32 protein-coding genes and 1 pseudogene are annotated in these 44,038 nt (G+C 40.0%); 15 read left to right on the forward strand and 18 right to left on the reverse strand.

Translation table 11 applies throughout. The features are described 5' to 3' along the window. On the reverse strand, positions 1–200 hold a 200-nt coding region (locus ACEW80_RS32725; RefSeq protein ID WP_373530602.1), incomplete at its 3' end, for a cyclic nucleotide-binding domain-containing protein. 379 nt (positions 201–579) lie between these two features. Here ACEW80_RS32725 and fabI point away from each other — a divergent pair. The 5 genes from fabI (at position 580) to ACEW80_RS32750 (ending at position 7,322) form a co-directional block, all read left to right on the forward strand. Further along, positions 580–1,356, forward strand: a complete 777-nt coding sequence (gene fabI, locus ACEW80_RS32730) for an enoyl-ACP reductase FabI (protein WP_373530603.1) — start codon at positions 580–582, stop codon at positions 1,354–1,356. Between the two features lie 98 nt (positions 1,357–1,454). Continuing rightward, on the forward strand, positions 1,455–2,099 hold the full coding sequence (hisB, locus tag ACEW80_RS32735; protein WP_373530604.1) for an imidazoleglycerol-phosphate dehydratase HisB: 645 nt from the start codon (positions 1,455–1,457) through the stop codon (positions 2,097–2,099). A 138-nt stretch (positions 2,100–2,237) separates the two neighbouring features. Beyond that, positions 2,238–3,221, forward strand: a complete 984-nt coding sequence (locus tag ACEW80_RS32740) for an ABC transporter ATP-binding protein (RefSeq protein WP_373530605.1) — start codon at positions 2,238–2,240, stop codon at positions 3,219–3,221. Between the two features lie 507 nt (positions 3,222–3,728). Then, positions 3,729–5,207 (forward strand): SLBB domain-containing protein, encoded by a 1,479-nt coding sequence (locus tag ACEW80_RS32745; RefSeq protein WP_373530606.1) that lies wholly within the window; start codon positions 3,729–3,731, stop codon positions 5,205–5,207. A gap of 732 nt (positions 5,208–5,939) precedes the next feature. Further along, positions 5,940–7,322, forward strand: a complete 1,383-nt coding sequence (locus tag ACEW80_RS32750) for a right-handed parallel beta-helix repeat-containing protein (RefSeq protein ID WP_373530607.1) — start codon at positions 5,940–5,942, stop codon at positions 7,320–7,322. A gap of 415 nt (positions 7,323–7,737) precedes the next feature. Here the strand turns inward: ACEW80_RS32750 and ACEW80_RS32755 are convergent, their stop codons facing one another. The 5 genes from ACEW80_RS32755 to ACEW80_RS32775 form a co-directional block, all read right to left on the reverse strand. Continuing rightward, entirely contained in the window at positions 7,738–9,966 is a 2,229-nt protein-coding gene (locus ACEW80_RS32755) for a GumC family protein (RefSeq protein WP_373530608.1), read from the reverse strand. Positions 9,967–10,401: 435 nt separating this feature from the next. Next, a complete protein-coding gene (locus tag ACEW80_RS32760; RefSeq protein WP_373530609.1) occupies positions 10,402–11,643 on the reverse strand; it encodes an O-antigen ligase family protein in 1,242 nt (413 codons plus the stop codon). Between the two features lie 404 nt (positions 11,644–12,047). Next, the gene (locus tag ACEW80_RS32765; RefSeq protein ID WP_373530610.1) at positions 12,048–13,046 is read right to left on the reverse strand and encodes a glycosyltransferase family 2 protein; all 999 of its coding nucleotides are present in this window, start codon (positions 13,044–13,046) and stop codon (positions 12,048–12,050) included. Between the two features lie 62 nt (positions 13,047–13,108). Then, positions 13,109–14,503, reverse strand: coding sequence for an oligosaccharide flippase family protein (locus tag ACEW80_RS32770; protein WP_373530611.1), 1,395 nt, complete (start codon positions 14,501–14,503; stop codon positions 13,109–13,111). Between the two features lie 714 nt (positions 14,504–15,217). Next, positions 15,218–16,660 carry a sugar transferase gene (locus ACEW80_RS32775; protein WP_373530612.1) on the reverse strand — a complete coding sequence of 481 codons (1,443 nt, stop codon included), beginning with the start codon at positions 16,658–16,660 and terminating at the stop codon, positions 15,218–15,220. Positions 16,661–17,900: 1,240 nt separating this feature from the next. Here ACEW80_RS32775 and ACEW80_RS32780 point away from each other — a divergent pair. Next, on the forward strand, positions 17,901–23,840 hold the full coding sequence (locus ACEW80_RS32780; RefSeq protein ID WP_373530613.1) for an amino acid adenylation domain-containing protein: 5,940 nt from the start codon (positions 17,901–17,903) through the stop codon (positions 23,838–23,840). A 40-nt stretch (positions 23,841–23,880) separates the two neighbouring features. Here the strand turns inward: ACEW80_RS32780 and rsmI are convergent, their stop codons facing one another. Next, on the reverse strand, positions 23,881–24,741 hold the full coding sequence (gene rsmI / locus ACEW80_RS32785; RefSeq protein ID WP_373530614.1) for a 16S rRNA (cytidine(1402)-2'-O)-methyltransferase: 861 nt from the start codon (positions 24,739–24,741) through the stop codon (positions 23,881–23,883). Positions 24,742–24,865: 124 nt separating this feature from the next. On the opposite strand from rsmI, the gene ACEW80_RS32790 reads away from it, so the two are divergent. The 5 genes from ACEW80_RS32790 (at position 24,866) to ACEW80_RS32810 (ending at position 28,812) form a co-directional block, all read left to right on the forward strand. Continuing rightward, positions 24,866–25,741, forward strand: coding sequence for a sugar kinase (locus ACEW80_RS32790; RefSeq protein ID WP_373530615.1), 876 nt, complete (start codon positions 24,866–24,868; stop codon positions 25,739–25,741). Between the two features lie 36 nt (positions 25,742–25,777). Next, complete coding sequence (locus ACEW80_RS32795; RefSeq protein ID WP_373530616.1) at positions 25,778–26,638, forward strand: 3'(2'),5'-bisphosphate nucleotidase CysQ; 861 nt, start codon at positions 25,778–25,780, stop codon at positions 26,636–26,638. A 311-nt stretch (positions 26,639–26,949) separates the two neighbouring features. Further along, the gene (locus ACEW80_RS32800) at positions 26,950–27,258 is read left to right on the forward strand and encodes an RNA recognition motif domain-containing protein (RefSeq protein WP_373530617.1); all 309 of its coding nucleotides are present in this window, start codon (positions 26,950–26,952) and stop codon (positions 27,256–27,258) included. A gap of 123 nt (positions 27,259–27,381) precedes the next feature. Further along, a complete protein-coding gene (gene rpsU / locus ACEW80_RS32805; RefSeq protein WP_373530618.1) occupies positions 27,382–27,576 on the forward strand; it encodes a 30S ribosomal protein S21 in 195 nt (64 codons plus the stop codon). Between the two features lie 516 nt (positions 27,577–28,092). Further along, the gene (locus tag ACEW80_RS32810; RefSeq protein WP_373530619.1) at positions 28,093–28,812 is read left to right on the forward strand and encodes a hypothetical protein; all 720 of its coding nucleotides are present in this window, start codon (positions 28,093–28,095) and stop codon (positions 28,810–28,812) included. A gap of 80 nt (positions 28,813–28,892) precedes the next feature. On the opposite strand, the gene ACEW80_RS32815 is transcribed toward ACEW80_RS32810, so the two are convergent. The 4 genes from ACEW80_RS32815 to ACEW80_RS32830 all read right to left on the reverse strand — a co-directional run bounded on the left by ACEW80_RS32815 (position 28,893) and on the right by ACEW80_RS32830 (position 33,227). Then, complete coding sequence (locus ACEW80_RS32815) at positions 28,893–30,605, reverse strand: putative bifunctional diguanylate cyclase/phosphodiesterase (protein WP_373530620.1); 1,713 nt, start codon at positions 30,603–30,605, stop codon at positions 28,893–28,895. Between the two features lie 368 nt (positions 30,606–30,973). Continuing rightward, positions 30,974–31,861: a hypothetical protein gene (locus ACEW80_RS32820; protein WP_373530621.1), complete on the reverse strand. Its 888-nt coding sequence runs from the start codon at positions 31,859–31,861 to the stop codon at positions 30,974–30,976. A 48-nt stretch (positions 31,862–31,909) separates the two neighbouring features. After that, a complete protein-coding gene (locus ACEW80_RS32825) occupies positions 31,910–32,419 on the reverse strand; it encodes a hypothetical protein (RefSeq protein ID WP_373530622.1) in 510 nt (169 codons plus the stop codon). A 163-nt stretch (positions 32,420–32,582) separates the two neighbouring features. Further along, entirely contained in the window at positions 32,583–33,227 is a 645-nt protein-coding gene (locus ACEW80_RS32830) for a class I SAM-dependent methyltransferase (protein WP_373530623.1), read from the reverse strand. Between the two features lie 138 nt (positions 33,228–33,365). Here ACEW80_RS32830 and ACEW80_RS32835 point away from each other — a divergent pair, with 138 nt between their 5' ends. Continuing rightward, positions 33,366–35,024, forward strand: coding sequence for an ArnT family glycosyltransferase (locus tag ACEW80_RS32835; RefSeq protein WP_373530624.1), 1,659 nt, complete (start codon positions 33,366–33,368; stop codon positions 35,022–35,024). Positions 35,025–35,401: 377 nt separating this feature from the next. Beyond that, positions 35,402–35,983, forward strand: a complete 582-nt coding sequence (locus ACEW80_RS32840; RefSeq protein WP_373530625.1) for a Uma2 family endonuclease — start codon at positions 35,402–35,404, stop codon at positions 35,981–35,983. Here ACEW80_RS32840 and ACEW80_RS32845 read toward each other — a convergent pair. From ACEW80_RS32845 to acs, 7 genes are all read right to left on the reverse strand, one after another. Next, the gene (locus ACEW80_RS32845) at positions 35,980–36,738 is read right to left on the reverse strand and encodes a Uma2 family endonuclease (RefSeq protein WP_373530626.1); all 759 of its coding nucleotides are present in this window, start codon (positions 36,736–36,738) and stop codon (positions 35,980–35,982) included. The two genes, ACEW80_RS32840 and ACEW80_RS32845, sit on opposite strands and share 4 nt — an antisense overlap. Positions 36,739–36,888: 150 nt before the next feature. Further along, positions 36,889–37,584 (reverse strand): hypothetical protein, encoded by a 696-nt coding sequence (locus tag ACEW80_RS32850; RefSeq protein ID WP_373530627.1) that lies wholly within the window; start codon positions 37,582–37,584, stop codon positions 36,889–36,891. Beyond that, complete coding sequence (locus ACEW80_RS32855; protein ID WP_373530628.1) at positions 37,581–38,273, reverse strand: MazG nucleotide pyrophosphohydrolase domain-containing protein; 693 nt, start codon at positions 38,271–38,273, stop codon at positions 37,581–37,583. The genes ACEW80_RS32850 and ACEW80_RS32855 overlap by 4 nt, the downstream gene beginning before the upstream one ends. Before the next feature lie 108 nt (positions 38,274–38,381). After that, positions 38,382–38,873 carry a DUF1643 domain-containing protein gene (locus ACEW80_RS32860; protein ID WP_373530629.1) on the reverse strand — a complete coding sequence of 164 codons (492 nt, stop codon included), beginning with the start codon at positions 38,871–38,873 and terminating at the stop codon, positions 38,382–38,384. 47 nt (positions 38,874–38,920) lie between these two features. Further along, the gene (locus ACEW80_RS32865) at positions 38,921–40,207 is read right to left on the reverse strand and encodes a nucleotide kinase domain-containing protein (RefSeq protein WP_373530630.1); all 1,287 of its coding nucleotides are present in this window, start codon (positions 40,205–40,207) and stop codon (positions 38,921–38,923) included. Positions 40,208–40,289: 82 nt separating this feature from the next. After that, positions 40,290–40,976 (reverse strand): tetratricopeptide repeat protein, encoded by a 687-nt coding sequence (locus ACEW80_RS32870; protein WP_373530633.1) that lies wholly within the window; start codon positions 40,974–40,976, stop codon positions 40,290–40,292. A 116-nt stretch (positions 40,977–41,092) separates the two neighbouring features. Then, positions 41,093–43,066, reverse strand: coding sequence for an acetate--CoA ligase (gene acs / locus ACEW80_RS32875; protein ID WP_373530631.1), 1,974 nt, complete (start codon positions 43,064–43,066; stop codon positions 41,093–41,095). 157 nt (positions 43,067–43,223) lie between these two features. Here acs and ACEW80_RS32880 point away from each other — a divergent pair, with 157 nt between their 5' ends. Beyond that, the gene (locus tag ACEW80_RS32880; RefSeq protein ID WP_373530632.1) at positions 43,224–43,868 is read left to right on the forward strand and encodes a restriction endonuclease subunit R; all 645 of its coding nucleotides are present in this window, start codon (positions 43,224–43,226) and stop codon (positions 43,866–43,868) included. Positions 43,869–43,897: 29 nt separating this feature from the next. Further along, positions 43,898–44,038 (forward strand): annotated as a pseudogene (locus ACEW80_RS32885) (Uma2 family endonuclease); the annotation flags it as partial.

Consider the following 44,038-nt stretch of genomic DNA (forward strand, 5'->3'; position numbering starts at 1 on the left):
GCTACCGTTATTTCCTCTCCTGCCTCGTACACCCTGGAAAGTTTAACAGCACCTTTCAAAAGAAAATAAACTCGTTCGGCAGGATCGCCAGGAAAAAAGATCGTTTTATTGCGTTCAAACGTTTCCACAACTGGCGGAAACGCCCCGGTCGCCATCTGACGAAATACATTTGCTAGGGCTTTATCTTGTGTCACGATCATCTCCCTTCCCCTACCCAATGCCGGAAAAACAAAAACTGATTACCTAAGAATACACCTGAAAAATGAATAAAGCACCGTCAACCTTTCTGTACTTTCCTATACTCAAACTAATCTCTTCACAACTCTTTGTTTATAATGATACATAATTGTTGATCCTTTCAGCTATTAGTTCTTGATAAGTAGTTTTAATAGCGGTATTAACGAGGTTTTTTAAAGAACAAATAAAGATATTTTGAGAATATCTTTATAAAAAATCAAGAATTTTGTCACAGAAAACACTCTTGCCAACATTCATTTTTGCAAATCCTGTGTAAAACAAAGACAAAACGTGCCTCAGATTCTAGTATGCTCCTAATGATCGATCGCATTAACAATTTATATGCTAAATCTGACTGGAAAAAATGCTCTTGTTACAGGTATTGCCAATAACCGCTCGATCGCCTGGGGCATCGCCCAACAACTGCACAAAGCCGGGGCAAACCTGGGTATTACCTACCTGCCGGATGAACGCGGCAAAATGGAGACAAAAGTTGCCGAATTAGTAGAACCCCTCAAACCCAGCTTATTTCTTCCTTGTAATGTCCAAGACGACGAACAAATTCAATCTACCTTTGAAACAGTACGCCAGAAGTGGGGAAAGCTAGATATCCTGATTCACTGTCTGGCCTTTGCTAGCAAAGACGATTTGACTGGAGATTTTAGCCAAACCTCTCGTTCTGGCTTCAACACGGCCTTAGAAATCAGTACCTACTCGCTAGTGCAGTTAAGTGGTGCAGCCAAACCTTTGATGACAGAGGGAGGTAGTATCGTTACCCTCACATATTTAGGTGGTGTCAAGGCGATTCCCAACTATAACGTCATGGGAGTTGCCAAGGCTGGATTAGAAATTAGTGTGCGTTACCTGGCCGCTGAACTAGGTTCGCAAAATATCCGCGTCAATGCCATCTCTGCCGGCCCCATCCGCACCTTAGCATCTTCAGCAGTGGGTGGTATTTTGGATATGATTCATCATGTAGAGAAAGTAGCTCCCCTAAAACGCACCGTCACTCAGCTAGAAGTAGGCAACGCTGCGGCTTTCTTGTGTAGTGATTTGTCCAGTGGCATTACCGGACAAGTTCTCTATGTAGATGCAGGATATGAAATTATGGGAATGTAAGATAATTTGGGGAGTAGGGAAAGTAAGGAGAGCAAGCGAACAATTCCCAATTCCCAATTCCCAATTCCCCACTCCCCACTCCCTACTCCCCATTTCCTATGCAAACAACCAATCGCCAACTTAATTCTTCAAACTACGACGAGTCAACTAAAGCCCCTCGGATTGCCACCGTTCACCGTACCACTGGTGAAACTGATGTGCAGGTTACGATCAATTTGGATGGTAGAGGAACTTGCACGGCGGCGACAGGCGTTCCATTTTTGGATCATATGTTGCATCAAATTGCCTCCCACGGGTTGATTGATCTAAATGTCCAAGCCAAGGGAGACTGGGAAATTGATGACCACCACACCAACGAAGATGTAGGCATTACCTTGGGGCAAGCTTTGAATCAAGCACTAGGCGACAGGAAAGGCATTGTCCGCTTTGGTAATTTCCTTGCGCCACTGGATGAAGCCTTAGTTCAGGTAGCGCTAGACTTTTCTGGTCGTCCTCACCTCAGCTACGGCTTGCAAATTCCTACTCAACGGGTAGGAACCTATGACACCCAACTGGTGCGCGAATTCTTTGTGGCACTAGTGAACCATAGCCAAATGACACTGCACATTCGGCAACTGGATGGCATTAATTCCCATCACATCATTGAAGCAACATTTAAGGCGTTTGCGAGGGCAACGCGACTAGCAGTAGAAATTGATCCCCGTCGTGCTGGCTTGATTCCCAGTTCTAAGGGCTTTCTATAAAAGGAGTCAAGGGGCTTTCTGTGTTACTGGGAACCTCCCCAGTTTGGGATAATTGACACACCGCATAGTGGCGGTTATTATCAGCCTACCCGGTAACTTGTAATTAATCCTAAGCTGGTAACTTGTAATTAAACCGAGATGAAGTCTGTTGCAGATGACCCTAATTCTCAACTTAATACGACCGACACTCCACCAGTAGTCCTAACTTCTGAGTTGCGAAAAGTCTATCGCACTGGTTTTTGGCTAAATCAAAAAGTTGTATCTCTGAAAAACTGTTCTTTAACAGTTTACAAAGGCGAAACCTTTGGGTTGCTGGGGCCAAACGGTGCTGGTAAAACTACGCTTTTAAAATTATTGCTGGGAATTATTCGTCCCACCTCTGGACGGGGATTATTATTGGGTAAGGCGATAGGCGATCGCAGTGTTAAACAACATATTGGCTATCTGCCGGAAAATCCCTATTTGTATGACTATCTCACCGGCTGGGAGTTTTTGCAGCTAGCCGCTGGACTATTCCAAATTCCCCACAGTGTCCAACGGCAACGCATTCCGCAACTGCTGGAATTAGTGGGTTTATCCCAAGTCGATGCCAAAAAAAAGCTCCTGCGCCGCTATTCTAAAGGAATGCTACAACGTATTGGTATGGCACAGGCGTTAATTAACGAGCCAGATTTGGTTTTTCTGGATGAACCAATGTCTGGTCTTGATCCTGTAGGACGCTACCAAATGCGGGAAATTATCCTGGCGCTAAAAGCCGCTGGTAAAACGATTTTCTTCAATAGTCACATTCTGAGTGAAGTAGAACAGATTTGCGATCGTATTGCCATCCTTGCTCAAGGTGAATTAATTTGCTCTGGTTCCCTCAATGATCTTTTAGGCGGTAACACCACATATCATGTTAAAGGTCAAGGTGGTGACTGGGAAATTCTCAAAAAATGGCTACCCACTCTCAGATTTGAGCCTGATGGTTCTTGGCAAGGTATACTACAAGACGATTACTATGATTTCCTCGCTAGTCTTCGTCTCATGGATGGTAAAATTATTGCCATAACCTTGTCGCGTCGCTCCCTAGAAGAATTTTTTATTGAACAAATTCAAATAAAAAATAACTCACTGAATTAGTCTTCTTGCTGCTTGCCAAATAGTAAATTGTGGATTAGCTTGAGGAACAAAACCCAAAATTCCTGCCTTTTTGAGTTTACAATTCTCAAACAAACTCACTAAAAATAAAATTCCGACCTCTTTATTAAGGTTATTTGTCTTTATTTAATGAGCTTGTTCATAATTTTGGTAGTCATAGCAGATTTTGAATCCCAGTTTGAATGTCATTAAATTGACTTTGACAAGAAAATTTTATTTGTAAGTCCTTTGTTGGTTAACAGTAAATTTATTGTGTAAACTGCGTTTAGTTGCGTAAGTGCTATATTTTTTGAGAATTGTTCTATTCAAGCAGAGTTAACTTTAAATTAACTTCATTAAAAATTCAAATTCAATGAACAAATTTCCTCCGGGAAATCACACTTTTCGACGAAAATAAGAATGTTGGGGAACTTGAATACTTAGGTATAGTCAAAATAAAAATGTTTAGACAATACTTTATTGATTGTAGTTTCAGAGTCTCAGGTAAATATGCTTAACACAATTTTGTTTAAATTCCTAATTCAGCCAGTTGTAGGTGTGGCTTTGTTAACTGCTGTCCATGCCGTTGTGTCATCTGCCAGTTTAGCTCAGGGACAACCAGTATCACCAACTACACAATCACCAACAACACAAACACCATTAGATAGTAATTACGCATTAGGGGGCGGCGATCGCATCCGTGTAAATGTATTTGAAGTACCTGAATATACAGGTGAGTACCAAATTCCGCCAGGTGGAGCAATCAACCTACCTTTGATTGGCAGTGTGTCAGTCCTCGGTCTAACCGCTGAACAGGCTTCTGACGAAATTAGTAGAAGATATGGTCGCTTCCTCAAACGCCCCTTGATCTCAGTCAATCTGTTATCGCCTCGTCCCATCAACGTTTTCGTTGCCGGAGAAGTGACACGTCCAGGAGCTTATACTCTGAGCTTAAGCGGAGGTGCCGGAGACAATCCAGGCGTACAATACCCGACTGTATTAGCCGCACTGACAACAGCGCAGGGTGTAACCTTGGCTGCGGATGTGACTCAAGTTGAATTGCGGCGTAAAAAATTAGGACGTTCTACAGAAGAAGTCGCGATCGCCACCGTCAATTTGAAGGAACTCATCCAAACGGGCAGATTATCACAGGATATTACCTTGCGGGATGGAGACACCATATTTGTGCCAACTGCAACTAATTTCAACGTCGCAGAATCCCGCAATATATTTGCAGCTAACTTTGCCGCTAGCCAAACCACACCCCGCACGGTAACAATTATTGGTGAAGTTAACCGTCCAGGTTCGTATCTTGTCACCGCGGGTAGCACAGATGGACAGGGAGGCGGAACCGCTACCAGTGGCAGTGGCACTCCCACTGGTCTACCAAATGTGACGCGGGTAATTCAACTAGCTGGGGGAATTACAGCACAGGCTGATGTTCGTAATCTCAGGTTACGCCGACCTACCAGAAATGGGCAAGAACAAGCTATAGATATCAATCTTTGGCAACTATTGCAGAGTGGTGATGCCAATCAAGACATCATCGTGCAAGACGGAGATACGATTGTTATTCCGACGGCAACTGAAATCAATCCCGCAGAAGCTACTCAATTAGCTACCACTACTTTATCTCCTACACGCATTCAAGTTGGTGTAGTGGGCGAAGTTAAAAGACCAGGGTTAACAGACATTCAGCCCAATAGCTCTTTAAATCAAGCTATACTCGCTGCTGGCGGATTTAATGATGCCAGAGCTAGTAGTGAGGCTGTTGATTTGATTCGCCTCAACCCTAATGGTTCTGTTACTAAACGTATAGTAAAAGTGGATTTCTCCGCTGGAATCAATGAGCAAACTAATCCCATACTCCGCAATAATGACGTTGTGGTAGTCACTCGATCTGGTTTAGCTCAGACTGGCGATACCACAAACACTATAGCTGGACCTCTAGGTGTTATATTTAGTCTTCTGAGAGTGTTCGGACTTTAATATCTGGATGTAAATTGGGGGCGTTGGTCAACCACTCCGTCCCCAATATGGCACTATCATTGCATCTTGACTGCTACAAAAGCATATTGCATACTGTTTATGAAAAAATTTTAGGCAGTATTACTCGTTTTGACAAATGCTGTATGGTCTAAAGTTTTTATTAAAAACTCTTGATCTACATTGATAGGCTTTTCAAACCTTGTTGTAGTTATCTTTAGATCTTGTGATAATGAGAATATTTTAGAAGCAGAGGCGAATAATGTTAGTCTCTGCCTTGTTTTTAGCGAATTTATGATTATCATTATCATAAGGATTATTTAAGTAAATTAACTGATTGATGAGAGATACACTATCTTAACCATAGATACCGCATATACACAGTAGAATGATTGTCAAGTTGGAAATGACGCCATTTGTACGGTTGCTTGATGTCCCTTAATGGGTAGCTTTGGATACTGATGATTTTCCTTCAGTGCTTTTGCCAGACCTTCGCCATTTTTTGGAACACCAGCTAAAACGTCATTTCAGCCATATTTACGTGAAAAATCGCAGGTGCAAACCTAAAAAGTCGCGTATAAACTTACATATGGCAGCTATACGACCGTAATCAATACTGAGTTAGTTACTAAGGCTAGAGTTACTAACTGTTGATCATTGAATTTTTGCAACATACCCTATTTTTTCCCTATGATGATTCATGGTTTAGGTTTTCTCAGTTTGAGCGTATCTCTTATGCTTCCCTGGGCATTAACTGGTTTGGTTGAAGGAAAGAGAATAACAGAATCTTTAGTTAGAGATATTCGTCCGTCATCCAGTGTTCAGGAAATGCCACTACCCAGCCGCAAGCTGATCAGTCAGGCTTCAAGTTGTCCAACTCAGACGACGAAAATATACTATGTTAATGCTGGTGAAGGAAACGACGGAGATAGCGGAACCTCTGTCAAAGATGCCTTTAAGACAATTCAAAGGGCGGCAGATATTACTTGTCCTGGAGACACGGTACGTATAATGGCGGGGACGTACAAGAATGAATACCCGACGGGATCTGTAGTACATATCAAACGCTCTGGAAGGGTAGGTAAATGGATTAGATATGAAGCATATCCTGGACATCGGCCAAAACTTCAGCTAAATGGATGGCATGGAATTTTGCTTTCAAATAACATTTCGTATATCTTGATAAAGGGGCTGGAGATTGAAGGGAACAATAAGAACATAACGCTTTCTTATGCGATGAGTCAGAGGTATAACGACTCAAATCCGCTAACCAATGGAAATTGCATCTCCTTGGACGGACGAAAAAATGTAAATGGTCGCCCCAACCATATAGTTATTCGGAACAACATAATACATGATTGTGGAGGCGCGGGTATTTCAATCATAGCTTCTGACTATGTAACAGTAGATAATAACGAGGTATTCAATAATGCCTGGTACTCAGTCTACAGCGCGAGTGGCATTTCGCTGCTTAAAAATTGGGGTTCCGACAATAACCGGAACTACAAGATGTTCATAACAAGTAACAAGATCTACAACAATAAAATGCTTGTTCCCGACCTTAGCACTGGAAAGATCCAAGATGGTAATGGCATTATTATTGATCGTTCAAGAAATGATGAGAAGGGATCAAAAATGAGTGCGTATGGAGGACGTACTTTGATTGCCAACAACATCTCATATAAAAATGGTGGTACGGGTATTCATACATTCAAAAGTGACCATGTCGATATTGTCTACAACACTGTTTATCTGAATAACCAGACTCCAGGATTTACAGACGGGCAAATCATGACTAATACTTCTGCAAATGTCAAGGTTCTCAATAATATTCTTTTTGGTGAACGTGGCAAACCGATAAACTCGAAGGGGGGTAGTAAGAACGTCACTTTTAACTACAACCACAACGCTAATAGTACGTTTATTAGGGCTTCCGGACCTAATGATACTAGTGGAGATCCACTTTTTGTAAATCCTTCGGCTGGTGACTTTAGACTGAAGTCGAATAGTCCGGCAATCAATACTGGTACTAGGTTCAATAGTGTAAAAACCGATTTTCTAGGCAACCCTCGTGAACAGGGTTTAGCACCCGATAGAGGGGCACTTGAAAGACGGTAGTAGTTAAGAGTATGGGCATCGGGTTGTATGGCAAAAGGCTGATTTATACAGCATTTTTGTCTACAACCCGTTTTTGTTGTAACTCACCATTAGCTTATTTTTTAAGGACTTTGAGAAAGTGTGGGATGAAATAAATAATAAAGATTTTAACGTTTGCGAATATAGGGTAATACCTACGTCAGGCTACCTTAATGCATGGTTACTTGCGTCCTAAACCAAGTTTTTGCTTCAGCAGCAATACACTTTGTATATCTCAATCCCTGATTAAAACTAGATTCTTGAATTTTCCTAACTCTAATAAAAATGGGCGAACTGTAAGTTCTAACCCATATTCTTTGTGCATCTCAACCTGTCACATGAATCAGGCTAATAGTTTATTGATATCTCTTGTAGTAGCCCCTAAATTTGGAAGGCTTTATTTTTTTACAAGTCCCTTAAACTCTTTTGTCAACTCCCTTGCTTTAAAATATTCGTGACCATGATACATATAACTACTAGATTCATTTTTCTCAATGATTCCATTCACTACTAAACCTAAAACGTTGTAATTGGATCTCTCTAACATCTCTTGAGCAGCATTAGCACTATTAGAATCTATTACCCCAGGTCGTGCTACTAATAAAATTCCATCGGTCATTTGGCTTAAAGTCAAAGCATCGGCTGCTAAAAGTAGGGGAGGGGCATCAATAATTACAAAGTCATAATTATATTGAGATGAAAAATTTTCAATTAGTGATGCCATTCGTTTTGAGTCAAGCAAAGCAAGTGGGTTGGGAGGTGTAACTCCAGCAGTTAATACATCAAGGTTATCCATTACCTTAGATACAGCAATGTCAAATTCAGCCTGACCTACAAGAACTTCACTCAAACCAACTGCATTGGTTAGTTGCCAGAGATGATGCTGAGAAGGAACTCGCATATCTGCATCAATTAATAAAACTTTACGTCCTAGTTGAGCGATCGCCGCAGCCAAATTAGCTGAAACTGTAGACTTGCCTTCCTTTGGAACTGCGCTAGTTACTACGATAGTTTTAAGCACTTTATCTGAACTCAGAAATTTCAGATTGGCTTGAATCATCCGATACATTTCACTGGTTAAGGAGTGGGGCGTATCTCTGACGGCGATTGTTTGAGTTGTTGATTCTACATCTGAATAACGAGAGCGAACCTTTTTAACAGACAAAGGAACAATTCCCAGTAGAGTATATCCAAATACCTCTCTAATTTCTTTAAGTGTTTTTAGAGATCGATCTCTCATGGCTAGCAACAGTACAGTTGTAGTGGCCAAAAATAAACCGAACGTCACTCCGATCACCAAGACGATGGCTTTTTTTCCTGATACTGACCGACTGGGCACAGATGCCTGAGCAATAATCCGGGAACTGGCTGTATTTATATTCTCTACTAACTGTAATTCTTGAACCTTTTTCAATAAAGTTTGATAGGTCGATTCTGCAACATCAATTTTCCGTTGTAATTCCCGCTCATTTTGTGCCAACTGGGGCAGAATTTTCACTCGTTGTTCGTAACTAGAACGGGAATTATACAGAGAGGAGAGTCTTTTGGTTAAGCCAAAGCGTTGTATTTCTGACTGCAGAAAACTTTGGATCAGGTTTTGTCTGAGTTCTCCAATCTGCAATAGACTCTGTGGAAGTTGTGTTTGATTACCTACAGTCTGGGAAATTTGCTGTTGTAGGAGGGTTCTCAAGTTAGCTTTTCTGGCTTCTAGATTAACAATTATGGGATTGTCATCTTGGAAACGGCTACGCTCAGTTGCTAACTGCCGATCAATATCTTGAAGTTGTGTTAGAACTCCCTGCACTGCAGGTGACTGACTGAGGGCACTTACAGCGATCGCATTCTGAGAATTTAGATCTACTTTCTGACGTAGTTCATTGGTTTGGGCGTTGACTTCATCCAGTTGCGCCTGAACACTATTAATCTCCTTGTCTAGATCCCCAATAATGCTAACGGCTGACCTTGTCTCCTCTGGTAAGTCTGCAATGCGATACTTCTGCTTAAATATACGTAGTGCTACTTCTGCATTATCAACAGCGGCTTGAGTTTTAGGTAGTTGCTTGGCAAGAAATTGACGAGTTGCTGCGGCCTCAGAACGATTTGTCAGAATATCATTTTCTAAATAAATATTCATGACTGTATTGACTACTGACGCTGCTTCTTCAGGATCGAGGCTGGTATATGTAATTCGCAATACATCTGTCCCACCAATAATTTTTAGAACTAGGGATTGTTGTAGAGCTTTTACGTTCCGAGGGTTCCCTTCTTTGTTTTTGAGTTGTAGTTTGTCTATTGCCTGCTGTAATAAACCAGGGGAAGAAATAACTTCTATTTGAGTGTTGATCGGATTTTGAGTTGATAGTAGGGATTTCAAATCTCCTGCATCTCTTCCTTCAGAGTTACTAGGCAAAAGATTAGAACCTATGACTTTAAAGGAGGAAATTCTAAATAACAGTTTTCCTTCAGCTTCATAGGATGGCTTCATAAATTGTGTAGATACAGCACTAAGCATGACTGTCGCTGCAAATATACTGGCAGCAGGTAACCACCATCGTTTCAATATCAATAAATAACGACTAAGGTCTAAATCAATAGATTCTCTAGATTCCATAGATTTTTCTGACATAAATCTTCAAAAGTACAGGTTTTAAGTGAGAAATTCAATATTGATCTACTCAGAGCAGCTACAAATCACAGCTATTGTATAATCCTGATACTATTTTACAATATGACACATAGTCTTGTATAGACTATTTGAGTTGCAAAACGCTGAAATCATATACAGGTATTAGCAGGTATTAGTTTTATTAATATAAAAATTAATACTTAATTAAAAGCATATGCTATGGCAGTCTATGCTTACTTTAAGCTTAACTAAAGTTAAATAGGTATAACATACTACGTTATCCGACTGGGTTGAAACTTTGAAAGCGAATTCTAGCGATCGCTCAATCTGCACAAACAATAGCATGATTGCTTTTTCATGGAAAGCGGCAGAAAAATAATTTTTATTTACTCTGTCTGTAATGCGATCGCAGCCAAGCCAAATGCTCAAACCCATCTATGTAAGAGGTCTATCGATTATATTTTTATAGATTTGGTTTGTATATATTTTACTCGAAAATACTGCTGATACATAAAGAACCCACTCCAGACTATTTTGCTCTGCCAATGTAGTTTCAGTTAAGTTTGAAAGGATAATGAAGGTAAGATAAACTAGGAGCCAAGAATTTATATAGGTTTCATTCAACCGGATTAAATATATTGCTCTCAAAAAATTAATAATGAATCCAATTATAAAAATTGAAAATCCTAATAGACCCAAGCCTAGCCCGATATCCAGAAAACCATTGTGAGCATTAGGAGCATTCCACTTTATCGCTTGTATAATAAGATTATGCTCATCATTAGAATTTTGCCAGAATGCTCCATAACCATATCCTAGCCACGGGTTTTTCTCAATCATTTCAAACACAGCAGGCCATAATTCTGAGCGTCCAGTGAGTGTTGTGTCCTTACCTACTAAGCCCAGAATAGCGTCAGCTTGTGTAACAAACCAGACATAAAAAACTACGCTTAAGGTTGAGAACAACATTAAAATAGGCATCATTATTTTATACTTCAATCGTAAAATTTGATAATATATAAAAACAGCTGCTGTCATGATTATCAAATTGCCTAAAGATGATGCTGATTTAGAGAGTAATACAAGTATTCCCGAAGTAATATAGCCGAGCCATGAAACCCAGCGATTTTCTCGAGTAGTGATGATAAAAAAGAAAAATATTGTTGCAGCAAGTACAAATCTCTTTCCAAGTACATTCTTATGTGTATATATTCCTCGCCAAGCATCGCCTCGCAAACCATAGTGTGGCAGAAATAGAGCAAATAAGAAACACATTACTGCTGAGAACGCAAACACATATGCACATAACTTCAGTTGTTGCTTTAAGGTGTAACGTGAAGCGAAATAAAGTCCAAACAACGTTGTTCCTATAAGACCAAAAACGCGACGTATAGTAATATCTGAATTTATAGACCAAAAGCTAGAAAGCGCACAAACTCCAAGTAATAGCCAAATAAATCTATCTCTGCTACAAGCGTAAATAAACTTCTTCCAGCGTAGAACCAATAACAAAAAGCTCACTATATATGAAGTAATAAAAAACAATCGAAATATGGTTCTATCACCTACTTCTCCGCTAGATCCATCCAGTAAAAATAAGTCTAGTGGAGTTCCGGCATAAAGTATCAAGAAAGCGATTGTAACTAATTGTTCAGCAGAAATTAAAAACTTCCTCATTTTTTTTGATATACATCATCATGTACATAGAAAATAGATTAAGCAAGTCACGGATTCGTGGTTGATAGTCTCAGTTGATTTTGGCTAATACTTTGTTTATTAGATTTGTAATTATGTATTTGTTAAACATAACTTTAAGCAAAAAATTTCGCCCTTGATAACAAACTGAAACAAATCATTAACCTGATGACAGAAGGATTTACGCTCTTAAGTATAAAATCAAAGTAAAGTCTAGAGCTTCCTGAGCCTACGGTTTTGTACTTTAGTTTTCCCTCGGATAGTGTTCAGTCACAATCCCTTTTTTTGTGGGGTTAAAACCCACCCCAACGATTTATTTTTTGAAATTATTATTACATAGTAGCGCTCTACCTTGCTGCCCTATGCCTTTTTTTGTAAACAGCATCTTATGTTTTAGGCTTCTTAATTAAAATAGAGCGAATTTGCTGCCTGACCTCCTGAGGAATCAACCACATTGTTAAATACAAAGATATATCCATTGGTCGAAGCCTACCCCAGCGTATAGCTTCCCACAGTAGAGGAAAGAAGGCTTTCCAATCCCCTACTAGTGACGCAGAAGGACTAACAATTGTTGCAATGAAGCCTGAATAAGCTTTCGGTGTTACTAAATTGCGGATTGAACGAATCCAATTCAAAGAATATTGCCAGTCGTTGATGTTGCTTAAGCGTTTGATTCCTATTTCTGAATGCCAAATTGCCATAGGCTCAGGTACAAACTCCATTCCTACACCTTTGATGGTAGTGACCCGAAGCAACCATTCCCAATCCTCATGTCTGTAAAATTTTTCTTCTAAAGGCATTTTTTGCATTAACTCTTTTTTCACGAAAATAGTTGAGGTTTGTATGAACCCCTCTCCTGTAAACAAGGAGTTACGGACAAAAAGATATTCACTTAAAGGTTCAGAGGGTTGAGGTAGCCTTCTCGGAAAAATTAATTCACCTTTGGCAGTTTGCGAAATAAAACGACTGGCGACAACTGGAAAATCATAATGGGAATTATTTGCTACTTCCAGTTGACGCTCTAATTTTTGTGGGAGCCATTCATCATCATCATCTAAAAAGGCTATCCAAGTGCCTTTTGCTTCCCTCACACCAGTATTTCTAGCTCCTGATGGCCCAATATTTTTTGATAGTTCTATCACTCTCAATCTTGGATCAGCTATTTGAGATAGTACATTGACTGTTTCCTGATCGGGACCGTCTATGATCACAATCACTTCAATTGATTGCAGCGTTTGAATTAATGCACTTTTAACACCCCTAACAACAATTTGTGGTCTATTGAGTGTAGGAATCACGACGCTGACTATTACTTGTTCAATTTCATTTTGCATTGCCAAATTTTGAGTGATTGGTTTTTCAATTTGAGTAAATTCAATATTCATTGTTTTAGCTATCTTTATTTGGCAATTTTGCTGTTTTAGAGGCAGGATTTATCATCGAAATATCATCCTTTTTTTACAAGTTTTTCCCATACAATATGTATCCCTCCTAAAGCATGAATACTCAGACAAAGAGTAAATACAATATAGGAGCAAGTTGCAATAATCAAAGTTAATAAAAAATCTAAATTAATTTTTTCTAAAACTATGAATACAGCTAGCATTAGAATGCTGATTATAAGTGGGCGGCGCATAATTCGCCATAAATCTAATGAAAATAGGAGAGTATAAGTGAAATAAATATACTGGCTAAACCCAATCAAACTCATTAAAAATATCATTATTGCTGCACCTAGTAAGTCATATTGTGAAATTAATACCACACCTGCTAGACTTCCTAAGATAGTGTTGATAGCTACTTGACGCAGGTTCACTATCTCAAAACCATTTGCTACAAGTAAAAAAGATAATGAATGATTGAAGGGCAAAAAAATCAACGATGCAGCTATTACATTGAGAGCTAAAGTTCCCTGAGCAAAGTTAGGATTATAGATAAGAGTTAGTAAATTCTCCCCAAGAAATAGCAGACCAATAGATAAAGGTAATGCGATAAGTAATAGCATTTCAATGCAATTTTCAATGATCTTCCGCTGGTTTTCTCGACCTTGACCTACTGCCTTGGATAATCTCGGAAACATTGCTATACATATACTATTGGCAATAATCAAAAATGGTTGGAATAATTGTATTATTCCACCATATACACCAATTAGAAACTCTGTTGTTGACAATGAAAGAATCAAAATTTGAATTCTACTATTGACCACAGCCAATGTTTCAATAGCAAAAAATGTACGCGCATTTTTAATTGTGTTCCAGACAAAATCTTTATCAATCTGCCATTTTGTTTTGACTAACCGTGCGATTAAAATCCATTCAATTACCAGAATTACTGATTCTGAAAAAACTAGGATCGCTGCCAGATAATCCATTCCGTAAGTCAGTTGCATTGCCCAGAGCATGATGAATAGGCGGATGACATACACTGGCACTGTAGCCAGAGCAATCAGATGCATCTTTTCTTTCGCCTGGAAAATTGCTTCCGTAATATTAGAAAGCGAAAATGGAATTATCGTTAAGCCCATGATATAGCAAACAGTCGAAGTTTCCGAACTATAAGGAAGTAAATATATTACAATTACCAATACTACATAACTGAATAAACCTAAAATTAACTGCAACCAAGTGCCACTTATTAGATAAAGTGGTGTTTTTTCTGGCTCACGAGCTATTTCCCTTGTAAATAAAGTCTTTAATCCCTGTGAGGCAATGTTTACAAATATCAGATAGTAGGTAAACGCAAGTAAATATTGCCCTAAAGCTTCAGATCCTAAAATACGAGCAATAGATGCTGTTAACACAAAGGTGGAAATGCCTTGAGTTAAACGATTAATTGCCATTGAGAGGGAATTACTTATTAATTTTCGGTTTTTTCCCATATAATAATTAGGTTAATTTGTTTCATTAGTACCCTTATCCTAAAGCCGCTTAATCATCAATTATTAAATACAGAACGGCTTTAATATTCCAAAACATAAAGGGAATTATGGAAACATATTGAATCTGTAATATTTAGAAATCTGATAAATTATTCTCTTTGATGTATGATTTGTGCATTGACTAATCTATCTCACAATACCCAATTTATCTCCAAGTAGAATTACATATTACCTGGACTAAAGTCTTTAAAAGTTTCTTTTGATTGAGAAGTTATATAATCCGGTAGTCAGCTTTACAGTTCTCACAAACTACAAGGTTATGACATATACAAGGATTAAATCTAGATTTTTTTACAGTTTATTGTTCCAAAACTTGTTGGCAACTTGATATCATTAATTGAGATGTTCCACTCACTTTACTTTGCTTCATAAGGGAATCAACACAGGAACGATAGAAATATCTATATCCAGGAAAATGTATGTTCCCTTAAGTAGGCGATCGCTACAAGTTTTTTAGCAGTTCTAATGTATACTAATCATCCGAGCCAAGGATAGCAACGCATTTTTCCTTGGCGTCTATTTCTGGATGTATTAGTCTAAACTCCTTCTAACTTTCTTGATTTGGCAGTTGAAAATTGATAATTATTGTTAGCTAGGAGTTTTTTTGCTATTCATTTAGTAGGCGCCTTCTTTTTTCAAAACCACCATAACTGTTTTGAGCAAAATTTCAAAATCCAAACCCAAAGACCAGTTTTCAATATAGCTCATATCTAATGCTATTACTTGTTCAAAATCTAAAATATCCGAGCGACCTGAAACTTGCCAAAGACCAGTAACACCAGGCAAAACTTCATGTCTAATAAAATGGTGTTCCGAAAACTTATCTACATCTCTAATAGGTAAAGGGCGAGGTCCGACTATACTCATTTCTCCAAAGACAACATTAAAAAGTTGAGGTAATTCGTCTAAGCTGTAACGACGGAGAAATTTTCCAACACGGGTGACGCGGGGATCATCTTTAATTTTAAAGATGATCCCATCTTTCGTTTCATTTAAAGCTTCTAATTCTTTCTGCAATTTTTCTGCATCAGACCTCATAGTTCTGAATTTCCATACTTTAAACTGTTGCCCATGTAGACCTATACGGGTTTGCTTATAAAATACTGTGCCAGCAGAATCCAGTTTGATAGCTATAGCTATAGCCATATAAATAGGGAATGTCAACATTAAAAATAAAGCTGCGAAACAAAAATCACAACTACGCTTTATCCAAAAATCTCTCCCTGTAATTATCGGACAATCTAAACTCAGACAAGGCATTCCTCCTATCTTATTAAATTCCACGTTTTTATAAATTGGTTTTAATTCCATCGGTAAAATATGCACTTGTATCCCGGATGCTTGAAACAACCAGCATAAAAACATTCTATTTTTTAAAGCATCCCAAGATATAAAAACTTCTGTTACACCTAAATGATTAAGTTGGTTCAATGTTTTTTGACGTTGATACCTGTCTAAGGAATTAGCATTCGCCGTTCCAGATACGATGTAATGTTTCTCTTTTTTTATGAAGCTAGCAATCTGCTCATGATCTTGAGGATCGCAAATAATGAAGACAGAAGAACGTACTATTTTTTTCTGTTTACGCAGATACTCAAGAGTCATATTTACAGAATATCTACCAGTACAAATAAAACATACACTCAGCAACCAAGATAATAATATTAATCTTGGGTGTGTAATATCTACAATTGGTTTATATAAAAAACAAACAAGGACTATTAATCCATGAGCAAAAGTGAGGGATTTGATAATATTGAAATAGTCATAACGTTTTTGACCTTCTCGATAAATACCTTCGAGAGCTAGTGACCCTATTTGAATACCAATGGTTGCTAAAATCGGTAAATAATGAGTCGCTATATACGAAGTAAAATTCCCATAAGAAAATTGATATCCAGCTAAAAGCCAAGCTAAGAATAAAAGAGTATAGTCTACTAAAAACAGTGTTGTTAATCTCAGCCACCACGAACCCTTACGTACCTTAACAAATGTAGATGCACGTAAATCTAAAGCTATCTCACTCAATTTATTTGTTGTAATACTTTGATTACTCATGGTTAATAACACTTAGTGCAGTTAAAGTTTGATGGAAGCCTATACAATCGGAGTATGTCGCGTTTTTATTTCAAAGAAACCTGACTTTCATAATATGTTCTGTTAATACTTATTCTCTTCAAAGTAATTTTAAATTTTCGATTAAAAACATCTTCAAGGGTTGATTTAAGTCTAGCTATTATCTAAGTGTTCAACTTTGGTTTTGGGGTAGTATCCAGTTTAATCTGGAAACTTTGAGCTTTGATGTAAAGGATTTGTTAGTAAATTAATAAATATATACTTCAATGATTTAATATGCTTTAAATAAAATTCTCTGTATAGTAGTAAGTACCTGGACAGAATTAATTACATATTAGTTATTTACCAATTGTTTGACAGTCAAGGATTTCAGCCCAGATTTTTGTGTAATTAATCTTGTCCGATTACTAAATCAAGCAATTTAGGAAAAAATACCAGGGTCTTTGGGTTGCATAATGCTTTTGCTGAATTGCTTGATTACTACTTGCAGATGTGAGTTTTCAGGAGCATTTATACTCTAACTTGCGAAATCATCTTAGCATATTTAGCTAGACTCATTCAGTTTTGCTCATAACTTGTTCGCTTTCTTACGCATAATTACTGAATTAAATAAAATTATACGCACAGAATATAACGAAATGCATCAAAAATGCTGATTTTTGTTACAAAAGTTTACATAAATAAATGCACTAAACTGTAGCAGAAGGTGATCTGCTAAGATCACCCTTGAATTATAGTATGGGGCTACATAAATAAAACCCACCTGTGAGGAGTTCACTGAAACCCAGGAATTATTTAAGCAAATCATAATTATGACTTTACGTTAATTTTACATTTAAAGAAATACTATGAAGATTTAGTAATAATTGTTTTTGTTCGGCGAATTTTTATGAAAAAGGATAAGTTCTTTTCAAGATTATATTTGGGCTGGATAAAACAACACGAAATAAAAATTTATTTATTAGACAAAGATAAAGCCTCTAGTAAAATATTTGCCACTGGCTATACTTCATATACTAATTTTTTGAGTACTTCTTCTATGTGGAAATTTTAATGCTTAATTGCCATTAAAATACGGTTATAATAGGCACAACCACTACTGGACTGTGAGCGATCGCGCACGACTAATAAATGATAAAGTTTAAAAATGCCCGGCAAGCATAGGCTTTAGGAAAAGCACAACTGAAAGTAGAGACTTTATTGATCTGTTGACATATAAAAAATGCATATAAATAGTAATAATTCAGAATATAAGCAAAATATTCAATTAAATGCCTTAACTCAGCTCATTGGCACTCAAGTTGTACAGGAATGGAATGATACACAACCAGTTGCCGATCGTGATGTGTGCATCCATCAAATGTTTGAGATGCAGGTAGAGCGATCGCCCCAAGCAATTGCTGTAGTATTTGAAAATACACAACTGACTTATAAGCAGTTAAACCAACGAGCGAATCAGCTAGCGCATCACCTACGTAGCTTAGGCGTTGGACCTGAAGTACTTGTGGGTATTTGCCTAGAGCGCTCCTTGGAGATGATCGTCGGACTGCTGGGAATTTTGAAAGCTGGAGGCGCTTATGTGCCTTTAGATCCAGCATATCCAAAAGAGCGTTTAGACTTCATCTTGTCAGACACCCAGACAGCAGTGTTGTTGACCCAAGAGAAATTGGTCAAGAATCTACCACCGCATCAGGCACAAGTGGTTTGTCTGGACTGCTTCTGGCAAGAAAACAGCCACAACAGCCAAGAAAATTCTGTAAATGAAACGACACCTGATAACCTCATCTACGTAATCTACACATCTGGTTCTACAGGGCAGCCCAAGGGTGTAATGATTCCTCACCGTGGAATCTGTAATCAACTCAACTGGAAGCAAACAACTTTTGGATTAACCCCAGCAGATAAGGTTCTACTGACCATTTCTTTTAGCTTCGACCCCTCAGTGTGGCAGATATTTTGGCCATTGTGCTTCGGGGGGCAATTGTTCATAGCTCGCCCTGGTGGGCATCAAGACACCGCCTACCTTGTGAAGGTGATTACTGAGGAGCAAATCACCGTCCTGGCATTAGTGCCTTCCATACTCCGTGTCTTACTGGAAGAAAAGGGAATTGAGGATTGCCGATTTATCAGGCACATTACCTGTGGTGGTGAAGCTTTATCTATCGAACTTATAGAGCGCTTCTTTGCCCAACTGAATTTGGACAATGTTTTACATAATTGCTATGGTCCGACAGAAGCTTCCATTGATAGCACCTTCTGGACTTGCCAGCGCGGCACTAATTACGTCTTTGCTCCCATTGGTTGCCCCATTACCAATGCCCAGATTTACATCCTTGATGAAAATTTACAGCCTGTAGCTTTTGGCGAATCGGGTGAACTGCACATTGGCGGTATTGGTCTAGCGCGAGGCTATCTCAACCGTCCAGAACTGACTACAGAAAAGTTTATTTTCGACCATTTTAGCTCTCAAAGAGGGACACGCCTTTACAAAACTGGCGACTTGGCACGTTACTTGAGCGATGGTAATATCGAGTTCCTTGGTCGAATTGACCACCAGGTGAAGATCCGCGGCTTCCGAATTGAATTGGGAGAAATTGAAGCCATACTAGGTCAATATCCGTCACTGACACAGGCCATAGTCGTAGCCAGAGAGGATGTTCCCGGTGATCAGAAACTCGTAGCATATATTGTTGCTAGTCCAGAGCAAAGCCCTAGTCAGGTTGAATTGCGTCACTTTTTGCAAAGTCGACTGCCTGAATATATGGTGCCTGCCTCCTTTATATTTTTGGACACCCTGCCATTAAACCCCAATGGTAAAATAGACCGCCGCGCATTGCCTGTACCAGATATGTCTGGTGTAAGTCTATCAACCAACTTTATCCCACCCCAGAATCCCACAGAAGAAGTCTTAGCAACCATCTGGGCAAAAGTTTTGCGTCTGGAACAAGTAGGCATCCACGACAACTTTTTTGAATTGGGAGGTCATTCACTGCTGGCTACTCAGGTGATGTCTCGGATTCGCCAAGCCCTGGGGATAGAAATAGCGTTGAAACTTTTGTTTGAGAATCCCACGATCGCTAGTTTAACTGAAGCGATTGCTCAAAATCAGACTCAAGGAAATGATACCCAAAACCAGACTATTCCCCAAATAGCCAACCGGGAGTCCGCCCCTTTATCCTTTGCCCAGCAGCGAGTGTGGTTTTTGGAGCAGTTGGAACCCAACAGCCCAGCTTACATCGTCTCTAATGCACAGCGCTTAACAGGCGAGTTGAACGTGAGTGTGTTGCAACAATCATTAGATGCGATCGTCAGCTATCACGAAGCACTGCGAACAAACTTTATTAAATCACTTGATGGTAGCCCTGTTCAAGTAATTGGCACGCCTCGCCCAGTCGAACTCACGGTGATTAATGTCATACAGCAAGAAGTTCAATGTCTGCTGAATCAAGAGGCGCAACGCCCCTTTAACTTAGAATCCGACTTGATGCTGCGAGCTACCTTGCTCCAGATAGATGAACAAGAGCATATACTTTTGTTCATCATGCACCACATCGCCTCAGATGGCTGGTCAATGGGCATTCTCTGGCAGCAGTTAGCAGCCGTTTATGAAGCTTTTCTAAACCGTAAGCCTTCTCCCCTGCCAAAATTGCCGATTCAATATGCCGATTTTGCGGTGTGGCAGCACCAATGGCTATCTGGTGAAGTACTTTCCAGCCAAATCGACTACTGGAAAACCCAGTTAGCAGGTGCTAGTACTGTATTGGAATTGCCTACCGACCGACCACGGCCACCGATACAAACTTACCAGGGGGCAGCCCAATCTCTAATGCTACCCCAAAACCTGAGTGCATCGCTCACACAACTGTCGCATCAAGAAGGTGTCACCCTATTCATGACGTTGCTGGCGGCCTTTGGGACAATATTACACCGCTACACTGGGCAAGAAGACATTCTCATTGGTTCTCCCATTGCTGGGCGTAACCGTTCTGAGATTGAAGGGTTGATTGGATTTTTTATTAACACTGTCGTTTTACGGACTAATTTTTCCGGCAACCCCAGTTTTCGTTTACTGCTAAGTCGAGTTCGCCAGATGGCATTAGATGCTTATGCCCATCAAGATATGCCCTTCGAGAAACTGGTAGAAGAACTGCAACCAGAACGAGATACCAGCCGCAACCCACTGTTTCAAGTGTGGTTCAATATGCTCAACTTGAGGGACATTCAAGTAGAACTACCTGGAGTGGCTGTAGAACCAGTCTCGATGCTAGAAACAGCTTCCAAGTTCGATTTAACTCTGTATGTTACCGAACAAAACCACGGAATTCAAATTGACTTAGTTTATAATACCGATCTCTTTGCTCCTGAGCGGATGATGGAAATGCTCCATCAATACCATCATTTACTCAATCAAATTGTTGCTGCTCCTGAGAAGCAGATCAGTTTGTATTCGTTGGTTACACCACAATCTCGACCTTTGTTACCAGAACCAAGGGCAGTATTGCCAGAACCACAGTACGACTTAGTGACAACAATGTTTACCTCTTGGGTAAACAGCACCCCAGAACATTCAGTACTTCATCAAGGATCTCGTAGTTGGAACTATGGGGAATTGGGCAAAAGCGCTCAAGACCTAGCACGGGTGATGTTGTCCCACGGAGTTGAGCGAGGGGATGTCGTAGCCGTATTCGGCACACGAAGCTTTGGACTGATTGCGGGTATGCTCGGTGTACTCTTGAGTGGTAGTGTGCTACTAACCCTCGATCCGAAACTTCCTCGCCAACGCCAGAGCCTCATGCTACAGGAAGCTAAAGCCAAATACATATTATATATTGATAGTCAACCCTTAGAAGACAAGGAAATATGGGAGTCTTTAATTATTATCTGTGTGAATCCAGACACAGGAGAAGCCATAAGTTCACTCAATGACAACAGTCAAGCAATAAAGCTTCCTGAAATTACTGGTGACGATGCAGCTTATATTTTCTTTACTTCCGGCACTACTGGTATACCTAAGGGGGTACTAGGGTGTCACAAAGGGATGGCGCATTTTCTCAACTGGCAGAGGCAGACTTTTGAAATTGGTCAGCAAGACCGCGTTGCCCAATTGACAGGTCTTTCCTTTGATGTCGTTCTTAGAGATATCTTCTTACCTTTAACCAGTGGTGCAACCCTGTGTTTGCCAGAGGAGGGAGATAACCTAGAAACGACTAAAATTCTGCATTACTTGGAAAATGAGCAAATTTCAGTACTTCACACAGTTCCTTCGCTGGCGCAATTTTGGTTAGCCAATGTACCATCAGGAGTATCTTTACGTAACTTACGTTGGTTGTTCTTTGCCGGAGAACCTCTTAAGGAGACACTTGTACTTCGGTGGCGGGCTGCTTTTCCTGAATCAGGTGAAATTGTCAATCTTTACGGTCCGACAGAGACAACTTTGGCGAAGTGTTATTATCGGATACCTGTTGAGTGTCTACCAGGGGTACAGCCAGTAGGACTGCCGCTTCCTGAAACCCAAGCATTAGTTTTAACACCAAATCACCAACTCTGCGGCATCGGTGAACCAGGCGAGATTGTGATCCGAACGCCATTCCGCAGTTTGGGCTACATAAATGCCCAGCAAGAAAACCGTTCTCGGTTTATCAAAAATGCCTTTCGGAATGACGAACAAGATTGGCTTTATTATACAGGCGATCGCGGCCGCTATTTTCCAGATGGCTCTTTAGAAATTCTCGGTCGTCGAGATCATCAAGTCAAGATCCGCGGAATACGCATTGAGCCAGGGGAAATTGAGACGGTGTTAGCCCAACACCCAAATGTACTCCAGACTGTGGTAATTGCCCGTGAAGATATTCCTGGGGATCAACGTTTAGTAGCTTACATCACCCCAAAGCCGGACTCAGTAAGCACAATTAGTGATATACGGCGGTTCCTCTCGACAAAGCTGCCACAGTATATGCTACCTTCAGCCTTTGTTTTATTGGACACCATGCCTTTAACTCCCAATGGCAAGGTAGACCGTCGCGCCTTACCTGCACCCGACTTATCAAGGCAAGAGCCAGAAGCCACCTTTGTTGCTCCCCGCAATGAAGTGGAACGCCAGCTAACACAGATTTGGGAACAACTTTTAGGTGTCCAGCCCATTAGCATCAGAGATAACTTCTTTGAGCTAGGAGGACATTCATTACTGGCAGTAAAACTTTTCTGGCAAATTGAAAAGACATTTAGTAAAAATCTGCCTCTTGCTATTCTCTTCCAGTCTGGTACTGTAGAGGCTTTAGCCACAATAATCTGCCAAGAACAAGATTTAGCAACAAACAAGGCTTTAGTTAATACTTGGGACAAATCAAGAACTACTTGGTCATCCCTGGTAGAAATTCAACCCAATGGTTCCAAGCCACCTTTTTTCTGTATTCACGGATTAGGGGGAGAAGTCTTATGTTTCCGGGAATTGGCACAGCATTTAGGGTCAGAACAACCATTTTACGGGCTACAACCACAAGGGCTATATGGAAAATACCCACTTCATACCCGAATTGAAGACATGGCAGCCCATTACATTCAAGAAATTAAGACCCTTCAGCCCAATGGACCTTATTTTTTGGGAGGTTATTCTTTTGGGGGTGCAGTTGCCTTTGAAATGGCTCGGCAACTCCACGAGCAAGGCGAGCAAATTGGTATTATGGTTATCGTTGATAGTTGTCGTCCAGGTTATAGCTGGGAATCGCCATTTTTCAAGCGAATTTCTTTGCATTTAAGTAATATTGTTCAACAAGGGCCTGCCTACCTTTGGCAAACGGTTCTGAGATGGAGCTATTGGCGTAAACACCATCTCCAAAATAGATATAAGCGTTACTTGGAAGCGGCACTTGATATACCTGACACTGACAAGCACTTAGAGATTATCGATGCTAATACTCAAGCTATTAACGAGTATATTTACCCAGTTTACCCTGGTCGAGCTATTCTCTTACGGACCGAGGATCAGAATCGAGATGAAGCAATAGGTACACAATACGATCCTCAATTCGGTTGGGGTGATTTAGTCGCTGGAGGATTAGATATCTATTACCTTCCTGGTTCTCACCTTTCTCTACTCCGTGAACCCCATGTACAGGTGTTAGCCGAAAAATTGAGACATTGCTTAATCCAAGCAATGAAATAAGATTTAAATTTTGGATTCTGCGAAAGCGGTATTAGCTCTTTCAAGACTCAGCAATGAGTACTATAGAAAGAGCTAGTTGATAGAGTTGGCGACGGGGAAGGTAAGTGGCTTTTGCTAACTGACGGCTAGCTTGCGATCGCGATATTCCCTGAGTAATTAATTGTGTCAATTCGGCTTTCAATTCCTCTTGTGTCAGTTGGGGCTGACTAAGTTGAATTCCCGCCACCACTAATGTATATTCACCTTGGGGTTCACGTTGGCTGTAATGAGCGATCGCCTCGGCAATTGTTCCCCGCCAAAATTCCTCATATAATTTTGTTAACTCTCGTCCTAGCACAATTTGGCGATCGCTTCCCCAAACCTCTGCGATGTCTTGCAAAGTTTCTCGCAAGCGGTGGGGCGATTCGTAAAATATTAATGTGCGAGATTCTGTTTGCAGAGATTCTAAATGTTCTTGTCTTTGTTGACTTTTCGCTGGGAGAAAGCCTTCAAAAACAAACCGATCCGTTGGTAGTCCAGCTGCACTCAAGGCGGTAATTGCTGCACTAGCACCAGGAATAGGAACTACTGGAATCCCTGCCTCGATACAGGCTTTCACGAGTTCATATCCGGGATCGGAAATTCCTGGCATTCCAGCATCACTCACAAGAGCGATCGCTTTACCGTTGCCTAAATGCTCTAATAATTCTGGGATACGACTGGTACGATTGTGTTCGTGGTAACTTACCTGGGGTGTCTTAACTTGAAAATGTTGTAGAAGTTTCCCGGTATGACGAGTGTCTTCAGCAGCAATCATATCCACCGTTTGCAAAATTCGTACCGCCCGAAAGGTTATATCTTCCAGGTTGCCAATTGGCGTGCCGACGACGTAGAGTGTTCCTGGTTTTGGATCGGTTTGCATGAGCGAGGAGTTAAGAGTTATTCAATTTTGGATTTTAGATTTTTATTTCAATTTAAAATCCAAAATTAGCGGAATTAGGAGTTATGACCAATAATTTATACACTTATACGAACATATATGACAAATGGATAATCCAAAATTGGCTCATGGGTTATTTGTGGGTTTAATAACCTTAGATTTAATTTACCTTGCTGACTCTGCTCCTAAAGAGAATCAGAAAATTGTTGCTACTGACTATACTATGGCAGCAGGGGGGCCCGCAACAAACGCGGCTGTAACTTTCAATTATTTAGGTAATCAGGCTACAGTCTTGGGTGTGGTGGGTTCTCACCCAATGACGCAATTAATTCGAGGTGATTTGGCAAATTACAAAGTTGCGATCGCAGACCTTGAGCCTACCACCAATTTAGCACCACCTGTTTCTTCGATCATTGTCACCCAAGCCACAGGCCAACGATCTGTGGTTTCGATCAATGCCGTCAAAACTCAAGCCAGCAGCGCATCTATACCGCCAGATATTTTGCAAGATGTTGATATAGTACTGATCGATGGGCATCAGATGGCGGTTAGTTATTTTATCGCCCAAATGGCTAAAGCCAAGAATATCCCGGTGGTCATCGATGGTGGTAGTTGGAAACCTGGATTTGAGCAAGTTCTGCCATTTGTGGATTACGCCATCTGTTCGGCTAATTTTTATCCCCCAAACTGTCAGACTGGAGAAGAAATTTTTGCCTATCTTGGCGAATTTGACATTTTTCACATCGCCATTACCCACGGACAAAAACCAATTGAATACTTGAGTTGCACTAAAACTGGTATCGTAGATGTGCCGCAAATTCAAGCGGTTGATACCTTAGGATCTGGAGATATTTTCCACGGTGCTTTCTGTTATTACATTTTAAAGGAAAGTTTTACTGATGCACTGGCATTAGCAGCTAATATTGCTGCTGATTCCTGTAAATTTTTTGGCACTAGGTGCTGGATGGATTTAAAGTGCTGAGTAGTCAGGGTAATTAAGTTAGATCAGGCCAAATTAATGAAAGACTTAGAAGAAATATTAGCGATCGCTCGTGAGGTAGGTTGGGGCGCAGCAGATATACTGCGATCGTATTACCACGGGACTGCAAAAGACTCTAACTTAGAAGTACAATATAAACAAAATGAGCCTGTTACCGTTGCCGATGTAGCTGGGAGTCAATACATTTTGCAGAGGCTACAAGCAACTTTGGGTAATGAAGATTTTGCTTACATCAGTGAAGAAACTTACCAATCGCCAAGTAGTGTAGCCCACCTTTCCGCTCCTTGGGTGTGGATAATTGATCCTTTGGATGGCACACGAGACTTTATTGAAAAAACTGGAGACTATGCGGTTCATATCGCTTTAATAAAGGAAACACGCCCAGTATTAGCACTGGTGGCAGTACCAGAGGCAGAAAAGCTGTATTACGCTATCAAAGGCGGAGGTACGTTTGTAGAAACCCGTGAAGGTTCTGTTCGTTTACAAGTGTCGTCAGGCAAACGAGTTGAGGATTTAACTTTAGTCGTTAGTCGCTCTCACCGCAATCAACAATTAGATTACTTACTACAACACCTACCCTGTCAAAATCAGAAAGCTGTGGGTAGTGTAGGCTGTAAAATCGCCACAATTGTCGAACAACAGGCGGACATCTACATTTCCCTTTCCGGTAAGTCTGCCCCCAAAGACTGGGATATGGCAGCCCCAGAATTGATTTTAACAGAAGCTGGTGGTAAATTTACGCACTTTGACGGCACTCCGTTGCAGTACAACACCGGAGATATCAATCAGTGGGGAGGTTTACTGGCTAGTAACGGTGAATATCACGAAGTACTCTGTAAGGAAGCAGAGAGGATTTTAGCGCAGTTTGACCATAGCTAAAACCTGGGTATTAGGTTAATTTGCAAAACACTAACTGCCTGAGCGATCGCTAGTTGATACCGATTTGCTTTTAAAAGTATAAATATGTTATGTATAGTACAAGTAAAAAAAACTTGCTCTTAGAAAGTTTGCAAATCTGCCATATAAGCATTATCTGGCGCTAAAGTTTAGTATGAGACAATATTCAAAGATTGAAGACTATGCTAAACTCAGGAATATAAAGATTATTTTCGGTTGAGTAACTCGTTTTGATTTTTAAAAAGCGTCTCTCCGAATTTAACTCTCTACACTGGCTGAATTCGGGGAGTTTTATGTCAATTTACGTCGGAAACCTGTCCTATCAGGTTACGGAAGAGGACTTAAAGCGGGCTTTTGCAGAATACGGAGAAGTGGGTCGTGTTCAACTGCCTACAGACCGGGAAACAGGCCAGCCGCGTGGGTTCGCTTTTGTGGAGATGAAAACAGATGCAGAAGAACAAGCTGCCATCGATGCACTTGATGGTGCTGAGTGGATGGGACGTGCCTTGAAAGTCAACAAAGCTAAACCTCGTGAAGAAGGAAGCGGTTCCTCTCGTGGTAGCTGGGGTGGCGGTGATGCCCGCCGCAACAATCGCTACTAAGTCGATTTCTAAAAATTTCACATTTAGAGTCTCCAGCAGATAAAGCCAAAGTCTCAGATTTGCTGGAATGTTTTGTATTGTATTTAGCTTTGAACTATTCATCCACGTAAAGGGGGAATGAGAATGACACAAGTGGTTTTAGGGGAGAATGAAGGTATTGAATCAGCCTTGCGAAGATTTAAGCGGGAAGTTTCCAAAGCGGGGATTTTCCAAGATATGAGAAAAAAACGCCACTTCGAGACGCCTATAGAAAAAGAGAAGCGTAAAGCAATTGCTAGGCACAAGCAACGTCGTAAACAACGTTCTCACTTCAGCTAACAAGCCCAAGCATATTTGTCTTTCGATTTGACATCCAACTAGGATCTCTTTATAGTGGTGACACCTCCGGTAAGCCACAAGTAATTAGAAATACATAAATAAACAACACGATTGTAGTAGCGCTGTATTTACTTTCAGCGCTGCTAATTATATTTAGGCATATAAACGCAATATAGTTTGTTGAGTTCCATTTGCGGAACTTGCAGCAATGTAAACATATCTTATTGTATACAGCACTTCCTGCTGCTATGAGGTACAGATACTTGGGATGCTATTAGTAGTCTGTCAAGCTAGTAATGAAAAGTTTGTAGTAAGCACAAAGCGTGCTTAGAAAATAAGGACTTCAGTCCTTACTACGAACTTTCTTACCCATCAATTTAAACTTGACAGACTATTAACACAGATAAACAATAATTCGATCAATTACTGTACCTCATAATTTCGGGAAGTGCTGTATAGATCAAAGTATTGTAGATACTATGAGTCTACAATCCTTGTTTCTAAATTTTCAGGAAAATGTTACGACTATATCATTTATTACTAGGTTCTATTTTGCTGGTGTTAATGCCATTTGGAGCAAAATTTCTTCTCTCTCAATTTTCTGCAACCAAAATAGCAAAACCCCCTACCGTCGCAAAACTTCCTAACCCTAGTGAGGGAAATATCTGGCAGAAAATCTTGGGAAACGTTGCTGCTCCTACTAACTGGCAAGTTGCTGCTTGTAAAGGAAATGCACCCTTGTTGTGTGTCTCCTCCAAAGGGGAAGTTTTGGGTACAGTTGAGATTGACGTTTACCCGCTAGCAAATAATCAGGATTTCCAAAAGAACCTGCTAGCAGCTGGTATTGCACCTGGGAACAAGGTGGAATACCAAAGTTTCAAGTATCAAACCCAGGTATTGACAGCACTTAAGGCTTGGGTTGCAGACAACTACGCTACTTTTATAAAAGACCGTCAGAGTGGATATGGAAAAGAGATTACTTTCTCAGCCTACCCGGTGCAAGCGGTATCCATTGGAAAGCTTCAGGGAGTGCGCTATGGGTTAGTTGGACTCAAGCAACAAGGTGGAGTACAAGAGCAACATATTGGTAATGTTGCCTTTGATGGCACTAAACTTTACGTAATTACTACTGCCTTTGATCCAGGTTCGCAAACAGGTAAGTTTGAGAAACTGGAAAACTTGGCTATTTTTCAACCTTACTTAGATGCGATCGCCGCAGATTTGCGTTTACCTTAAGATAAAAGCTTTGAGAGATTACTTTGTTCCCAGTTCCTAACTGGGAATGCGTTTTAGATCATGCTGACTTAGGCATCCATCTAGGCTGCAATTATCTCCATCTGCTGAGAAATTTTTTGCAACATCGGGGCAATTATATCGGCAGGGACAGGACGACTGAAGTAGAAACCCTGACCTTCATCACATCCACGCATTCGCAGGTAGTCAAGCTGTTCTTGGGTTTCCACACCCTCTGCCGTAATGTTCAACCGCAGGCTCTTTGCCAGAGCAATGATCGCATCGGTGATGGCGGCGCTATCAGGATTGGACGTGACATCCTGGATAAATGACCGATCAATCTTGAGCATATTCACAGGAAAGCGCTTCAAGTAATTCAAGGAGGAATAACCAGTACCGAAGTCGTCTAGAGCCAACCATATACCCAGTTCTCGTAATTGTTTTAAGGTTTTCACCGATCGCTCAATGTCAGCCATCAAGAAGCTTTCCGTCACTTCCAGTTCTAGGTAAGATGCTTTGAGTCCAGTCTCCTCAAGAATTTGGCTGACAACCTCAACCAGATTCGATTGTTCAAACTGTCGAGCTGAAAGATTCACAGATATCCGAATTGGGGTAAATTCAGCAAGCTGCCAAACACGGTTTTGGGCACAGGCAGTTCGCAAGACCCATTCACCAATTGGCACGATCAAACCATTGGCTTCTGCAATGGGAATAAACTTTGCTGGAGAAATCAAACCTAAGATAGGATGCTGCCAGCGAACCAAGGCTTCCATTGCTGTAATTTGTCCGCTGTGTAAATCAATCAAAGGTTGATAATAAACCAACATTTCGCTACGCTCAAGCGCCCCATGTAATTCATTTTCTAAAGTCAATCGCTCTTGCAACTGAGCATTAATTTCCGGCGAATAGAATTGATATTGGCTACGCCCTCTTTGCTTGGCCTGGTACAGTGTCATGTGAGCCTGTTGCAAAAGTTGATCTACGCTATTATAATCATTTAAACCATTAATTGTGATGCCGATGCTGACGGTAATATGAATCAAATTACCCTCTAAAGAAAAGGGTTTTCTCAGCGTACTCGATAGCAACTGAGATAGCTGAATCAAACTTTCAAAAGAAAGAATGTCCATGCGGGCAAGGACAAATTCATCTCCACTCAAATGGGCAAGAATATCTGTTTGTGCCATGCACGTTGATAACCTCTGAGCAACTGCTCTTAACAACAAATTTTTTGTCTGATGCTCCAATCCATGACTCATAACAATGAAATCATCAATACCAAGCAAAAAGATAGCTACAAGGCGATGGTTGTTTTCAGGTTGCGATAGAGTCTGATGGAGGCGATCGCGGAATAAATCACGATTAGGTAATCCAGTTAGGTCGTCATAATTGGTGATGTAGTGAATTAACTCATCTAACTTGTGAAGAGTCTGTGAAGTATCCGTCATCAATGTACCCGCTTCATCAGCAAATTCTGTGGGCAGTTCCGGTAGGGTTTTAGTATTCAGATAATTTTGCAATGCAGTAGATGTCAAAATAACCGGTTTGAGGAGATGATGTAGCGCGTAGAGGGTGGCAGCCGTACCCGCTAACGTAGCCAACAGAGCAACGCTCATAACTCGCGCCGCCATCTCCAAGGAATAGGAGTTTGAGATGATGAAACTGAAGAGTAAGGTCAGAAGTGGTACATGAGTGCCCAAAAATGCTACCAACATGATTTTAGCGGTATAACTTTTCTTGAGCCATCCGAAATGAGCTAGGAACGAGTATAGGTAGAGTTTGTGATTGAGCTTCATAAATTCTGTTCGATAGTTGACAAGTTAGTTCCGAGTTATCCTGGCAAAAGAGCATTTTTGATTGACAATCCAGTAGAATCAGCTCCTATGGAACCCAACCCTGATCAGGTTATATATTATGCTTCCCAATATCTGTTTCTACTTAATATGTGTGATGATAAAGTTTCTGTAAAACTTATTCTGCAAGCAATTTTCCACTTAAAACAAAATAGTATTGATTGTTACACTGTTAACAGTTGCCGTCCTCCGGCTTAAAAGACGTTCAGCCCTCAAAACTCTTTTGGTTTTGAGGGCTGACTTTGGGTATTTCAGGCTAGCATCCTTGTAATCAGTAATCAGATAAAAGCTATTTCTAATTACCTATCAATTTAAATCTCAGCCACCGCCCGTTCAATCAAGCGACGTGCCAAAGTTTGCGTACCCGTGTGTTCATAATAATTGGTCGCTACATCCAGGAACGCCGCCAAGTAGTCTAACTTGTCATCTGTAATATCGACAAAATTTTGCAAGTTGTGGGCAACTTTTTGTGGCGTTAAATTATTTGCAGCGACTAGACCACTCATCCTACCTTTAACTGAGTCAAAGCTTTCGCCGATAAAGTTGAGTTTACCAGCGGAATTGTTTCCTGGAATCACATCTTTGATGTTTTGGAAAGTCGAGTTTTTTTCTAACTCCTGTGGATTTGTCTGATTAAGCCCGGATATTGCTTTGCTGATAAAGTCTGGGCCTAAGGGTATTAAACCATCAACACAAACTAATGCCACCATACGGATCAGCGATTCACCACTATACTCACCTAAAGAGGCGACAAAATCACTAATACTGTCTCCAGGAATGCCGTTAATTTGGCAGAAGGCTACCAACTCAGCGACTAATTTCAATGTTAGATCGATGGTTTGGGCTTTGTCAGGTTTGGGAGTGATAGAGTTTAAAAAACCCAACAAAGGAGTTTTCTCACCAACTTTGTTAGCTAAAGCGGCTGCACTAAGAGCTTTGTCTGTACCATCAACGGTTTGATACAGCCACAAGGCTGTTTGGTATCCTTGGGATTTGTCGTTGAATAGATAAATCGCTCGTTCGCCAATTTGCTGAATTAAATCTTCGTCGGTTTCACCAGTGACGGTCTTAATGGTGTTGACAAAGCCGACGGTATTTTGCCACTGGCCAGGAGCAACAAAATCTAGGGAATTTAACATAGAAATGGTCAAGCCGCTAGTTGCTAATTGATCAACCAACTCAAAAATAGATTTGCTCACAAAAATCTCCTGATTCAGAGTTTCTTATCTTTATTTCCAAAATGCGGCTTATTTTAGTTTGGCCAGAGCATTAAGATTAAATTTCTTTAACCAATCTGCGCGATCGCTAGCTGTAAATGACGGATCACGGGATAGTACTTTTACTTGGTACTTACCTACCAAAATTGCACTTTGCGTCTTACCTTGTTCTACTGCCGGATAACCGCCAATTTTTTTGGTACTATTCGAGAATTTTGCGGCTGTTCCTGGTGTGCTGGTGGTATCCGAAATGGATAGCATCGCTACATCTTTACCATCTTTTTTCAACTTCGCTTCAGCAAAACCTTTTTTCTCTTGGGTATAAACACGCTGGTAGCCACCACTAGCACCTGGGAAGAATTTGTTAAATTCACTACCTTGAGTTGCTTTCTTAACAACCGCTTGACCGCTTTTTTGTTGAGTGCTTTCTTTTTGCGCCTGGTCGAAACGTCCGGGTGCTTGCGGAGTACAGGCTGTTGTTAGTAATAATACTGATAGCAACAAAGCAGCTAAAACTCTACGCTCACGGTGTAAAATCATTCTTGGCTTCTCCTTATACTTGACCTTTGAGGCAATTATGTACGTTGCTATCGGTTTTAACCTGAAAATTTACTTTTTGATACTTATTTTTCTGTTCTTTAGATATTTGTCTGAATTTATTAATGGTCAGTAGCTTTAAACTACTGACTACTGAGTATTTTACTTAATTTCGATAAGCGATAACAGCATAGAACGGATCTCCTCCAGCTGCACCCAACCACTGCAAGAAGTTCGGTAACGTTGATTTATTAGCTATGACTTCTGGAGTGGTAAATCCTGGTACTGAGTTGAAGTAGCTTTTGACTAATTCCACTCGTTCTGCTTCTGAACCCTCCCGCCAAGCCTGAATCGCCTTTTCAAAAAACATCCGGTTAGAAAAGCTGATGATTGCTACACCACCAGGTTTAAGAATGCGGTGAATTTCAGAAAATACTGCCTCTGGATATTGCACATACTGCACAGATACGCAGTTGAGAACAGCATCAAAATCTTGATCTGGCAAGGGTAGCTGGGGATTTTCGTTAAGATTTTGCACAAAGTAATGATTTAAGTGGGGATTACGTGCAAGTTCCTCAGCATTGAGTCCGTGTCCTTCCACATGGGAAAACTGCATCTCTTCTGGCAGATGAGACACCCAGCTGCTCATCATATCAAGGATGCGCGTGTTGGGTTTGAGGCGATCGCCATATAAATTTGTTAGCTGTTGAATAAATCCTTCATCGACATGGGTGACAAAGCGGGGGTAAGCATAGAACAGCTTATCGTCTGTGTCGTCTAATTTCAGGCGTTGATTCGGTTTTAGCTGCATAAATCTCGTTTTGGAAAACTTTTTCGGAAAATTGCCGCAATTTTAGGTATTTTTAAACAAGCACTACATAACATATTTTAATAACACCAAGACAGATAAACGAGTCAATATAGCAGCATTCAATTCTTATTAATATTAATGTTCTATAAATTACACTTGTTACAGCATATTTGGCGTCAAATCCTCCTAGTAGCATCATTACCATATTTTAGTTTATTAGTTTGGATACTACCCTTACTACTATTTACTTCTGGACACAATAGCCTAATGGCACATGATGAAGCACTTTATGCTTCGCGGGCACGCCTGATGTTTGATTCGGGTAACTGGATAACTCCTTGGGAAAGAGCACATCATAAGACTCCTGGCCCATATTGGTTAATTGCCAGTTTCTACAAACTTTTTGGGATGAATGATACTAGTGCGCGTCTTCCTAGCATGATTGCTGGCATTTTGAGCCTATTGCTTGTGTATGAAATCGGCAAAATTCTGCTGGGTAAAAAATTAGCAAGGCTAGCTGCTGCAATTTTAAGTGTGGAATTTCTCTGGTTGCAATATTGTCGCTTAAGTACACCTGATGTGCCTATGGTTTTCTTGGTACTTTTAGCTATTTTGGCTTTAATCAAAACTGAATTACATCCTAAATATTACTACTTTTGGAGTTTTATTTCTGGTTTAAGTTTAGGTTTAGGTTTCTTAGTCAGAAGCTTTATGATTTTTTTGCCAATCATTGCTTTATTGCCTTATTTGATTTGGGAGCATCGCCGTCATCGTCATCTTACTAACCCAATTTTGTATTTAGGCTTTTTCGTAGGCTTAATGCCTACCTTCCTTTGGCTGTGGTTTAGCTGGCTGCACTACGGAAATCAGAGTTTTGAGGAGTTGTTGAAGTTCGTTGTCGATCTAAGTTCTAAGGATCATTATCAAAATGGAGCGTTTTTTTATGTATGGAATATTCCTTTAAAAGCGTTTCCTTGGGCTTTCTTCGGGATTTTAGGTTTGTTTGTAACTCTCCATCGCCCCCTTATTCGTTACCAATTAATATTAGTTGGTTTTCCACTCGTTCTATTTTTTGAACTTAGTTTTTTCACGACTCGTTTCCCTCACTATAGTCTTTGTCTTTATCCGTTCATAGCTTTGTTTGCTTCTGTGGGTTTAAACTGGCTATGTAATATTTATCAAATAGGAATTACTTCACAATTTGTTCTTCAAAAAGGTAAAAGAAATGTATTAAATATTTTTGCAAAGAATAATCTTCCCCGAAACTTAAGTTATGGCTTTGGTGGGTTAGGTATTGTACTTGTAATAGTGAGTATTGTCGTTCTTAGTTGGGATGATTCTGACATCCGCAAGTATGCAATTATTGGCTTGGCTATAGGGTTGGGTTGGTTAATTTTGCCTGTAGTATGGATTGGTCGTTACCACTTTGGCAAAAAGTTTCTCACAACTCGTTACTGGATTGCAGGTTGGTTAATTCCCTGTTGGCTAGGTTTAGCAACGATGGGTAGCATAGGGCTGTTAAGTGACTATAACCCTGTTTTGAGAGTTTTTTTACAACAAAGTGCGATCGCCCCTTTTCTCCAATCTCATCCTATCTACTATGTGCAGATAGACCAGAAAACCCAAGTACTGCTTGATTTCTATCTTTCTATTCACGCCCAACAGGTAGTCTCTATTTCCCAAGTACCCACTTTCAGCTATGCTTGGATTTATACAGATCAATCCCCTAAACTATCTCGGACTCACCGTATTCTCGGTACAGTAAAAGAGTACCAGTTAATTCAAATCCTTCCCTAGTAGTCAACCAACCTAAAATTGCTAAGTGAAGGCTGACACGTGGAGTTTTCAAATCTGCAAAGTTTGGGTGGTGGATTATTAACAGAAATGGAAAGCAGCTATTGCCAAAACAGATTAATTTAGTTAGAAGATTACGCACGCTAAGTATTTTACTAAATGGTTTCTACATCTAATAACTTTCAGCGATCGCTAACTTTTCCTAAGCTCATCCTACAATCCCCGAATAGTGGTAAATAAAAGCTCATAATTAAACTTTACGTATTTTAAATAAATAATTTTTTTTATTAAATCATCTACCAAGCGAGATAATAATCTTGGGCGTTAGGATGATTTGTTGCATGGGTTAAAATGTTTTATAAAACTACTAAGGCACTAAGATGGTTATTAGCAAAAGTGAGTATTATATTTCCCCAGAAGAATATTTAGAAGGAGAGAAAGTAAGTCAAATCAAACACGAGTATATTGATGGGCAAGTCTACGCAATGGCAGGGGCAAGTGATGCTCATGTCACTGTAGTAGGAAACTTGTTTATACTGCTGCGAAACCATCTCCGGGGTAGTGATTGCCGTGTCTATATGTTAGACATGAAAGCACAAATTGATGTCATAAATCGCTATTTTTATCCCGATATGATGGTGACTTGTGATACACGAGATAGAGAATTTGAATATTTTAAGTGCTATCCTTCCTTAATTATCGAAGTGCTTTCTGAGTCAACAGAAGGCTTTGACAGAGGTAAGAAATTTGCCAGCTACCGACACCTAGAATCACTACAAGAATATGTGCTAATTTCACCACAACAAATGAGTGTAGAATGCTTCCGTCGCAATGAGGAAGGACAGTGGGTACTTTACCTTTATGAAAAAGGGGAAGAAGTGCATTTAGCTAGCGTTGATTTTCGTTGTGCGATCGCAGAAATATATGAAGATGTATTATTAGTAGACGATAATATTTCCTAATCCAACATTTCTGGGTCAATTCCCAAAGCGTTGAGTTGTTCAGCAGAGAGCGATCGTAACTTCTCTGTAATCAAGAGGCGCTTCTGTCGCTCAATCACAGCCCGTTCCTCACCCATTAGCAGTAAATTTCCTTGGGCATCCCACCAGCGCAACCAAGGTAAATCAGCATTCAGATAAAATCCCTGCCAGATTCCCAATTCCACCCCCATAGGAATAATTGGGTAATGTCCTCGTTCATTGGGTTTCATTAGTTGATAAGTATTATCGACTAGGTGATACACTTCAACCTGCGCTTTTACTACTTCATAAATTCCATAATAAGGGACTCGAATTGCCTGCTCATAAACCCAAAATTTACCAATATTTCCACCTTCCCCTTGAGATGGCGGGGTGTTATCTCGTTCTTCTGAACCATCTCCAGAGACAAATTCAATTACAATCAAGGGCGCGACATACTCCTTCCACAGCACATAAGAACGCCGCATTTTACCGTTAAGGGTTGGTGGTACATTGGGTACATAAAACCAGTCTGGTGCTTCAGCCCCTTTCTCAGGAGGATCTGTCAATCGCCAGTAGATACCAGAATCTTGTCCAATACAATATTTACCGTCAGGATGAAGTTTTTCCAAAACAGGTTTAATTGAATCTGTAATTAAAATACTTTGCGGATGCTCTTGCCAGTTTTTCACAAAAGTACCATCTGAGTCTGGTAACTGGGTGTGATCGGGTAAAGTTAATGCCGATACGGAAGTCATAAGCACAACCAAGATTATATTTGTATTTCATTTATTATCCTAATAAATCTAACAAGCTTTGTTACTCTAGAGGACTTGATATTTAGAAATTTTGCATTTATTTCGTGTAAGTATGTAGCGACAGCTTGGATTAATTTCACCAATTGAAAATTAATAAATGGTGAGAGAAGATTTAATCATATTGAGTAATGGCTGTATAAATACATCTACTATTGGCTTTGCAAAAGCAAGTAGAACTCCAATAGCAATCGTCAAGACTAAAGTCTGTTTAATAGAATAATTCTCTACTTTTTTCTCTAGATCATCCAAACGTTTTACCAAAGAAGGAAGAGAAGCAACTGAATCAGGACTATTCATTAAATCAGTGGGTATTAAATCATAACCTATCTTCTGTCGTGGCTTTTCATCATCTTTATCTAAGTCTGCATACCATATAGAAAAAACTCTCTCACCCCTTGCTATATGAAGGTGAAGAGGCCCAGCATTATAAACAGCAAAAATTAGTTTGCCACTATAGCCAGGATCGACATGAAGACCTGAAACATTAATCAGCCCTTTTGACTTAAATTTAAATTTAATTGAAATAAACGCAAGTGCATTATCAGGAACGTTGACTCTTTCAGAAGTTATCAGAAATGCAAACTGTCCTGGAGGTATAGGAACTGTTTCTTTATCGCTAAGAATAATTTTTTTCCGTTCTTTCGGAGGTGTATCAGGAAGGGCTGAAATATAAACTTCTTCCCCTAAACACAATTCATATGATGCAGACTGAATTTGATCGTCATTAAACGGTTTAATTAAACTAGGAAGACGAGAACTCAAAGTTTGTGATGACCAAAAACTCATTCTAAGAAACCGTAATTTTTGGCATAGCTAAATACGAGTGCTGATATACCTTCCTCAATAGCTATTGCACGACCTCCGTCTTCAACCTCGTCAATGCGGAGATTGCTTTTACGCTTACATTTAAGAATACTACGAGTGACCACCGACCAGCCTAAAACTGCGGCGTAGGAAAAATGGAAAACATCATGAAAGCGGTAGCCATCGCTTGTATAGGAATTATCGGTGAGGTCATTTCCAATTTGTTGTTTATTGATGAATGCCTTCATTTTGATTAAGTTATCTTTGCTTACCTCCGTAATTTCTACTTTAAACTGTCGTGGTAAACTTTCATTTTCGGGAAAGCCATTGTCGAATATGTAGGTTGTAGCTTTATCATCTATCTGTGCTGAATCTCTCCATCCCCAACGGTCACGGCACTTTCTCAGATTATCTTCCGCAATTTCTTCCAAATTAAGGTTAAACTTGCTTGCCAAGTTGGAAATATACCAAAGCATATCTCCCAATTCTTCTGCGATGCCTTCTTTGAATAGTTTGTGTGCATCACCATCGCGTAAATGTTTTTTATATTCAGTCATCAATGAGCCAACTTCACCTACTAAGCCGAGAAGAGGTATTATCAGTTCAGTACCTTCCACAGCAGGAATCTGGTTTGTATTAAGTGCTTGTGTTTGATACTCAGAAAAATTCATAATAGATATCTCCAATTTCACAGTTTTTGATTAGGGCGATTTTTATAGGGATTAAATACAAATCTAGTGATAAATAAAAATTATTGGTATTAGGAAATTTAGCTATGCTTACAAGGAATTAATGGGAAAAATAATTCTTTCTGTACTAGCTGCAAGACGTACAGGATGGCGTGGATGTCCATCTTTTGTAAGACGACCTAGAGAGTAGAGAGATTTGTCATAAATTAGACTTAGCACTTCTTTATCCCGGTTCTGCATTTTGGGATACTTACCCCCACCCCATGCCACAATAATTAAGTCAGCGCGTTTTGTTGCTAATTGAATATAGCAGTTATTTTTTGAACCCACAGGATCAGGTGCTTGGTAAAGATCAGGACGTTGTGTAGCACGATAAGCAAATAGATTAACCACCTCAAGAGAACCATAATCCCAAGATTTAGCAAAGTTAATACATCTAGTGAGTGTCCTATCATCTTTGTTAGCATCTGCGGTACTTGGGTTAAGCATCACAAAAGTAATTTGCGGCAAATTTACATCCCATCTACGTCCTAGTAAGTAGCGATACTTTTTAGTGATATCGATGTCGGCATATTTTTCCATATCAACGTGCTTGACTTTGAACTACTGCTGATTTATGATACCCACTTTCATTCAAATAAGCACAACTGTTGAGATTTTTCTATCTGTGTATTTTGTAAAGTTTTTGATTTTTTACTGTTATTACTTTGTTGCTGAAATTGAGACTCTTGCTCATATATTTTGTGTAATTTTGATACATTGTCTGTAATTAGAGAGGTTGCTTTTAACGTCGAATCTAATTCTAAAGACAATTGCTGATCATTATTCAGTTGTTTCAAATTAGCAGGCACTAGTTGTGTTAATCTCTGCCCTAAAGTTTCTTGGACTTTCTCGTTAATTTGCCATTTAGGTGGATAAAAATAATCAATTGGTTGAGGCGTTAATGTAAATTTAGACTTGATCTTTTTGCGATTACTTTTCAATTCTGGAAATGCTGCTCGGCAGTATTTATCAGTTTCACAAAAAAGATTTTGACAGTCTATAGCCTGTAGCGGACGACCCCAGAGTGATTGAAAATTTAACCCCAAACGCTGAAACTCTTTCTCTTGATTTTCAGTCATCCAATGAATGATATCAGTATATGTTTTCCCATCTGTATTAAGAAAACACTTGCTGATACCACGTTCGGCTCCTGGTCCTGCTATAGTAAAACTGTTTTCGTCAAAGTTGATAATTTCACTATAGTTTATATCTGTGGCTAATTGGTAAGCCATAAACTTACCTAGCAAAGGATATTCTTGAATAATCTGAAAAACGCCTTCAAAATTTTTGGCTTTTACTATGCTATTGACTACCCTACATTGGACAACCATTTTATCAATTAATGCCAGATGATTCTGGTGTTTTTTATCATAACCAAACTCTTTGCTTGCACAAGACATATACGCACTGGTATAAATGACATATCCAAGATTCATAGCCTCTTGTAATATGTCTGAATATGCATTTGAATCGAAATTAGACAGTGCAATATAGTCTCCTATTTTGTTTTCTAAATATTCCCATGTTTCGATTTTATTAAAAATTTTAAATAATAGAACCCTTAAAATTACTTCTTCTTCATTCTTGCTCCTCTTATCATCGTAAATTACGTTTTTTATCAGATATTGTGAAACGCGATCGCTTGCTCGATATGCATTACAAAATTTATAAGTATTAATAATCGGGTCACTTGTCCAGGGTGGTGGTAAGTTGTTAATTTTGTTGAAAAATACTTCCTGGCGCATAGCAGTAAATCGCCAATAGGTATCAAAAATTTCTTGTCTTACTTGCATACACTGTTCTCCTGGTTTCTCGTCATCAGTTTCAAACTTATTTTTTATCCATGAGCCAAGATTATGCGACAATTGCCGCATAATCATCATACCCGATCGCATTTTTCAGAAAGCATCCTGAAAGCAAATCTTGTTAACTTTTATCAGCTGAATAAGATGATTTTCATGAAACACTAGGATCATCTGAAGTTTTTATCTCTCGCAAGATTCGTTCGACTTGGTTAACTTTTTCATTTCTATTTTGTTTTTTAAAGATATCTAAAGCTTTCTCTAAAGAAGATAGCGCTTCATCTCGTTTATTTGTTTGCCACATTGCTAGGGCAAAATTAGTCAGCGCTTCGCCATAATTGGGATTAATTTCGAGAGCTTTTTGATATTCTGTAATGGCATCTTGCCAGCGACTTTGGCTAGCATAAACCATACCGATCGCATTGTAAGCTAGAGCATATTTGGATTGCAGGCGAATGGCTTCTCGGTAGGCGCTAATTGCTTCTTCTGATTTCTTTTGCCGAAAAAGCACGTTTCCTAGTTGAAAATGTCCGAATGCGTCTTGTGGGAATTGTTTAATGAATTTGCGTAAATTTTCCTCTGCACTTGTTAAGTTTCCCTGGTTAAATAAATCGTTGGCTTGTTGCAAAAGCTGCGATCGCTCTGATGGCCCTGACTGTGTATCTGAAAACTGTGCTAGTTTTTGTGCCTGTCTCTGTGCATACTGTTCTGGCGAATGCACAGAAACTTTTGCTGAAAACGCGAATACTGATGGTGATAGACCAATTGCAGTGATAATACTCAGCGTCACGCAGCTAAAAGCTTGAACAAATGCTGATTTGGGTTTGCTCTTCAGTTTCATTGCCCTGAATGTCTCAATAGTTTTCTCATCTTTATGATAAATTGAGGATGCGTTAGCGTGTAACGCATCATGATCAGGGAACAACATTGTTGTACCCCTACATTATCTTCTTTTATTTACGCGCCTTCCCGTAACTTATCTAATACGCTTCTATCTTCTAAGGTCGAAGTATCCCCAGATATCTCTTGATCGGCAGCTAGATTCCGCAATAAGCGCCGCATAATTTTACCCGATCGCGTTTTAGGTAAAGCGTCTGTAAAGCGAATTTCGCCCGGACGCGCGATCGCACCTATCTCTTTGACAACGTGCTGCTTGAGTTCTTTACTCAGTTCTTCACTTGCCTGATAAGTGCCTTCTAGAGTCACAAAAGCAACTACTTCTTCACCCTTAAGTTCATCCGGTTTACCCACTACCGCCGCCTCTGCAACCGCTGGATGAGAAACTAAGGCTGATTCTACTTCCATTGTACCGAGTCGATGCCCTGATACATTCAGCACGTCATCCACACGACCCATTACCCAAAAGTAACCATCTTCATCTTGTCTTGCACCATCACCAGCAAAGTAAGTATAGTTACCATCTTTGGGGGGGATGTGTTCCCAGTAGGTGTGACGGAAGCGTTCTGGATCGCCGTAGACTGTCCGCATCATTCCTGGCCACGGATGGCGTACCGCTAGATAACCGCCTTCGTTATTGGGTACGGTGTTTCCTTCTAAATCCACGACATCTGCAATAATTCCAGGGAAGGGAAGAGTTGCGGAACCGGGTTTTGTCGGAATTGCTCCTGGTAGCGGTGTAATCATGATACCGCCTGTCTCTGTTTGCCACCAAGTATCAACAATTGGACAGCGATCTCCACCAATTACTTTCTGATACCACATCCAAGCTTCTGGGTTAATCGGTTCGCCGACGGTTCCCAACAAACGCAATGAAGACAAGTTTCGTGCATTCGGATGTTGTTCACCCATCTTAATAAATGCCCGAATTGCCGTAGGTGCAGTATAAAAAATATTAACACCGTATTTTTCAATTACATCCCAGAAACAGCCAGGATTAGAAGTACGGGGCGCACCTTCATACATGATCGCTGTTGCACCGTTGGAAAGGGGACCGTAGACAATGTAACTGTGTCCCGTAATCCAACCGACATCTGCGGTACACCAATATACATCTGTATCTTGGAGGTCGAATATCCACTTAGTGGTGATATGGGTATACAAATTATAACCAGCAGTTGTATGCACTATACCCTTCGGTTTGCCGGTGCTGCCAGAAGTATAGAGGACAAAAAGCATATCTTCACTATCCATCGGTTCGGCGGGACAATCGGCTGATACTCCTTTTTGCAAATCATGCCACCAATGATCGCGTCCTCCTAACTGCATAGAAGTCTCCTGTCCGGTGCGCTTGACAACCAGGACATTTTCGACACTGGGAACAGTACCATCAGCTAAGGCTTTGTCTACCTGTTCTTTGAGAGGAACGATCGCATCTTTGCGCCAACCACCATCAGCCGTGATTACCAACTTTGCTTGAACATCAATTAAGCGATCGCGCAAAGCTTCGGCACTAAAACCACCAAATACTACACTGTGAGGTGCGCCAATTCTCGCACAGGCTAACATGGCGATCGCCGCTTCGGGAATCATCGGCATATAAATACCAACGCGATCGCCTTTTTGTACACCTAGTTGCTTCAACACATTGGCAAACTGGCAAACTTCCCGGTGCAGTTGGGAGTATGTGAGGGTGCGCGAATCACCTGGTTCTCCTTCCCAAATCAATGCTGCTTTATTTTTGCGCCAAGTAGTGAGATGTCTGTCAAGGCAGTTGTAAGAAATATTAATCTTACCGCCAACAAACCACTTAGCAAAAGGTGGTTGCCAGTCTAATATTGTATCCCATTTTTGGAACCATTCTAATTCTGTTCCAGCCAAGTCTGCCCAAAATTGCTGCGGATCGGCTTTAGCTTGAGCGTAGAGACGCTGATAGTCTTGCAAGCTTTTGATGTGGGCGTTTTGGGAGAACTCAGAGGCAGGATGAAAGAGGCGGTTCTCTTGTAAGATTGATTCTATGGTGGGTTGAGACATAATTAATTAAGACAATTTGTATTATTACAAAAATAATACGGGAAGTATGAAAGCCACAATAAACTATATTCTTAACGAATATTTGTGCGAAAGTGTCTAGAGTTTCGTTAAGATGCGCGAATGTAAAAATGTTGCAAAATGTTAAACGCCTGAAACTATGACACTCACCGTCGAAGCTAGCAGCTTATCTCTCAACGATGTTCATCGCTTTCTCAAACTAGAAGAGCTTTCAACTGGTTCATTCACAGACTTCTTAAATTTAGAACCGTTGACAGAGTTTGAACAGCAGGATTTATTGCGAATTAGAAACGACTTCCATCGTTATCTCAGGCTTGGTAAAATTTCTGAAGGTTTAGTTAAATTCTTAACGATCGCACCATTAATGCGGTTAGCAGGGTTTTACGATGTGCCGATTCGGTTGACAATGGAAGATAGCATTGCGATCGCTATCGAAGATGAAGACAGAAGAATTACCGGACGGATGGATATTTTAGCAATCAACAATCCCCAAAGTAATATTGCGCCGCCATTTTGGGTTGTAGTGATTGAAACGAAAAATAGTGCGGTCGAAGTTAGTGAAGGTGTACCTCAATTACTTACTTATGCTTTTAAAAGTTTAGATCAACAACCATCTGTTTGGGGACTCGCAACTAATGGACTGCGTTATCAATTTGTTTATTTAAGACGTGACGAGCAGCCAACTTATCAGTTAATGTCATTATTAAGTCTGAATGAATCTCCAGATGCAATAGAGTTATTACAAGTTTTAAAAGCTATCTGCAAGTTACCAAATTTTCAGTAAAATAAACGTAAATCGCGGAGCGATCGCTGATGTCTGAACTTGCTACTATAGAATTTATCTCTGATGATATTTCAGAGGACGAAGTTATTTTTCCTCCTGGCGATATATATAGTGACGAACCACCCTTGGAAAGTGACCTACACCGTGACCAAATCGACTTGCTGATTCGC

This window comes from Nostoc sp., from assembly GCF_041747015.1.
Classification (GTDB): Bacteria; Cyanobacteriota; Cyanobacteriia; order Cyanobacteriales; family Nostocaceae; genus Nostoc.

Bases quoted from the DNA above. Each gene is read 5' to 3' on its own strand.
- ACEW80_RS32765 (WP_373530610.1), bottom strand. From the start codon at position 13,046: ATGAATATTGAATTTACTCAAATTGAAAAACCAATCACTCAAAATTTG.
- ACEW80_RS32790 (WP_373530615.1), top strand. From the start codon at position 24,866: ATGGATAATCCAAAATTGGCTCATGGGTTATTTGTGGGTTTAATAACC.
- ACEW80_RS32745 (WP_373530606.1), top strand. From the start codon at position 3,729: ATGCTTAACACAATTTTGTTTAAATTCCTAATTCAGCCAGTTGTAGGT.
- ACEW80_RS32840 (WP_373530625.1), top strand. From the start codon at position 35,402: ATGGTTATTAGCAAAAGTGAGTATTATATTTCCCCAGAAGAATATTTA.
- ACEW80_RS32800 (WP_373530617.1), top strand. From the start codon at position 26,950: ATGTCAATTTACGTCGGAAACCTGTCCTATCAGGTTACGGAAGAGGAC.
- ACEW80_RS32760 (WP_373530609.1), bottom strand. From the start codon at position 11,643: ATGAGGAAGTTTTTAATTTCTGCTGAACAATTAGTTACAATCGCTTTC.
- rsmI (WP_373530614.1), bottom strand. From the start codon at position 24,741: ATGCAAACCGATCCAAAACCAGGAACACTCTACGTCGTCGGCACGCCA.
- ACEW80_RS32850 (WP_373530627.1), bottom strand. From the start codon at position 37,584: ATGAGTTTTTGGTCATCACAAACTTTGAGTTCTCGTCTTCCTAGTTTA.
- ACEW80_RS32855 (WP_373530628.1), bottom strand. From the start codon at position 38,273: ATGAATTTTTCTGAGTATCAAACACAAGCACTTAATACAAACCAGATT.
- ACEW80_RS32825 (WP_373530622.1), bottom strand. From the start codon at position 32,419: ATGATTTTACACCGTGAGCGTAGAGTTTTAGCTGCTTTGTTGCTATCA.
- ACEW80_RS32865 (WP_373530630.1), bottom strand. From the start codon at position 40,207: ATGCGGCAATTGTCGCATAATCTTGGCTCATGGATAAAAAATAAGTTT.
- ACEW80_RS32835 (WP_373530624.1), top strand. From the start codon at position 33,366: ATGTTCTATAAATTACACTTGTTACAGCATATTTGGCGTCAAATCCTC.
- ACEW80_RS32795 (WP_373530616.1), top strand. From the start codon at position 25,778: ATGAAAGACTTAGAAGAAATATTAGCGATCGCTCGTGAGGTAGGTTGG.
- ACEW80_RS32755 (WP_373530608.1), bottom strand. From the start codon at position 9,966: ATGTCAGAAAAATCTATGGAATCTAGAGAATCTATTGATTTAGACCTT.
- ACEW80_RS32775 (WP_373530612.1), bottom strand. From the start codon at position 16,660: ATGAGTAATCAAAGTATTACAACAAATAAATTGAGTGAGATAGCTTTA.
- fabI (WP_373530603.1), top strand. From the start codon at position 580: ATGCTAAATCTGACTGGAAAAAATGCTCTTGTTACAGGTATTGCCAAT.
- ACEW80_RS32860 (WP_373530629.1), bottom strand. From the start codon at position 38,873: ATGGAAAAATATGCCGACATCGATATCACTAAAAAGTATCGCTACTTA.
- ACEW80_RS32845 (WP_373530626.1), bottom strand. From the start codon at position 36,738: ATGACTTCCGTATCGGCATTAACTTTACCCGATCACACCCAGTTACCA.
- hisB (WP_373530604.1), top strand. From the start codon at position 1,455: ATGCAAACAACCAATCGCCAACTTAATTCTTCAAACTACGACGAGTCA.
- acs (WP_373530631.1), bottom strand. From the start codon at position 43,066: ATGTCTCAACCCACCATAGAATCAATCTTACAAGAGAACCGCCTCTTT.
- ACEW80_RS32815 (WP_373530620.1), bottom strand. From the start codon at position 30,605: ATGAAGCTCAATCACAAACTCTACCTATACTCGTTCCTAGCTCATTTC.
- ACEW80_RS32830 (WP_373530623.1), bottom strand. From the start codon at position 33,227: ATGCAGCTAAAACCGAATCAACGCCTGAAATTAGACGACACAGACGAT.
- ACEW80_RS32880 (WP_373530632.1), top strand. From the start codon at position 43,224: ATGACACTCACCGTCGAAGCTAGCAGCTTATCTCTCAACGATGTTCAT.
- ACEW80_RS32870 (WP_373530633.1), bottom strand. From the start codon at position 40,976: ATGAAACTGAAGAGCAAACCCAAATCAGCATTTGTTCAAGCTTTTAGC.
- ACEW80_RS32780 (WP_373530613.1), top strand. From the start codon at position 17,901: ATGCATATAAATAGTAATAATTCAGAATATAAGCAAAATATTCAATTA.
- ACEW80_RS32810 (WP_373530619.1), top strand. From the start codon at position 28,093: ATGTTACGACTATATCATTTATTACTAGGTTCTATTTTGCTGGTGTTA.
- ACEW80_RS32770 (WP_373530611.1), bottom strand. From the start codon at position 14,503: ATGGCAATTAATCGTTTAACTCAAGGCATTTCCACCTTTGTGTTAACA.
- ACEW80_RS32740 (WP_373530605.1), top strand. From the start codon at position 2,238: ATGAAGTCTGTTGCAGATGACCCTAATTCTCAACTTAATACGACCGAC.
- rpsU (WP_373530618.1), top strand. From the start codon at position 27,382: ATGACACAAGTGGTTTTAGGGGAGAATGAAGGTATTGAATCAGCCTTG.
- ACEW80_RS32750 (WP_373530607.1), top strand. From the start codon at position 5,940: ATGCTTCCCTGGGCATTAACTGGTTTGGTTGAAGGAAAGAGAATAACA.